Source organism: Gardnerella sp. c10Ua_244 (assembly GCF_055818055.1).
In genome coordinates, this window is the sequence record NZ_JARFVS010000002.1 from 57,672 (window position 1) to 115,342 (window position 57,671).

Consider the following 57,671-nt stretch of genomic DNA (forward strand, 5'->3'; position numbering starts at 1 on the left):
GTACTCTTGAACAAGGTCTTACTAGAGGCGATGGCGTAACTGGCGAGGATATTACATTAAACGTAAGAACGATTGAAGCAATACCAACACAGCTTCATTCTGACAATACTGACGATATTCCTGAGTTCGTGGAAATTCGTGGCGAAGTTTTTATGAAATGGGAAGACTTTAGAAAATTAAATGATGAACAAGAAAATGCTGGACGAGTTGCTTTTGCAAACCCTCGTAACGCTGCAGCTGGCTCTTTGCGCCAAAAAGATCCACGTATCACGGCCACGCGTCGATTAAGCTTTTTTGCACACGGACTAGGTGAGCTTCGTTGGAAAGAAAATACAAGCCATAACAATAGTGAAACAAAATTTAATCAGTCTGACGCATATAAGTTCTATCAACAGTGGGGAATACCTGTTTCTCCATACACGAGAAAAGTCACAAATTTTTCTGAAATAGAAGAAATGATTGACTATTACGGAGAGCATAGAGCAAATATTTTGCACGCTTTAGACGGCATAGTTGTAAAAGTTGATGACAGAGCATTACAGCATCAACTAGGAGCTACTTCTAGAGCTCCACGATGGGCTATTGCATACAAGTATCCTCCTGAAGAAGTTAATACTTATTTGAAGGATATTATTGTCCAGGTTGGAAGAACTGGAAGAGTAACTCCTGTAGCTGTTCTTGAACCTGTTACTGTAGCAGGATCGACAATTTCGCGTACAACTCTTCATAACGCTTACGAAGTTGAACATAAAGGTGTGCTAATTGGCGATACTGTCGTAGTTCGTAAAGCTGGGGATGTTATTCCGGAATTAGTCGGACCGGTACTTAAAGCTAGGGAAGGGCGAGAAAATGAACTTAGAAAGTTTGTTATGCCAGAATACTGCCCATCTTGTGGAACTAAGCTAGCTCCTGCAAAAGAGGGAGATAAAGATATTCGTTGCCCAAATGTAGAAAACTGTCCAGCTCAACTTACAGAACGAATAATTCACTTGGCTTCCAGACAAGCTTTTGATATTGAAAATTTGGGCGATAACGCTGCGCTAGCTCTCACAAATCCTGAGGATTGCAGGCCTACAACTGCAGAAGTTTACTGCCCAGATATGGATAAAATTATAATTCAGCGAGGCGCAACTCAACAACCATATATACCTTCACCAGATTTAACGCTACCTGAACCACAAACTCCAGTACTTAGAAATGAAGCTGGATTATTTAGTATTACTGCCGACGATTTACAAAATGTAATGGTTTGGAAAGAAATTCCTCTTGTTGAAGAGTGGAAAGAAGTTAGTAAAGACGGTAGCTTTAAAAAGCGTACACGCAAAATAGGCGGATCTGGTCTTTGGCATCAAGTTAGAGCATTTTGGACTCGCACAATCGAAGCAAAGTTATCTACAAATTACGAAGCAGCAGAAACTTCCGAAAAAACTACTTCACCAAACGAACAATGGGATCCTCAATATCCTAAATTCCAAGTTCCAATTGACGCTAAAGTAGTACTTTGGAAAAATAAGCGCATTACTAGAAATGCTAAAACTAGCGACAACGCTAAAGAAACAATAAATGTGCCATGGTATACAAGACCTTCTGAAACTACTCGTAGTATGCTTGAAGAAATAACTCAAAAAGGCAAAAATGCAGCACTGTGGCGAGTTTTGGTTGCTTTATCTATTCGTAGACTAGGTCCACCAACTGCACGTCTTATAGCGGCAAATTTTGGATCTTTAGACAATATTTCCAAAGCATCTATTGAAGAACTTACACAAATTGATGGAGTTGGTCCTGAAATTGCGCAAGCAGTATACAACTGGTTCCAGCAAGCTAAAGACCCTGCTAATTGGCAATTTGAAGTATTAAAATCGTGGCAAGAAGCAGGTGTAGTAGGGAAAGTTGAAACATCATCTTTCGCTCAAACATTAGTAGGTAAAACAATAGTTGTTACAGGATCTTTGCAAGGATTTACACGAGACAGCGCAAAAGAGGCTATAGTCTCAAGAGGCGGCAAAGCATCAGGATCAGTAAGCAAGAACACATATTGCGTTATTCTAGGCGAAAATGCAGGATCCAAGGCAACTAAAGCGCAAGAACTTGGCATTCCTATGCTTAACGAACAACAGTTTAATACTCTTTTAAAAACTGGGAACTTAGAAGAAATACTACAAATTGCAAATAATACTGTGCCAAATCTCATTGCTGAGGAATCATAACGCATGAATACAAGTGAACTCGAAAAACAAGTTTACGATTTGCTGGGTAGCGTTATTGATCCAGAATTAGGTCGCTCTGTTACCGAATTAAATATGGTAACCGGAGTGCATGTGATAAAAAAAGCTGAAACCATTGATGCAACAAAGTTTGCTTATGATGTAGAAATAAATCTTGAACTTACTGTGCCAAATTGCCCTCTGGCAGAAGTGATTACAGGACGAGTTCAAGAAGCTATATCTAAATATCCTCAAGCAATACTCATACCGCACGTTAACGCTACTGCAATGAGTAAAACTAAATTAGAAAAGTTAGTTGCAGATTTAAAAGCTGAACGCAAAGAAAATCCATTTAATAAAGCTGGCACTCGCACGAGAATTTTTGCTATAGCTTCTGGAAAAGGCGGAGTGGGAAAATCTTCTATAACTGCTAATTTAGCTGCAACTTTTGCAGCATTAGGTTACGATACTGCAGCTATCGACGCCGATATTTACGGCTTTTCTTTACCGCGAATGTTTGGAGTTAATTCTCAACCAACAAATTTAAACGGAATGCTTATGCCTGTAGTTGCTTGGGGAGTAAAGCTTATTTCTATTGGAATGTTTGCTGGAACCGATCGTGCTATTTTGTGGAGAGGACCACGATTACAACGTTCTTTAGAACAGTTTCTTTCCGATGTTTGGTGGGGCAACCCCGATGTTTTACTTCTTGATTTAGCTCCAGGCACAGGAGATATGGCATTAGCTGTAGCACAATCCTTACCAAATGTAGAGCTTGTTGTAGTAACAACTCCACAGCCTAGTGCATCAGATGTGGCAGTTAGATCAGGTCTTATGGCTTTGCAAATTCCTGTAAAAGTTCGCGGAGTTGTTGAGAACATGAGCTGGTTTGAAAATAACGGCGAGCGCTTAGAATTGTTTGGTTCAGGAGGAGGAAAGAGAGTAAGCGAACAACTTTGTAACGCTCTTGACACTAATGTGCCTCTTTTAGCTCAACTTCCTTTAGATCCTGCGCTTAGAGAAACTGGTGAAGCAGGGCGACCTGCTGTTCTAACCGAAGATGGAAAATTGGCAGATTCTAATTTAGCTAATACTTTTATTCATTTAGCTAAATCTTTAATAAAAAACTCTTAAAAGCAAATAAATCTTAAAATACAGCCGAAAAATAAGTATGGGGTCGCTTGATTTTTAAGCAACCCCATACTTTTAATTAGTTATAAAACTAATTTACTTAACAGCGTTAAGCCACTGCTCTTTAGTAGCCTTTTCAGCTTCCAACTTAGCTTTACGCTTATTATCGGTTTCCTTAGCAATAGCAGCGTTAAGCTCTTCGAGTTGCGCTTCCAACTGTAAAGCAAAACTGGATTTACGAGCATTAGCTTCAGGATCAGCCTCACGCCAAGCAGCGTCTTCAACAGCCTTAATCTTTTTATCAACGTCGTTCAAGCGAGACTCAATACGACGCATATCTTCACGAGGAACGAAACCAATAGCATCCCATTCTTCCTGAATCTGAGACAAAGCCTTACGAGCCTTCTTAGCAGCTTCTTCATTTTCTACTGGCAACAAAGCCTCTGCTTTTACGAGCAAAGCTTCCTTCTTAGCAAGATTTTCGTGTTCTCCAGCATTAACCTTTTCACGGTCATTTTGACGAGCATGATAGAAAGCATCAGCAGCTTCGCGGAACTTAGCCCACAAAGCATCATCGTGCTGACGACCAGCATTGCCAGCTTTCTTCCAACGATCCATCAAAGCATTGAACTTCATAGAAGTTTCACGCCAATCTTTTGAATCTTTTAAGCTTTCAGCTTCTGCAATAATAGCTTCCTTAAGCTGCTTAGCAGTATTACGCACATGCTCACGTTCTTTAACCCAAGAATTGCGAGCCTGAGAGAACGCAGAACGAGCCTTTGAAAAACGCTGCCACAAAGCATCGGCATCAGACTTATTTAAGTGAATAGTAGTACGCTGATGCTCCTGCCATTCGTCAAATAAAGCACGTAACTTATCGTTTAATTCACGCCAGTTTGTAGATTCATTCATTTGTGCTACTAACGATTCTGCACGTTCTACAATATTTGTACGTTCTTTCAAAGCTTTTTCTAGAGCTTCTTTTCGAGCTTTAGAGATTGCTTCCTTCTTTTCATTACCTTTTGCAGCCAATTCGGCGTGTCGCGCACGTAAAGCAGCAATATCGCCTACGGCAGCAGGATTTTCCAATTCAGCTTTCAAAGTATTAAGCGTTTCGTCAATTTCTTTTGCTTTTACATTGGAAGCTTCCAAGCGCTTAGCGAAAAGATCAAGCTTAATCTTCAAATCAAGATAACGATGAATATAGAAAGTCAACGCTTCTTCAGGAGTGCCAGTGGAGTATTGACCAACCTCACGCTCAGCACCGTTTTCAGTAACGTAAACAGTGCCATTTTCATCAACACGGCCAAAGGTTTTTGCGGCTTTAATATCCTCTTCACTATAAGAAATGGTTGGTGCTTGAGCAACAACACGAGTCTTATGCGCGAAGCTTGCTGGAGATGGAGCAACTGGCTTTGGCGCGGTAGTAGTTTTAGTAGTTTCTTCAGGTTTAGTCTGTTCGGTCACGGGACGACTCCTTACAGCAGATGCACGGTAACATTGTTACGAATAAGTATGACGGTAAGCCATGATTTTTCCGCAACACCACCTATTATAGTGGACATGGTACAAGGCTCATCAATATCGGGTTTCCCTGAATGGCTTCCTAGTGAACGCGCTGTTGAACAGCAAGTAATTGACACACTAAGAGAAGTGTTTGAACTCAACGGTTTTATTGGAATTGAAACACGTGCAGTAGAACAGGGTTCAAGCTTATTAAAAAAAGGCGAAACCAGTAAAGAAATTTATTTATTGTCGCGTTTACAAGAAGTTGGTCACGAATCCGACACTCCTGTAGAAGAACGCATTGGTTTACATTTCGATTTAACAGTTCCGCTCAGCCGTTACGTCGTTGAGCATACTGGTGATTTGACGTTCCCATTTAAGCGCTGGCAAATGCAAAAAGTTTGGCGAGGGGAGCGTCCACAAGAAGGTCGTTTCCGTGAGTTTGTACAAGCTGATATCGATGTAGTAGGAAATGGCGAATTACCTTCACACTACGAAGTTGAACTTCCACTTGTTATGGTTGAAGCTCTTGAACGTTTACGTAAGTTCGGTCTTCCTAAGGCAACTGTTCATGCTAACAATCGAAAGCTTTCTGAAGGTTTTTATCGCGGTATTGGATTAAGCGATATTGAGGGAGTTCTTCGAGAAATCGATAAGCTAGACAAAATTGGTGCTGAAGAAGTATCTAAGCTTTTGGTAAAAGAATGCGGCGCTACGGCTTCTCAAGCTGATGCATGCTTAGAATTAGCTGAACTTACTGCCGAAACAGGAGATGAGTTGAAGTCTCGTTTCGACGAATTATGCGATAAGCATAATATTTCTCGAAGTGATGATAACGAGTCTTACGTTTTAGCTTCTCAAGGTGTTGAAACTCTTGCGATGATTGTAGACGAAGCAGCACGTATCCGCCCAGGCGCTGTTGTTGCTGATTTGAAGATTGCTCGTGGACTTGACTACTATACTGGTTCTGTTTACGAAACTTTCCTTGACAACGCAGAATCTCTTGGTTCAATTTGCTCTGGCGGTCGTTACGATAATTTAGTTTCACAAGGCAAGAAGAAGTATCCAGGCGTAGGACTTTCAATCGGCATGTCTCGACTGCTTTCTTATATGCTTCACACTGCAGGTGCTACTGTTTCTCGAGTTTCTCCTGCTGCAGTACTTGTTGCAGTTTGGAATGAAGAAGATCGCCCTGCATGCAATGCTATTGCTAAAACTTTACGAGATCGAGGCATTGCAGCAGATGTTGCTCCTAGCGCAGCAAAGCTTGGTAAGCAAATAAAATATGCTGACAAGCTCGGCATTCCTTATGTGTGGTTCCCTGCTGATAGCACTGAATCAGAGTCATCTCACGATGAAGTAAAAAATATTATTACTGGCGAACAGGAAACCGCGGATGCCACGTCTTGGCAACCGGATACTGTTTATGCCCGGCAGACAGTTTCTTGCGCTAAATAATGTCTTGCAAATTTGCTTGAATATTGTGCGCAAAATCATGTCAATAGAAACAAATGAATATCAATTAGATTGTAGAGGAAGTGGACTTATGAGCCAGACGGCGTATCGCACACATCATGCCGTTGAAGTGACTGAAGAATTAGTCGGGCAAAAAGTAACTATCGCTGGTTGGGTTGATCGTCGCCGCGATCATGGTGGAGTTGCCTTTGTTGATGTCCGTGATAACACAGGCTTAGTGCAAGTTGTTATTTACGATGAAGAAACTGCACGACCATTGCGTAGTGAATTCGTTGTGCAAGTGACCGGCGAAGTTCGCTTGCGTCCAGATGGCAACGAAAACGATCATTTAGCAACCGGTAAAATTGAGATTGTTGCAGAAACTGTTACTATTCTCGCAAAGTCAGACGCTTTGCCATTCCAGGTTTCAACAGCTTTGGAAAATGAGTCCGAGAACAAGCTTCCAAGCGAAGATGTTCGTTTGAAGTATCGTTACCTTGATTTGCGTCGCCCATCTATGCAGCGCAATTTGAAGCTTCGCTCTGATATGGCTAAGGCTGCCCGCCATGCTTTGGAAGACATGAACTTTACTGAAGTTGAAACACCAACTTTCATTAAGTCAACTCCTGAAGGTGCTCGCGACTTCGTTGTTCCAGCACGATTGGTTCCAGGCTCTTGGTACGCACTTCCACAGTCTCCTCAGCTTCTAAAGCAGTTGCTCATGGTTTCTGGCGTTGAACGCTACTATCAGCTTGCTCGTTGCTATCGCGACGAAGACTTCCGTGCAGATCGTCAGCCTGAGTTCACTCAGCTTGATATGGAAATGAGCTTTGCAAGTCAGGAAGACGTTATGGCTATGGCAGAGCGCGTTATTGCCGCTATTTGGAAGGAAGCAGGTCACGAAATCACTCTTCCTTTGCCTCGTATTACTTGGCAGGAAGCAATGGATAAGTATGGTTCCGATAAGCCTGATTTGCGTTTTGGAAACCCACTTATTGAGTTAACTGACTACTTTAAGAACACTCCATTCCGCGTGTTCCAAGCTTCATACGTTGGCGCTGTGCTCTTTAAGGGCGGTGCTGCAACTCCTCGTCGCCAATTTGACGCTTGGCAGGATTGGGCTAAGCAGCGTGGAGCTAAGGGATTGGCTTACGTTGTATTTGGTGAAGATGGCGAGTTAAAGGGTCCTGTTGCTAAGAATCTTAGTGAAGAAGAGCGCGCAGGTCTTAAGGAAGCTGTTGGAGCAGAAGATGGCGATGCAGTGTTCTTCGCAGCAGGTTCTCGCGAGTCTTCGCAGCTTTTGCTCGGCGCAGTGCGCGTTGAACTTGCTAGCCGCGCAGGATTGCTTCACCCAGATGAGTTTGCTTTCACTTGGGTTGTTGACTTCCCACTATTTAAGCGCACTGATGATCCAGATGATGACGACGTCGCCGTTGGCCACTCAAAGTGGACTTCTATGCACCATCCGTTTACAATGCCATCTGCTGATTGGATCGATAAGTTTGATAAAGATCCAGAGCACGCTATGAGCGATTCTTACGATATCGTGTGCAACGGTAATGAAATGGGCGGCGGATCCGTTCGTATCCACCGCGACGATATTCAAGATCGTGTGCTTAATGTTCTTGGAATCGATAAGGCTGAAGCTGACGAAAAGTTCGGCTTCTTGCTTGAAGCTTTCAAGTATGGTGCTCCACCTCACGCCGGTATTGCTTTGGGTTGGGATCGTACTGCTGCAATTTTGGCAGGCGCAAGCTCAATCCGCGACGTAATTGCATTCCCTAAGGCTGGCGGCGGTCGAGATCCTCTAACCGGCGCTCCTGCTCCAATTTCTGACGAGCAGCGTGCTGAAACTGGTGTTGATTACGATCCAGAAGAAGACGAGTAAATAAAAATACTTGTAAAAAATGTTATTGACAAGCCGTTGATTGTTGATTTTATGATTACAATCAACGGCTTTTTTGTAACGTAAGAGTTACAAAACGTAACGATAGTGATAAATAGCCGTAACACAGATTAGCTAAACTTCTTGTTATGGATAAGCAAGTATCAAAGTCAAATCCAAACGCCGAGGATATGACTAATCGCACTATTTCAGTGCAAAAAGCGGCAAATCCCCTCGTAGAACTAAGTCATGTCGAAAAGCATTATGGAAAACTTCATGTGCTTAAAGACATCAATCTGACTGTTAACAAAGGCGAAGTACTAGTTATTATCGGTCCATCTGGTTCTGGTAAATCGACAATGTGTCGCACAATTAACCGTCTCGAAACTATTGATTCAGGTGACATACGTATTGACGGTGAGCCACTTCCTCAAGAAGGAAAAGAACTTGCAGCTTTGCGAGCAGAAGTTGGTATGGTATTCCAGTCCTTTAATCTTTTCGCTAACAAGACTATTTTGGAAAATGTTACTCTTGCTCCAATGAAAGTGCGCCATATGGATCAGCAAAGTGCTGAATCTCTTGCTATGGAATTGCTCACTCGAGTCGGAGTTGATAATCAAGCAAACAAAATGCCTTCACAACTTTCCGGCGGCCAGCAGCAGCGTGTTGCAATTGCTCGAGCTCTTGCTATGCAGCCAAAAGTTATGCTTTTTGACGAGCCTACATCTGCACTAGATCCGGAAATGGTTAATGAAGTTCTTGATGTTATGGTTGAGCTTGCAAAAGAAGGCATGACTATGATTTGTGTTACCCACGAAATGGGATTTGCACGCAAGGCAGCTGACAGAATTGTATTTATGGCAGATGGTCAAATTCTTGAACAAGGCACTCCTGAAGAATTCTTTGAACATCCAAAAACTGATCGTGCAAAAGATTTCCTTTCCAAGATTCTTACGCATTAATCTGCTTTTTTGTTTTATCTTTCAGTAAAAATTCTGAAACTTTAAAACAGTTCTTACGAAGGGAAAAGATATGAAAATATTACAAAATCGCATTTTTCGTGCGATACTAGCGATGCTTTGTACCATATGTTGCGTTATGCCACTTACAGCGTGCGACCGTAGCGATGGTAAAAAAGTCATACGCATTGGTATTAAATTCGATCAGCCTGGTATGGGTTTCAAAAAATCAGGAACCTACGTTGGATTCGACGTTGATGTTGCTAAGTACGTTGCCAAAAAGCTCGGCTATTCAGAAGATCAAATCGTATGGAAAGAATCACCATCTAAACAGCGTGAAACAATGCTTCAAAACGGTGATGTAGATATGATTGTTGCAACATATTCCATTACTGACGCTCGCAAGAAAATGGTTTCGTTTGCAGGACCTTACTTTATTGCCGGTCAGGATTTGCTAATTCGAAAAGATGAGCATAAAGTAAGCGGTCCAAATGATTTGGACGGAAAGCGTTTATGCTCAGTTTCAGGCTCAACATCTGCAATTGCTATTAAGGAGCGTTACTCTTCAAAGGTACAGCTTATGCAACAGCCTGGTTATGCAGAATGTGCAACTGCATTATTCTCAGGAATTGTAGATGCTGTAACTACCGACGACATTATTCTTGCTGGTTTAGCAACCGCTTCTCGAGGTCGTTTAAAGCTTGTAGGCAAGCCATTTACCGCAGAATATTACGGAATTGGTATTAAAAAAGGAAATACAGGCTTAGCTAAGAAAATTAATGCAGCCTTAAAAGACATGATTCGTAACGGATCATGGAAAAGAGCTCTAGACGACAATTTACGAGGCACTGGCTTTAAGCCGAACGCAAAGTATAATCCGCCAATTCCTCAAGAAGGAGAGAAGTAATATGCAAGATTTTATGCAGCTATTTACCTCCTACAATATTCCAGGAGCATTCTTGGTTAATATTGAAATAACTTTATGGAGTGTACTTTTTTCATCAATTATTGGCGTAATTCTTGTTACTATGCGCATTTGCCCTGTTTCATCATTACGCATGATTGCTACAGTTTATGTTGAATTGTTTAAAAACATGCCACTTACCATCATTATGGTTTTCATGGTTTTAGGCGTTTACGCTCAGCTTAAGATAGGATTCTCCTCAATTTTTGAAGTGAATTTCTTCTGGCTGGCAATTGCTGGATTGTCGCTTTATACTGCAGCATTTGTTTGCGAATCTTTGAGATCTGGTCTTAATACCGTGCCTGTTGGCCAAGCAGAAGCTTGCCGCGCTCTTGGATTAAATTTCTTCCAATCTGCAACACAAGTAATTCTTCCACAAACTTTCTGCGGTTCAGTAGCACCATTAGGTAATACATTTATTGCTTTGCTTAAAAATTCTACAGTTGCTGCTGCAGCATCAGTTGCCACTGAGACTTCAACAATGATGAGCGAAATGATTGAGAAACATGCAGATTTGATTGTTCCAATCTTCTTAATTTTCGCTTGCGGATACATTATGCTCATCATTCCTATCGGCATTTTGACTACTTATTTGTCAAATAAACTTGCTGTGAGAAGGTGATAACAATGGCTAAACAACGTGAACAATCATTATTATTCGATGCTCCAGGTCCAAAAGCTCTTAAGAAAATTCGCATAGCTAATATTATTGCCGGTTGCATTTTTGTTATTTGCATTATTGCTATTCTCGTTCGTTTGAGCAATCCTCCAGAGGGAGAAAACCAACTTTCTTGGACGCTTTGGAATCCTGCACTCGAATCTGAGGCCTGGGTTGATTTTTATCTTCCTGGATTATGGATGACACTAAAAGCATCGTTACTTGCAGTAGTTGGTTCTGTTGTATTTGGCTTATTCTTCGGACTTTGCCGTTTACTACCTAATTTTATTATTCGTAGTATTTCCGCAATAGTAGTAGAATTTTGCCGCGCAGTACCAGTATTGATGCTTATGATTTTCTTGTGGAGAGCATTCGCACTTTCTGGTATGAAAGAATCATCATACTGGGCTGTTGTTTTGGCACTGATTATGTATAACGGCTCTGTTGTTGCAGAACTTGTTAGATCAGGTGTTGGCAACTTGCCAAACGGTCAAAGAGAAGCTTCACTTGCATTAGGATTGAGCGAGTACCAATCATTGACACAAATTGAAATGCCTCAGGCAATTATTGCTATGATGCCTGCAGCAGTAACTCAGCTTGTAGTTGTTTTGAAGGATACTGCACTTGGTTCAATTATTATGTACACTGATTTGCTTCAGGAATCGCGCAGACTCGGATCAATGTACTTTAATATTTTGCAAACATTAAGCGTTGCAGCAGTAATATATTTCCTTATTTGCTTGGCATTGTCTTGGTTTGCACAATGGTTGCCATCGCACTTGAAGAATCGAACTGCCGCTCCAACAGAACCAGAGCCTGTTGCTCCAATTGCTATTATGGATCCTTCTAATGTGAACCAAATGGCAGTTGCTAGCGAAGTTAAAGAGCTTCCTTATGGAGGTACTCCACGTAAGTATCACGTACATCATCGCGGTACGAACGCTTCTATTCACCATTGGCGCCACACTCGTTACTTGCAAGGCTACGACGAGCATCATCTAAAAACTGGCGATGAACCGGAAGAAAATGATGACAACAATGCAGAAAATAACTAAATTTCATATTTAGTGGTGTTTAGTAGCAAATTTTCTCATAAGCGCAGTCGGTATTTATTATTGGCTGCGCTTATTATTTTCTATCTTGCAATTTCTAACTTTGGTAGAATCATAATAGTATTTCAAAATAACCGTTAAAAGCAATATTTGCGCAGCAACGCACAAATCGCTAAACTATTAAGGTCACATGCATACGAGGAGGCTTTTACATGGATGACGCGTTTGAGTTGTCCGCTGCAAAGATGCGCGAACAAGGCATGAGCGAAATTGCTATTGAACAATTTAAACACTTATATAATGCTTGGAATTTAGATAAATCAGGGGATAAGCCTGCGGAGTTTATTCGCGAGAGCACGGTTGAGCCTATTAAAAGCGTTCCAACTTTCCACGAAATTTACGAAACTATTGATCACGACAAAGCTGTTAACGCATTCGCAAAAACTGCTTTTATTAAATTAAATGGCGGTTTGGGAACATCTATGGGCTTGTCTTGCGCAAAATCTTTACTACCAGTTCGTAGGCATAAAGCTCGCCAAATGCGCTTTATTGATATTATTATTGGACAAGTTCTTACAGCTCGTCAGCGATTAGGAGTTAATCTTCCGCTTATTTTCATGAATTCTTTCCGCACGTCTCATGATACTTTGCAAGTACTAAAACGCAATCGCAAGTTTGTGCAAGACAATATTCCTGTAGAAATTATTCAACATCAAGAACCAAAATTAGCAGAGGAAACTGGAGAACCGGTTTCTCACAAGGAAGATCGATCTCTTGAATGGTGCCCTCCAGGTCACGGCGATATTTTTTCAACTCTGTGGGAATCTGATTTATTGCATACTCTTAAAGAAAATGGAATTGAGTATTTGTTTATTTCAAATTCTGACAATTTAGGTGCTAGACCGTCGCGCACTCTTGCTCAACATTTTGAAAATACTGGCGCACCTATCATGATTGAGGTTGCGAAGCGAACTCAAGCAGATCGTAAGGGCGGTCACATTGTTAGGGACGCGAAAACAGGAAGACTAATGCTACGAGAAATGACACAGGTTCATCCTGAGGATCGTAGAAGCGCACAAAGCATTAAAAAACATCCATATTTCAACACAAATAATATTTGGGTTCGTGTAGATGCTCTAGAAAAAAAGTTAAAAGAGCACAAAGGGATTTTGCCTTTGCCTGTTATTTTTAATCACAAAACTGTTGACCCAACTGACGAAAGCAGCACTCCGGTAGTGCAATTGGAAACAGCAATGGGAGCAATAGCTTCACTTTTCGATGACGCAATTTGCGTAGAAGTTGATCGCATGCGTTTCTTGCCTGTTAAAACAACCAATGACTTATTTATTATGCGATCAGATAGATTCCATCTTACTGATTCATATGAAATGGAAGATGGTAACTATATATTTCCTGATATTGATTTGGATCCACGTTATTACAAAAACATCAATGATTTCAACGAAAGATTCCCATATTCTGTTCCAGCTTTAGCTGCTGCAAAATCAGTAACTATTAGGGGAGATTGGACATTTGGAAACCAAGTTTCAATGTTTGCTGACGCTGTTTTAGAAGATACAGGAGAACCAAGTTATGTGCCAAATGGAGAATTCGTGGGACCGCAAGGAATTGAACCAGACTCTTGGGTTTAAAGCAGATTTCTTGCAAATATGCGATTTTTATTGATAGTAAATAAAATTATCTATAAAAAAATTATATGGCGTGTCGCGAAAAAATGGCGTATTTTCAACGTTGTTGATGTTCGTGTGAATAAAAAATATATAATTATTAGAAGTTTTTTAAAAAAATGTCCACACGTACCGCAAAACACCATTAAAATAGAAAAGGTGTGCGCAATATTGCAACACAAGTTTTGCTGCATTTCGTAGTCGCTTGTATGCAAGGCGCATAAGTAAATTGATACAAACATGATACGTGAGGACTAATGGTAGAAGGAAGCAACGGAAGGCGACGTTTTTCCGACAAATGGGGCAAACACGAGTTAGATGTACTCGCTGTATTGTCTTCCGCATTCCCGCAATGGCTGACTTCGCGTCAAATTGCACAGCGCGTAAAGGCATATGCAGATTCATACGGTGAGCTTGCAGATCAAGCAGCTAAAGCAGCATTCGCAAAACAGTTCCAGCGAGATCGCGCAAAGCTTGCTGCTATGGGTATTGCAATAGAGTCTAGGCAGCCAGAATATTCTTCGAAGTCCGAAGGTCAAGACTTTGCGTCTTATCGTTTGCAATTAGGCGATGAGCCTCGCGTACGTTTACGTTTCGACCAATCTGAATTACCAGTTTTAGCTGCAGCAAATTATCTTGCTCGTTCAATGTCTATTTCTTCTCTTGATTCAGGTCAACACGAGCAACAGCGCACTTCTCGCACTGCTCCTAGAGTTCCACAAACTCCTATTCCTGGCTTAGGATTAGATTCAATCGCACCTGGTCTTGGAACACAAATGCTACCTGATTCATTGGTAAAAGTTATTGATTCTCGCAGATTTGCCGCAACTGTGGATGTCGATGGTGAACATTTAAACGTTGCTTATACTGATGCTGATGATTTAGCGATGTTTGTACTAGAACATCCTGGATCTAGCGTAGTAAGCCCTCAAGAAGCAGTTGATGCTTTCCATCGCCGTTTGCACGCAGCAGTTAATTTTGCTCAATATGACGAAAATGAGCAAAAAGATGAAGAAGGTGCTATACAAGAAGCGCAAAATATTGAAGAACAAAATAGCAACACTGATAAATCGCATACCAAAAAAGGCTCTTCATTCCAAACTGGAAGTGAAGTAGATCGTAGGCTTCGATTGATGCTTTTCTTGTCTGCTCATCTTGGAGAGGAATTCCCATTAGACGAGCTTGCTGAGCGTTTTATTGGTAGACCAAAAAGCGATGATGAACTTCGTCGATTTGTTACAATTCTTCACAAGGATATAAATACTCTTACTACTGTTTCTGACGATGGGGAAATGGCCGGAAGCCAATTCTTTGATATAGATTGGACTCTTCTTGAAAACGAGGGAATTGTTTCTGCTACTAACTCTTTAGGATTGGAAAGACTTGCTGGAATTTCACAGCAATATTTGAGCATGCTTACTGCGTCTGCTAATTATTTGGCGCATTCCTTGCTTTTGCCTATTGAACAGCGCACACAAGCTGAATCCTTGTATAAGCGTCTTCGCCGTCATGTTCTTCCTGGTCAAACTCCATGGCTGAGTTTAACAGGTTACGAAATTGAGCCTCGAAATTGTTCTATTGTTCGCAGTGCGATTAACTCTGGATCTTTACTAGATATGGAATACACTGACGGGGCAGGACGTATTCGTCGCAAGATTGTTGCACCGTCGAAGATTTACGTTGATGAAGGCGTTTACTATGTTGCAGTATGGACTGATGTAGAGCAGCAAACACCAGAAGATAAACGTGAATTTGTTGCTAAAGATACGACAATTAATAAAGCGAATGGATTGCCCCGCATTTGGCAAGTTCTTCGCGTAGCACGTATTGAACGTGCAGAAGTTGTAGAGCCTGTATCTCAAGTTAAAATTCCAGATGTGCCAGTTAGTGAACTTCGCAAGTGGAGCTTTGATAACGGAACTGAAACTTGCTTCATTACCGATGAAACAGAATTGAACTTTTTGAAGAATCTTTCTGGAGCCACTATGGAAACTTGTGGCAGCGGAGTAAAAGTCCATCTTACTGTTTCTTCTGATTCATGGTTCGTTGCTTTTTGCATTGCTCACGCACGTCATATTACAGCTGTTGCTCCTGAAACATTGCGCAGTATGATTATTGCTCGCGCTCAACGCGAATTAAGCGTTAATCACGCTGATAATGCGAATACAGAGGAATAACAATGCCTTGGTGGATTTGGCTACTCATAACAGTTTTTATGCTGATAATGGTAGCGCTAGGAGTTGTTATTGTCGTTTTAAGCGCAATAAAAATAGCTAAGGTCTGCTTTGGTATTTCCGAAGACGTTTCTTCTAGATTTGAACGTTTGCATGAACCAAATAAAGAAGATAATGAAAATCCTCGAGATCCATTATTTACACTTCCTATTAAAGATGCAACGAATCGATATGAGCGAACGCACACAAAAGTTATTGAGCGTCATCAAAAAATTCGCGAAAATCACCGTAAAATATGGCAGCATTGGGATAAAAAATCTCTTCGCGAAGAAGACATCCAGCTATAGCATATAAGAAAGCGACTAATACTTTTTATGTCTCATTTATCACAGAAAAAAGACTGCAAAAATAAATCAGGCAATCCAACTGACTGCAATGAGAATGATGTAGTATTATCTCCTTCACAACGTTTCGCAGCTTTTAAAAATACAATGAAGCACGAGCACTCGATGGCATCTAAATTTGAGCGTTCTTTGTCTTTTGAACTTGATGATTTTCAACTTGAAGCTATTGATGCACTAGAAAATGACAATAATGTTTTAGTTGCTGCTCCTACTGGAGCTGGTAAAACTGTTGTTGCGGATTTTGCTGTATTTCTTGCGCAAAATCGCAATGTAAAAGCTTTTTACACAACGCCTATTAAAGCTTTAAGTAATCAAAAATATCACGATTTCTGCGAACTATACGGCTCAGACAGAGTAGGGTTATTAACTGGAGATACTTCTGTAAATCCTGAAGCAGACATTGTTGTAATGACTACTGAAGTTTTAAGAAATATGCTTTACGAGCATTCGATTACGTTGCAATCCTTAGGTTTTGTCGTTCTTGATGAAATTCATTATCTTGCAGATAAATTCCGCGGAGCTGTGTGGGAGGAAGTTATTATTCACCTTCCGAAATCGGTGAAAATTATTGGGTTGTCTGCAACTGTTTCAAATGTTGAAGATTTTTCTGCATGGCTAGAATCAGTGCGTGGAGAAACTCATTTGGTTGTCGACGAACACAGACCTGTGCCTTTAGAAAGACATGTTGTTGTTCAAGAGGATTCTGCAACTGAGCCTGAGTTACTCGATTTATACGACCATGACAATAATGGAAACGTAACTAAGCGCGTTAACCCTGCATTGACTAGGAAACTTAATGAATTTGAGTACCGAGCTCGTCGCCGTAAAGAATCTTACAGCGATAGCAAATACCGTTACAGAAAAGGTAAGAAACACAGAGTTAACGGGGGAGTTGCACAGTTAGATAAATGCGAGAAACGACATACTCCTCGCCGCTGGGCTGTTATTGACGAATTAGATTACCTAGGAATGCTGCCAGGAATTTATTTTATCTTCTCTCGTTCCGGATGCGATCAAGCTGTTCAACAATGTTTAAACGCAGGATTAATACTTACCTCTGATGAAGAAATGTACGAAATACGTAAAATTGTCGACAGTATGGTTGCAAATCAACTTTCTAAAGAAGATTTACACGCTTTAAGCTTTGAACGTTTTCGTTTTGCTCTCGAACAAGGATTTGCAGCACATCATGCCGGTATGATTGCATTATTCCGTCACATTGTTGAAACACTATTTGAACGCGGACTTATTAAAGTTGTTTTTGCAACAGAAACACTTGCTTTAGGCTTAAATATGCCAGCTCGAAGCGTTGTTGTAGAAAAGCTAGTAAAATTTGACGGCACTGGGCATGTACCTCTTACGCCTGGAGAATTTACGCAACTTACAGGTCGTGCTGGAAGACGTGGAATTGACGATATTGGTTACGCAATTCTTGTAGATCATGCTGATTTCGTCCCTCAACAAGCTGCAGCACTTTCTAGTAAACGCGTATACCCGCTACATTCCAGCTTCGTTCCTACGTTTAATATGGCAGTTAATTTGCTGAACTCAAGCGATGCAGACACTGCTAGAACAACACTAGATCGTTCTTTTGCTCAATGGGAAGCTAATGCTTCTGCTGAACGTTTACATAATCGCATGAACGAACTTGAAACAGCTCTTAAAGGCTATGAAGAAGCATTCCACTGCGAACATGGGGATTTTGCTGAATTCTTACAATTACGTATGAAGCTTAAAGAAGCTCAACACGATCAACGCCGTAAACTTAAACATACTTTATTCCGCACAGATGCAGAACGCACAGCAGCGTTTAAAGCGTTGGATGATGTTATTGCAAATCTTAGAGAAGCTGAGCGAACGCATCCGTGTGCAGGTTGTGCAGATATTCAACAACATTTGCGTTGGGGCTACCATTGGATTAGAGAACATAAGGAACTTGATCAAGTACGTGAACGCTACGAATCTCGTACTGGTTCTGTTGCTAGAACTTTTGACCATATTTGTGACGTATTGTACAGTTTGGATTATTTACAATCTGAAGATTCTTCACAAAACCAAATTTTGCACCTTACTGAGCGCGGTCAATTGTTAAGAAGGTTGTATAACGAACTAGACATTGTATTTGCTGAAGCTATTTGCGAGGGAATTTTTAATGATCTTTCGCCGCTTGAATTATTATCGTGCTTGTCTGCATTAGTTTATGAATCTAGAGGACCTGCAGGGGGAGAACCTAGACGATATCCAGGCGGCAAGGATGGCGCGATATTTAATATAGTATTGCGAATGAAAGAATTATTTATGCGTACTAGCGCATTATGCGCAGACGCTCATTTGCCAGCGTTAAGACCGCTTGAATTTGGTGCTGTAGATATTATGTACGATTGGGCTAATGGTGCTGATCTAGCTGAAATTTTGCGCAATACCGACAGCACTGGAGGAGATTTCGTGCGTCAAACTAAACGTCTTATTGATTTACTTACTCAACTTTTTGCAACAGGAGAATATTTACAAGCTATAGATGGCGTAGATAAAAATCTTGCTTCATGCGCTTATGAAGCTGCAAAACTATTAAACCGTGGAGTTGTAGCATACTCAGATGTATAAGTATGAGCGTATACAAATAAAACGCATGTATTTTGTATATATAAATCGTTTTTATATATATAGTCCGTGCAATTCGGTAATTTTATAAAGTACTACACAAGGAGATACTATGGCAGAACGCAGTTTACGCGGTATGAGCATTGGTGCGAAATCATTGGAATCTGACGATAATGTAGATTTCGCTGCACGAAATGATGTTGTGTATGTGTGCCCAAAGGGGCATCGCACGATTCTTCCTTTTGCTCAAGGCGCAGAAATTCCTGAAGAGTGGGAATGCCGCTGCGGCACGATTGCACATCGCGAAGGCGACGATGATCGCCCAGATGATGATTTCAACAAGCCGTCTAGGACGCATTGGGATATGCTGCTTGAACGTCGTAGTGAAGAAGAATTAAAAACTTTACTAGACAAGCGTCTAAAAATGCATCATGAGGGCTGGATTCCTGACTATGAGTGAATTCTCAGTGTCTTCAGGATGTACTAGTCGTCACATTATTCTGCTTGATCTTGATGGCACATTAACAAAGTCAGATGCTGGTATTATTACTTGCGCAAAGCTTGCATTGAAAGAGTTGAAACAGCCTATTCCGGACGATGCTGAAATGCACCGTTTTATAGGTCCTTCAATTTTAGAATCTCTTCAACGCAATAATGTGCCTGAATCGCTGCTAGCAAAGGGACTTGCTACGTATCGCAAGTATTATTCTGAAGTAGCAACTTTTGATGATCCTAATAATCCTGGTACAAAAATTTCAGGATGCCTACTTAACAAAGTATACGATGGAATACTTGAGCAACTCACAAAACTTCGTGAAGCTGGATATTATTTAGCAACCGCATCTTGCAAGCCAGAATATCAAGTAAAGCCTATTTGCGATTATTTTGGTTTAACGAAGTATCTTGACGGAATTTATGGCGCGAGTAAAGATATGTCGCGTATTAGCAAAACTCAAGTTATTCGTTATGTTTTTGATGAGATTGATTACAATCCAGAAAAAGGCGACAGAGCTTTGATGGTTGGCGACCGTTGGACTGATGCTGATGGAGCAAAAGATTGCGGCTTGGATTGCTTGGGATGCGCTTGGGGCTATGCTGAGCCTGGCGAGCTTGAAGCACACGGATCTTACAGAATTATTGATAGCGTAAGCGAATTAAGCACTGCAATTTGCGAATATTTCGCTTAATCTAATCAGAATTTTTGTCGTAACAGCTTTTTCTTTACAACGCTGTACAGTTTCGGTCGTTTTTTGGCTGTATTCCGACCTTTTCTTTACAGCGCTGCACAGTTTCTGCCGATTGAGCTTATTATTTGACTATAAAATTTGCTTGATATTTATCCGATAATGTACGTTATGTCAAATTAGAGATAATAATCAAACGCAACCAATAAAGTCTCACACTACTATCAAATAATATCCCTACGATACTTCTTGCTAAATAATCTAAGACTTGCAACTTCGGTACGCACAAAATAGCATTGCAAAAATATTAGCAAAAATAAGCGCGATAATAATCGCATACGACGCAATCAGCGTTGATCTCATTAATAACCAATAATCATCACAAACAAATCCAAAATCGCGAACAATATGCAAAAGCATGTATGCAAGCATTGCGCAAGGAAGCCCACAACAATGCGTAATAACAATACTCCAAGGCATTAAACCAATAGAACTTCTCTTATTACTATTGCTAATACTATTTGATTTCAAATAAGCATTTTTTCGAAATTTTACTAAAAAACGCACACAAGTAAATGTACTATACAAAAACAATGATACTGAAGCAAACCAGCAAATAACAGCGATAATAACAACTACGAACATGCCATTATCCCCACGTTTCCTGAACAAGACTCCATGAGTTTGAAGATGTATGAGAAGTAGGTTTTGAATAAGATTTGTGAGTAGACTTACTACTTTTTTCTTCAACTTGCGTAGCATCAACAGAATTTTCAGAAGATAAGTCCTCTTCCACTCTAGAAACAATGCGACCAACAGCAATAGCAAATACTGCTAAACCAGAAGCAAGCATACGACGCATATTATCTTGATTCTCATCGCACTCTTGAACAGATTGACCATCACAAATAATAGTCATACTTCTCAAACGTTCTTCTGAGTATCGATTAAGAAAAATAATAGCCGTAGTAACATTAACTAAATTAACACCAGCATCAAGCAGCCTTTTAGCTACAGCCATAATCGCAATATCTTTAAAAGAATACAAACGACGAGAACCAGAACCGCTAGATGCATGAATTGAAGGCTCTATAATGCTTTTACGAGCCCAATAATCGAGTTGCCGGTAAGTAATACCGGCAACCTTCATAGCGACACTACCACGGTATCCTGAAGCGTGATCAGCAGACAAGGAAAAGTTAAAAAGCTCCCCCTGTACTGCATTAATCACATTATCGGACTGTGACTGCGTCATGTGCGAAAAATACCAGTCTGAATTTGCCAATCATAATTTCATCGCCATTATGCAACACTGATTCATCAACACGTTCACGATTGACATACGTACCGTTTAGACTTCCAGAATCTGAAATGCTAAACACGCCATTATGGCGCTTAAACACTGCATGCGCACGCGAAACAGTAGAATCGTCTAACAAAATATCAGCATGCGAATCGCGTCCAACTGTTACTAAATCTTCATCAAGAAGATAGCGAGAACCAGACACTGCTCCCCTAGTTGAAATCAACAACGCAGTACCAGGAAGTAATTTCGCTATAGTATCAAAATCATCCTGTTGCATAGGACGATCTGAAGTTGTATTCATTGGAATATGAATAGCTGGCATACCAATAATAGTGGTTTCGCCAGCTGTAGGAATCGGTTCAGTCATACTTGCTATTCTACCTTGTTACTCGACTGGTTTTGCATATTCGTACTGTTTTGGTTCGCGTGTCGAAGTAATTTCTACTTCATCAGGCACTGAAACCATTACAGAAGAACCAAATTTAATTTTTAAACGCGACCCAACACCGCCTGCAATATTAACAGCATTTTGCAAATTCTGAGGGTCACCAATTGCTTTCACAATATAAGGAGGATCAATTATAATATTGTCGCATATAAGACCATGTTTAGTTTGCGAAATATAGCTTGAAGTAACTATCCTTACATCGTTAATAGACATAACTTCTACGCCAGCATTTCGCAATTCCTCTATTAGCTGAAACATCGTAGCGGCATCAATATTCTCTTTTTCACCTGCAGTAATGTGAACTACAATACCTTTACCTACTGCCGGCAGACGTCCAGAAATAAGACCATTTGCTTGAGCATTCTGCTGAGCAATACGACGAGCTTCATCTTGTTTATCTACTGCTTCACGCAACGAATTAAGCTGACCTGTTAATTCACTTTTTCGGCTTTCCAAACTCTGAATTTGAGAATGAGTTTCTGTAATAAGACGAGTCAATTCTTCTTCGCTCATTGTTTCATACAAAAGTGAGTTGCTACGATTAACTTGAATCATGTACGCAAAACCTAATAAAGCGCAGAGCAACATCATTAAAAAGCCCGTAAATATACGCGCTCGAGTAACGTGACCGCTTAGTGAAGATTTTACTTTACGATGAACTGCTGGGAAAGATCCAGTTTGAGTTTCATCACTTTCACGATCATGCGATTTTTGACGACGCATTTTATGAAGAATATCATCATCTTGTGGAGAATGAGAAAACATTGAAACCATATGCTAACTCCTGAAGATGAAACGACGAATTGCAGAAACGTTAGAGAAAATACGAATTCCTAAAACAACGATAACTGCAGTTTGTAATTGCGCACCTACGCCAAGCTGATTTCCAAGCAAAACAAGCAACGTAGCTGCTATAACGTTTGAGAAGAATGAAATAACAAAAACTTTATCCGAAAAGTTTCTTTCAAAATATGCACGTGCAGCACCAAGCAACGCATCTAGTGCTGCAACGACCATAATAGGTAAATAAGGTTGAATGACAATAGGAATATCTGGATGAACAACAACTCCAATTAATACTCCCAAAATTAATCCAAAAATCGCTGCCATGCTTATCTCCTAATTCTCTCATTGGCAAAACTAATATCGCCTGTGTTTGCTGCACTGAGTCGTATAACTCTCGAAGGTGAAACCTGTGGATTAATGCCTGCATTAACTAAAGATGCGTACCATTTCATGCGTTTCATATCATTACATTGTTTAATTAAATCATCAGAATCGCCAATAACTTCAATAACATATGGACTTTGAGTTTGATTAACTCCAATAAGAATAGTTTGACCAGCAACACGAATAGAAGTTTGTGCTCCAAGTCTATGCCCGTTAACAGAAATAGCTTCAGCGCCTGCTTCCCACAATAATGACACAAATTGTTGAATATCACGATCTGTAACTAATCGCATTCTTGCGCCATTACTTTCGCGAGGTAAAGAACCGCTATTCACATCGCTCGAAGCAGAAATAGGATTAGCAATAGTCAAAGTAATCCCAGAACCTTCTACAGCATGAGTGCCATTAACCATATCATCTGATCTACTAACTTCATCCTCTTCAGGCGTAGTAATTTTTTGCGACTCATGATCTACGTTATTTCTCAATGACGTTACTTCTTCTACAAGCTTATCGAAACGAGACGTATAGCCAGACAACTCATTAGCTAATGAAGAACGTATTGCTTTTCTAGGATCAGTGTGCAATTTGCGAACAAACTGGCTCCCAACAGTACCAATAGAAACACACAATAAAAATACTATAGCTCTAGTGAACCACAGATTAAACGGTTTAACAGGTTGTTTACTTAACCTTGCATCCATAAACATTGGATCAACTGGACGATTAGTTAAATCATCAATAAGACGCAAAGCATAATCGTCAATATAACGTCTACGATCATGATTGTGAGCAAAACCACTGGAAGACATTACAACATGATGCGTTGAAATACCAGTAAATGAGTGCGAAAATAATGCCCTACGCCTAGTCAGCGACATCCCATCAGGAGCAGCAAAAGACATTGGCATAGTGCTTTTATGAGACGTATGTTTTACATCTAAATCTTTGATACTATCTTTTAAACTAACAAATTCATCTTGCTTAGTCATATGTGCGTACACGCCTTATTTAGTTTTTGTTGACTTAGCAAGTAACAAATAAGCTTGCATATAGTAAAGCAGACCAGCATACCAATATAGAGCAATACCCCACACTCCACATGCAAGTGCAGCAGCATAAAGTACGAGCATAGACTCAGTAGGTACAGCATAAACAATCATTAAAGAAACAATTGAAAGCATAAGAAGTGCTGTGCCAGCTTTACCTACAAAGTTAACAGGCAAAGGACCATAATCTCTTTGCGCAAGTACTATTACAAGTATAGCCATAATAGCATCACGCAATACTACTAATAAAAGTGCCCACCAAGGGATAATCATTGCAACAGCTAAAGCTAACGTACTGCAAAAAATTAATAGACGATCAGCTATAGGATCAAGAATTTGACCCAACTTACTAACTTGATTCAAAGTACGAGCAATATAACCATCAAGACAATCAGAAAACGCAGATATTGCTAAAACAATAAGAGCAAAAGTCATCTGTTGCTGTGTAATAAGCCAAGCAATATAGGGAATTGAACATATGCGCAAAAAACTGATTAGATTAGGTATTGTCAAAACTCGATTCATTGCTTCAGGACTATATTCCTGATTAATAACGAACTTAGTCATAATATCTTCCTCATACGAAATCACACAATTAATCAGCATATATTCGCATCAAAAAAACTCGCTTGTTGTGCAATACTTAATATGTTGGGGACATATTTCATGCCCCCAACATACATCTAATATTTATTCACGCCAAGCAGCTTTTGCAGTATTGCGAATAGCTTCAATCGCTTCTTTAGGACTTTCTGCTCCATAAACTGCAGAACCTGCAACAAGCACATCAGCACCAGCTTCAGCAACTATTGCTGCAGTTGAAGGGCTAACTCCTCCATCAACCTGAATATGAGTATTGAGACCACGACGAGTAATTTCGTCACGTAAACGGCGAACCTTATTCATTTGATTAGCTAAGAACTTCTGTCCACCGAAACCAGGCTCAACAGTCATAATAAGAACCATATCGAATTCATCAAGAATATCGAAAATAGGTTCAACTGGTTCCGCAGGGCGCACAGCAAAGCAAGCTTTACAACCCATATCGCGAAGCTGACGAGCTAATCTCACTGGAGCATGAGTAGCACCCATATGAAAACTCACAGAAGCAGCTCCAAGTCTAGCATATTCTGGAGCCCAACGATCTGGATCCTCAATCATCAAATGTACGTCAACTGGAAGTTTAGTAACCTCACAAATTCGCTTAACAATTGGTTCACCCAAAGTCAAGTTAGGTACAAAGTGATGATCCATTACATCGACATGAACAAGATCCGCATTAGATATTGCATCGAGGTCACGCTCAAGATTGCAAAAATCTGCGGAAAGAATGCTAGGTGCTATTTGTATATTCATGTGTACTATTCTAGAAAATGCAAGCGACTAGTTTTATAAAAACAAGATTTTTAAAATTGCTTTTTCAAATACTTGAATCTTACTTACTAGAAGTGTTCTGAGACTCACGTTCTCTTTCGTCTGAAGTTATATCTATAAGTCGTTCAACAAGAGACTCACGAGTACTAGTACTCTTTTGCAGCAAAGCAAAAACAATAGTTGCACACATGAATACGATAATAGAAACCCAAACATTAATGCGCACACCTAAGAAAACATGTGAAAAATCAATTCGCAATGCCTCAATCCACACGCGTCCAATTGTGTACCACATAACATAAAGTGCGAATACGGAACCGGCTTTTAACTTCTTAGCTATAACTTTGCCAAAATAAATAAGCAATGCAGCACCGATGAAATTCCAAATCATCTCATATAAAAATGTTGGATGAAATAATGTGCCTTCTGGGCACGTTAACCCATCATAACATCTTTCACTATGACCTATTGCTTGAGTAGTATCATAATTTAACTTCAAACCCCACGGCAAGTTAGTAGGAGCTCCGTAAAGTTCTTGATTAAACCAATTCCCCAATCTTCCTATACCTTGAGCAATAAGCACAGCAGGAGCTGCACAATCAGCTAGTAATCCAATAGGATATTTACGATACTTGCATAATACACAAGCAGCCAATGCGCCTAAGAATATACCGCCCCAAATTCCTAGACCACCATTCCAAATTCTAAAAATTTCTAAAAAATCACCATTAGAGCCAAAAAACTTTTCTGGAGTTGTAATAACGTGATACAAACGCGCGCCAATTATTCCAGCAGGAAGACTGACTAAAACAAGATCAAGTATCTGGTTAAAATCTCCTCCAAGACGCTTCCATCGACGCGTAGTAATCCACATTGCAATCAAAATACCGGCAAGAATACTAAGAGCGTAAAACTTTATGTTTACAAAGCCAAGAGAAAATTGCGAAATACTTGGCGACGGAATAAAACAGACTGTCATGGCGTCGATATTAGTCTAAGCCCACGATTGCGACAGATAAATTCAGAAATGAGCAAGTTGCAAAAGCACAAGCAGCACAGGACCGCACAGCAAAATAGAATCTACTCGGTCAAGAACACCACCATGACCTTTTAGCAAATGTCCCATGTCTTTAATACCAATATCTCTTTTAAGCATAGAAGCACACAAGTCACCGAATGTGCCAATAATTCCAGAAGAAATACCCATGACTAATGGCATCCACCAGAAATTGAACCAAGAGGAACCATAAAAACCTGCAATAATTGCATATGCTCCTATAATTGCAAAAAGCATTGAGCCTATTAAGCCTTCTACAGACTTCTTAGGAGAGATTCGCGGAGAAAGCTTATGTTTGCCCAACCATGCACCAGCAAATAATCCGCCAGTGTCACTTAATGCAGGTAAAAATACCAAAAGCATAGCGTGAGCAACTGCGTATTTTGTATTTGTAAGAGCTAATACGATGCAAGAAGCTAAAAGTGGAATGTACAACACCACGAATAGCGAAACAGACGTATTCGTAAATAAAGTATGTTCGTATGATGAGAGGTTAGAACCATCGAGCTTTTTTTCTACAGCTTGCATCGTTCTATCTGAAATAGTACTGCTAAGAGTCGCACAAATTACTGTAAGAAGCAAAGATGCAGTAATTCCACTAGCCATAGCAACAGCATGCCATTTTGCATAGTATGTTGCAAAAATAGTTACAAGCGAACATATTGATAACGTCACGAAAGGAATACGCAAACCGAGAGTTGCAAAATCAACATGTAATTCCCACAATGCCAGAACCATAAAAATGGCCATAAGCACGATAAAGACATCAATGCTAATAATTAAGCAAGAAACAATTGCAACAACTAGTATTGCGGCGGTAGCAACTGCCTGAGGCATATTCCTGCCTGTGCGACGATTAATATCACTTAAAGTTTCATGGGTGCCATGTGTAGCAGTATCTGCTTTGTCAGAAGACAATCCTACTTCTGATGCAGTTTTTTCAGCATTTGCTTTACTGACTTCATTGACAAAATTATGCTGTTTTATTTGACTCATACGGCACCCATTCAGTTTGAAACTACAAAAATCTCAGACTTCCATAATTTCTTTTTGCTTACCTTCAAGCAAAACGTCTAAAGAATCAGTAACTTGCTTAGTTACTTTATCAAGCTCTTTTTGTAAACGATCGCCTTCATCTTCGCCAAGTTCACCATCTTTAACAGACTTGTCAATAGATTCCTTAGCTTTGCGGCGAATATTGCGAACTGCAACTTTGCCTTCTTCTGCTTTATTCTTAGCAAGCTTGACGTATTCCTTGCGACGTTCTTCCGTGAGCTCTGGCATAGTAACACGAATAACATTGCCATCACGATTAGGGCTTACACCTAAATCAGAATCGCGAATAGCCTTTTCAACAGCATTCGCTTGAGAAGCGTCAAAAGGCGTAACTGAAAGAGTTCTAGGCTCTGGAACACCAATAGATGCAACAGCTTTAATTGGAGTTGGAGCACCATAATAATCAACCATAATTCCGTTTAGCAAAGCAGGATTAGCACGACCGGTGCGAATACCCATAAAATTCTCTTTAGTAGCTTCAACAGACTTATTCATCTGTTCACGGGCTTGATCAATTATTGCTGACATGTGTTCTCCTTTATAATATTTAAGCAAATGTTGGCTCTGCATTAGACACTAATGTGCCAATAGATTCTCCAACAAGAGCACTAGTTACGTTACCTTCGCCCTCAAGACCAAACACACGAATTTTTTGATTATTATCGCGAGCCATAGAAAGCGCAGACGCATCCATAACAGCTAAACCATCAACGATAGCGCGCTTGTAGTTTAATGTTAGGAACTTACGAGCAGTAGAATCTTTACGAGGATCAGCACTATATACGCCATCCACACCATTCTTGCCCATAAGAACTTCATCGCAATGAATTTCCAATGAACGTTGAATAGAAACAGTATCAGTAGAAAAATATGGCATTCCGGCACCAGCACCAAAAATAACCACACGACCCTTTTCAAGGTGACGAATTGCTTTCAACGGAATATAAGGTTCTGCAACCTGACCCATTGTAATAGCAGTTTGTACGCGAGTTGCTTGCCCTGCTTGCTCAAGAAAATCCTGAAGAGCCAAGCAGTTCATTACAGTGCCCAACATACCCATATAATCGCCACGGCTACGATCAATACCTGCTTGCTGCAGTTCTGCTCCCCTAAAGAAGTTACCGCCGCCGACAACAATAGCAACCTGAACGCCTTGATTCACTGCAGCTACTATTTCGCCAGCAATCCTACGAATGACATGAGTATCAATACCAACAGCACCACCACCGAATGCTTCTCCAGAAAGCTTTAATAAAACCCTACGGGACTTTCCTTCATCCGTTTGTGCAATAGCCATACAGATTCCTCCAGTCATAACGGCGAATGAGGTATATCTTTGTCAGTTTATCTATCAATAACGACACTCAAAACGCACGTTAAGCTGGACAATGAATATAAAAATGGGTTGCGCACAACTTGTGCACGCAACCCTATATACAAGAACAAAAATAAATTCTTATATAATTAGTGCTTATTCAGCAGCACCTTTGCCAACCTCAACGCGAGCAAAGGCAAGAGCGGTGCCGCCAACTTCCTTGAACAAGTCACCAACGCTCTTGGATGGATCCTTAACGTATGCCTGCTCGAGAAGTACAGTTTCCTTGAAGAAGGCGTTCATACGTCCTTCAACAATCTTTGGAACAATCTTCTCTGGCTTGCCTTCAGCTAAGGACTTCTCGGTTGCAACGCGACGCTCAGATTCCAAAACTTCTTCTGGAACATCTTCACGGCGAAGCCACTGCGCACCCATAGCGGAAATCTGCAAAGCAGCTTCGTGAGCAACCTTTGCACCAGCTTCGTCAGTAGCAATCATGGAAACGATGCTTGGAGGCAATTCCACAGACTTCTTGTGAGCGTAAATCTCAACGTGTGGACCGCTTACCTTAGCAACCTGACCAACCTTGACATGCTCGCCGAACAAAGCTGCTGCTTCTTCAACCGATTCCTTAACAGTTGCACCATCAGCTGGGGCTGCAAGTACTTCTTCAGCAGTAGAAGCATTAGCTTCAACAGCATGGTCAAGAACAGTGTTTGAGAATTCCACAAACTTTGGTGTCTTTGCCACAAAGTCAGTTTCAGAATTCAACTCAACTGCGTAACCAGTTTCGCCTTCAGCAGACTTAACAACCTTAGAAGCGACGGTACCTTCCTGAGCCTTACGACCTTCACGCTTACCAGCTGCCTGAATACCCTTAGCACGGATGATTTCCTTAGCGCGGGCAACGTCGCCTTCAGCTTCAGTAAGAGCCTTTTTAACGTCCATCATGCCGGCGCCAGTTTCTTCGCGCACCTGCTTAATCAACGCTGCAGTAATTGCTGCCATTTTGTTCTCCTCGTATCAATATGATTCTTAAAAGCTGCAAAAAGCAAAATCAATTGGATTTTGCAGCTTCTAAATAAGAATCTGGTTGCAAATTAGCTTATCAGGCGTTTGCCTCAGTATTTTCTTCCTTGGCAGGCTTAGCTTCAGCTTCGCCTTCCTTGGTGAGCAATTCCTTCTCCCAAGCTGCCATTGGCTGAGCATCATTACCTTCAGACTTAGCGCCCTTACCGGCATGCTCAAGCAAACCTTCAGCTACAGCATCAGCCATCAAGCTAGTCAATAACTCAATGCCACGAATAGCATCGTCGTTGGCAGGAATTGGATACTCAACAGCCTCAGGATCAGTGTTGGTATCAACAATTGCTACAACTGGGATACCAAGCTTATGAGCTTCTTCAACAGCCAAAGCTTCCTTGTTAATATCAACAACGAACATGGCGGATGGAGTGCGGTTCATGTTGCGAATACCACCGAGCTGCTTGGAAAGCTTGTCCTTCTCGCGCTCGAGAAGCAAAAGTTCCTTCTTAGTCAAGCCGGATCCACGAACATCGCTAAAGTCCATTTCCTCAAGTTCCTTCAAGCGCTTTACGCGAGTAGAAACAGTCTGGAAATTAGTCAACATACCACCAAGCCAACGCTCGCAAACATAAGGCATGTTTACGCGAGTTGCCTGATTCTGTACAGCTTCCTGAGCCTGCTTCTTAGTACCCACGAAGAGAACAGTGCCGTTGTGAGCAACAGTCTGCTTGATGAAGTCATAAGCCTTGTCGATCATGTCGAGAGACTTGAACAAATTGATGATATGAATACCATTGCGCTGGGTAAGAATGAACTGCTTCATCTTTGGGTTCCAGCGACGAGTCTGATGACCGAAGTGCAAACCAGCCTTCAGCATTTCGCTCATGGTAATCTGTGCCATATCTATATACCTTTCTTGTCGGTTATTTCCTGGCCATGTCTGTTCGCATGCAACTTGGTTAACACATGTCTAAATCCAAGCCGACCGACACGAACGGACGCGTACATGGCGCGTATTTGCGAATCCGTGTAGACAATAAAAAGCGAGCAATCATACAACGCGGCAATACTCATGCTCAAAATGGACACGCAAAGAGCGATTATATCAGATGCTCAATACTAAAAATCGGCATTCTTGTAGTGATAAAAGCAACAAAAACGCCGATAATTTTTAAAAAATTATTTACGCATAAAGCATAAAAACTAAAACTTAGTTACGCATATTATTGCGCAACTCACGCAACGCTTGACGGCGCACGTCCTTTTCAAGCCTATCTAAATAAATATGACCATCTAAATGATCACACTCATGCTGAATCATTCTAGCCATAAGACCTTCACCTTCAAGCACTACAGTCTTACCATCTAAATCAATTCCACAAGCTCTAGCATAATTTGCACGCCTAGTTTTGTACCATAATCCAGGAACAGAAAGGCAACCCTCGTCGTCGTACTGTTCACCTTTTAGCTCTTCAATTACGGGATTTAAAATATAGCCGATTCGACCATTTATATTGTAAGAAAAAGCTCTAAAACTTACACCAATCTGATTAGCAGACAATCCAGCTCTACCTGGGTCATTTACCGTTTCCAATAAATCATCAACTAAATGTTTCACAGCTGGCGTAATTTCACGAATCTCATCACAAGGAGTTCGCAATACGGGATCCGGAACAATACGAATTTTTCTAATAGACACTCGATTACTCTTTCTTTTATGTAAGTAGAAATAACGAAAACAACTACAAATATGTAAGCTTTTTACTCGACATGTTCATTATGATCACTATGCGATGTCGAAGAGGAATCTGATGAAGATTCTTCACCAAAACGCTTCAAATGATTCGCAGCTTGATCGATAGCTTGACGTACTCGAGGAGTTACAGCTTCCTGAGCTTGCTTAACAGTCTCCTGTGCTTGCTTAACAGTCTCAGTAGTTTTATCGAGAATCTTTACAGTTGCTGGCAAAGGACGAGTATTAGGCTTTGGAGCATACAATTGCGTTTCGATAATATCAGCATAGCGAGCAAGAATCTTCGGACGAACAATCTTCATACTTGGAGTCAAGGTTCCAGCATCTTGAGTAAATTCATCTTGCAAAATAACAAACTTACGAACAGACTCAGCGCGAGAAACAGTACTATTAGCTTGGTCAATAAATTGCTGAATTACTGAACGCACTGCTTCGTTAGTAGCAATCTCACTCATAGTAAGGTTAACATCCATACCCTTATTCTTTAGCCAAGAACGAACCATATCTGGATCAAGCTCAATTAAAGCAGAAACGAATGGCTTACCATCGCCCACTACTACAGCATGAGAAACTAATGGGCATTGAGCAATAATACCTTCCATAGGAGCAGGACTTATATTCTTGCCACCGGCAGTAATAATAATATCTTTTTTGCGACCAGTAATAGACAAGAATCCTTCATCATCTATTGAGCCAAGATCGCCTGAATGCAACCATCCATCTTCATCAATAACTTCTGCAGTGAGCTCAGGCTTATTGAAATATCCCATAAATACGTTAGGACCTTTAATAAGCACTTCATCGTCGTCAGCAAGACGGATAGCTATACCAGGACCAGGTCGACCTACAGATCCAACTTGATTTGCATGCTCAAAATTAACTACACAAGGAGCGGCAGTTTCAGTCATTCCATAGCCTTGAATAAAAGTAATGCCATCAAGACCATTAAAGAAATGAGCCAAATCAGCATCCATTGGAGCTCCACCGCAGGCCAACCATGAAAGATTAGGGCCTAAAGCTGAGCGAATAGACGAGCCAACTGTTTTCATATACATCGCGTGATTCATGCGTGCAGCAAGAGAATGAGTTTTACCTTCAACATTGTCGCGAGACCATTGAATGAAATGTTTTACAGCTTTAGCAAAGATACGACCCTTTATACCAGCACCAGCTTTTTGTGACGCAGCATTATAAACTTTTTCAAAAACTCTAGGCACGCCAAGTAAATACGTAGGCTTAAAACTACGCAAATCAGCCAAAAGATGCTTGGCATTAGGCACATATCCAATAACACCGTGAGCACCAATAGCAACATATTGAATGTACCGAGCAAAACAATGCGCCAATGGAAGGAATAAAAGCAAACGATTTGGCTTGCATAACATATCGTTAAGAACATCATAACCAGCAAAAACAATATGCGTAAAATTACGATTTGAAAGCATTGCGCCTTTAGGTCTACCAGTCGAACCAGAAGTGTAAACAATAGTAGCTAAATCATCTGCCTTAACAGCATCAACAGCTTTATTAAGCTCATCATCAGTAGTAGATTTACCAAAATCAACAACGGCTTCCAAGCCACCAGCTTTGAAATTAAATACGGTTTTCAAAGTTATATGTTTATGATCCTGACGAACACGCTCTAAGCATTGAGCATGCGCATCGTCTCCAGCAAAAGCAATAACTGGCTTAACTTCATCGATAATGTCAGCTGCCTGCAATGCTGAATCTGTTTCATAAATAGGAATGCTTACAGCACCAATACATGCACAAGCAAAATCGACAACACCCCACTCATAGCATGTAGCAGAGTAAATAACAACTTTGGAGCCATGCTGAACTCCGAGCGCTATTAAGCCTCGAGCTACTGCACGAACTTTCGCGAGCATTTCAGATGAAGTAACATCATGCCAACGACGAGTTTCATCGTCTTGCCATTGAGCAACCAAGTCTTGTGGGCTACGCATAGCACGATTGGCGAGTAAGGAATAAATGGTATCACCGTCTTGAGTTGGGTGAATGGCTTCTACAGCAAATTCTCGGAGCATATTATTTATTGTACTTGATAACAGAATCGACACGACTGCACGAAGTACAAAAAATAATACTTAATATTGTCATTTACAAACAAACACTGGGAAAAAACTTAGATTCTACAAGTCGTACAAGTTAGAATGTTTAATCTTACAAAAGTGAACCCCTTTATTGCTAAAATTGTTGAAAAATCAGCAAATCAAGCAATAAGGGGCTCATATTTATTTGAATATATGTACATAAGTCTTCAAACGCATTATCATAGATGTCTTATTTCAGCTACCTACTATAAGCGACGATTTTATCCTAGATCTGCATACGTGCAAATCCAACGATTATTTTTCAATTCCAAAGATAACGACGCCCAGTATTTCACAGGTCCTGCACAAATGCGCACAACACCTTCAAAATGATTCGGGCTGACTAACATTCCATTAAACAAACTCGGAACTGCAGGAAAACTACGCACAGCAGAGCGAGTTTCCGAATCGTTATTATCAGTGAAATACTCATCCATCAGTTTCCACATGTTAGTTAATTTAGTAATACAACTTTTTGTTAGAAGCTGCGACATTGCTGGAGAAATAGGCCTACCTCTCGAAATATCTGCAGCTATACAAGCAATTTGACAAGTTTTTAAAGCTAAATTAACAAAAGCCTGCTCATCTCTACTGTCGAAATAACACATTCCAACATGGTATTTCAAGCATTCACGAGAAAAACCAACACTAACTTCACCCTCATATACAGGCAAGCTAATACGAGGTCTACAGAAAACATGTGGAGGATCCTCGTCATTGTTTTTCTTAGTCTTTGAGGACTTATCTTTCAGCTCATCATCACTGTAATCGTTATCATCCATGCCATAGGCATCAGCAAAATCTATCTTCATGTTTCTCTCCTGTTTTAACAATTATTTAAAACTGTTGTTATTTAAAACTTGTTAAGCTTATATTTCTACAAACTAAACGAGTTTAGATAAAAGCTTACAACGTAATTTTTCTCTAACTGCGTAATTAATAAAAATGTGGATAAATTACAAAATATTCGTCGTTTTCATTGAAAATAAACGATTTTATGCGTGTTGAATTATACACATTACGGTTTAAAAGAATAACAAATATAGCTAAAAATCATATTTATACATGAATCAATAGAATGTTCATATAGATATATGCATTTTGAAAACAAAAATAGCGGTTCAGAACAAATTACTGAACCGCTATATTTTATGCAATAAGCATCATACTTAACACTAACGAATATCTTGATGGAATGGATTAAATACTACGCTACAACGCTGGAAGCTCTTAACATCAACATAACCTGTAGAAGCCATTGTTCTGCGCAATGCACCAACAAAGTTCGTAGTACCATCTGCTTCATGACTTGGGCCAAAAAGAATATTCTCTAACGGAGCCACAGTGCCAACATTTGAACGCATCCCGCGAGGAAGTGATGAATGACGAGCCTCAGCACCCCAATGAGTGCCATGACCAGGAGCCTCCGTTGCACGAGCTAATGGAGTACCAAGCATAACTGCGTCAGCTCCAACTGCAAGAGCCTTAATAAAGCTGCCGGAATTACCCATTCCGCCATCAGCAATAATTTGCACGTAACGACCGCCGGATTCATCCATATAATCCCTACGAGCTTCAGCAACATCCGCAATGGCAGTAGCCATAGGTGCTTGCACACCTAAAGTATTCATGGTTGCGGATACTGCTCCTCCGCCAAATCCGACTAAAATACCTGCAGCTCCAGTTCTCATCAAATGAAGAGCAGAAGTATAATCCGCGCAACCTCCAACAATAACAGGAACATCGAGATCGTAAATAAACTTCTTTAAATCAAGAGGTTCATGATCTTTAGAAACATGTTCCGCAGATACTGCTGTTCCGCGAATCACAAATAAATCAACACCAGCTTCTAGCACAGTGTTATATAATTCTTGCGTGCGTTGTGGAGAAAGGGCTCCTGCTACTGTCACTCCAGCATCTCTGATTGTATGCAAACGCTTTGCAATCAATTCTGGTTTGATCGGCTCAGTATAAATCTCCTGAATGCGGCGGGTTGCAATGTCTGACGGCAACTCAGCTATTTCTTTTAACAAAGGTTCTGGATTCTCATATCGAGTCCATAAACCTTCTAGATCAAGAACTCCAAGACCACCCATTTGACCAATTGCAATCGCAGTATCCGGGCTAGTAACCGAATCCATCGGAGCAGCAATAATTGGGATATCAAACGTATAAGCATCTACTTGCCATGCAGTAGATACAGCTTGAGGATCACGCGAGCGACGCGAAGGAACAATAGCAATATCGTCAAGCGAATATGCAACTCGGGCTTTTTTGCCCAAACCAATTTCAATTTCCTGAGACATACTTCTTAGGCTAGTGCCCTATGCTGACGAGTTGCGACTCATAGTAATTCAAAAGCTACTTATCATTATTTTTACGCAAAGCACCGTATATAGCTTTTGCTTTATTCTCACCAATTCCAGGCACTTTTTGCAAATCTTCTAATGAAGCATTTTTCAAAGATTTTATTGAACCAAAAGATGCAAGCAAACGTTTACGATACACTGATCCAATTCCAGGAATAGTATCAAAAGTAGAATGTAATGAACCTTTTCTTCGCAATTTACGATGATACGAAATAGCAAAACGATGAGACTCATCTCTAGCGCGCTGCAATAAATACAATCCTTCTGAGCTTCTCTTAAAAATGATTGGATAATCTTCGTCAGGAAGCCACACTTCTTCAAGCTTCTTAGCTAAACCACAAACAGTAATATCACTTACGCCAGCATCTTCCATAGCTCTTTTAGCAGCTTTTGCCTGTTCTTTTCCTCCATCGACAATAATTAATTGAGGCTTATAAGCAAAATGACGCGCACTAGTCAACGAATTACCTGAAAAATGCTTATTAGAAATACTGTTGGAATCACAAATATTAATGTCAGATGAGTCAGATGTATCTGATACATCTAATGTATCAAGCTTATCTTCTGCATAAATATCTTTATGCTTAAACCTTCGCAATAATGTTTCATAAACAGCACTTAAATCATCTGTTTTACCATCACCGTGTTCACCTCGAACCGCAAAATGACGGTACTCACTAGGACGAGCAACACCATCTTCAAAAACAACCATAGAAGCAACTTGATAACTGCCATCAACTGTATTTGAGATATCATAACATTCAATTCGCAAAGGAGATTTACTCATTCCAAGTGCTTTTGCTATTTCATTCATAGCTTCTGTTCTCATATCTATGCTGTTAATACGGCTAGATTTTATGCGTTTCAATTCCTGACTAGCATTATCGTTTGCACGATCCATAAGAGCACGTTTTTCTCCGCGCTCTGCAACTCTAATACTTACTTGAGAACCACGAATATTGCTAAGCCACAATTCAAGCTCTTGCTTACGTTCTTCAGAAATTTTAATTGGAACTATAATCTCACGAGGAACAGGCGAAATAGGAGCAAGTAAATCCTCACGACCTGTTCTCTCTTGACGTTCACGACGAGTTTTAGTAGCTTGTGCTCGCAATATTACATCAGTTGCAGTAGCTTGTTGCGTAGAGCTAACAGCGTCGCGAACTTTCTTAATGCTAATAGTATCTTCATGGTTTTGTGTGTAATTTTGCTCATATTCTGCGTATACGCGGGTTAATAAATCAGCTATAAGATCACTGTCACTGATATGCTCATTTCGTTCTACTGACCAATTTTTCTCTCCACGAATCATTCCAGCTCTGACAAAAAATACATGAATTGACGCTTCAAGCTCATCTCCGCAGAATCCAAAAACATCTGCTTCTACATCATTGTCAAACACAACTGCATTTTGTTGCAAAATAGTGTTCAAAACAGCAATCTCGTCACGCAATTTAGCTGCACGCTCAAATTCTAGCTCTTCACTTGCTTCTTTCATCTCGTTCTTAATTTGTGAAATATAAGACTCTCCAACACTGCCTGTAAGTATGCCAACTATATGTTCTACCATCTTGCGATGTTCGCTAGAATCTATGTTTCCTATACAAGGAGCTGAACATTTACCAATCGAAGCAAATAAGCAAGGCCTACCAGTCCTATGAGCTTTGTTAAAAACAGAGGATGAGCATGTGCGAATAGGAAAAGTTTTAAGTAAAGAATCTAAACTATGACGAAGAGGCCACACTTTTGCATATGGACCAAAATATCTAGCATGCCGCGCACTACGATTTCTAGTAATCCATACTCTTGGAAAAGTTTCTTCTAGCGAAACTGCAACATAAGGATATGTTTTATCGTCACGAAAAACTACATTAAACCTAGGATTAAAAGCTTTAATCCAAGTATATTCAAGTGTAAGAGCCTCAAATTCAGTGCTTACAACAGTCCATTCCAAACTGCGAGCTGTAAGAACCATAGATTGAGTTCTAGGATGAAGTTGGTAAAGAGGTTGAAAATAATTCGCTAAACGATTGCGTAAATTTTTTGCTTTTCCAACGTAAATAACTCGCCCCTCGCCATCACGCCACTTGTATACTCCAGGTTGCGCTGGAATATCACGAGAAGCTGGACGGAATAAATCACGAGTATCACCAAGCAATGGAGCTCCTAATGCATTTACTCTTTCATTATCAAATGATGAATCTTTCGAAAACTGTTCATCTATTATTGCTTGCGTTTTACGCCATTTTTTACTATCTCTCATCCTATTTTCTTCTTGCAAATCATATGCTTTATAAGAATTTTTATTAAAATCATTATCTTTCATTTTCACCTCCTTTCCTAAACAAGATTTATGCAACTATTTATAAGATTTGTCGAATAAATTTCTAAGTTCGCAAATTACAAATCGGTAACTTTTTTGAACGCTTAATGTAACATTTGCTTAAGGAATTTACCTGTCCAACTCTCGCCATTACGCGCTACGCTCTCAGGACTACCTTCTGCAACTAAGGTTCCGCCTTTATCTCCTCCTTCTGGACCTAAATCAATAATCCAATCTGCAGATTTGACAACATCAAGATTATGTTCAATTACAATAACACTGTTGCCTTTATCTACAAGAGATTGCAAAACCGCTAGAAGTTTCCTAACATCTTCAAAATGCAGTCCAGTAGTAGGTTCATCAAGAATATAAATTGTTTTACCAGTAGATCTTCTCTGCAGCTCTGTAGCAAGCTTTACTCGTTGAGACTCACCGCCAGAAAGCGTTGTTGCGCTTTGACCAAGACGAATATAGCCCAAGCCAACTTTTACTAAAGTATCTAAATACCGAGAAATAGAAGGATATGCTTTGAAAAATATTGCAGCTTCACAAATAGGCATATTAAGAACATCTGCAACAGACTTTCCATTATATGTAACTTCCAAAGTTTCACGGTTATAACGTTTACCATGACAAACTTCGCACTCTACGTATACGTCAGGCAAAAAGTTCATTTCTATTTTTAAAGTACCGTCGCCATGGCATGCTTCACATCTGCCTCCTTTAACATTAAACGAGAAGCGACCAGGACCATAACCACGAACTTTTGCTTCTGGAGTCTGAGCAAACAATGAACGTATTTTATCCCAAACACCAGTGTAAGTTGCTGGATTAGAACGAGGAGTTCTTCCTATAGGATTCTGATCGACATGCACTACTTTGTCACAAAGCTCAATACCATCAATACGTTTGTGTTTTCCTGGCACAATTCGAGCACCATTTAGTTTGTCTGCAAGAACTGGATACAAAATTGAGTTTATAAGTGTTGATTTACCAGATCCAGATACACCCGTTATGCATGTGAATACTCCCAAAGGTATGCTTATATCAATATTTTTTAAATTATGCTCATGGGCATTAATTATATGAAGCATACGATTTTCGTCTACACTACGACGTTGTTTTGGCACATCTATTGAGCGTCTGTGAGCAATATAATCTCCAGTAATTGAACGCTGAGCTTTAATAATTCCATCAGACGGACCTGAATATACTACTTCTCCTCCATGCTCACCAGCTTCTGGACCAATATCAACAAGCCAATCAGACTGACGAATAGTATCTTCATCATGCTCAACAACAATAAGCGTATTACCAAGATTTCGCAGATGATGCAATGTTGCAATCAAACGCTCATTATCTCTTTGATGCAATCCAATAGACGGCTCATCAAGCACGTACATAACACCAACTAAACCTGATCCAATTTGAGTAGCTAAACGAATACGTTGAGCCTCTCCACCAGACAAAGTTTTTGCAGCTCTTGAAAGAGTAAGATAGCTTAAACCCACATCGTTCAAAAAACCAAGTCGAGCACGAATCTCTTTTAATATTTCTGTTGCAATTACTGCTTGAGAACCATCCAAATGCAAAGCATTTACCCACGCTAGACTTCGCTCTACTGGCATATCGCAAACTTCAGCTATGGAAGTATTAGATACTGTAACCGCAAGAACTTCTGGGCGTAAACGCTTTCCATTACATTTTTGGCATGGAATTTCACGCATATACGACTCATAATATTGACGCATTTGATCAGAATCAGTTTCGTCATGTTTGCGCATAAGCGTACGAACTACACCTTCAAAGCCAGTAGAATATTCACGCTGACGCCCCCACCTATTTGTGTAGGAAACTTGAACCGTGAAATCATGACCATACATGATGTCATGTTTAACATCTTCCGCTAGATCCTTCCACGGAGTATTCATATCAAAATGCAAATCTTTAGCAAGTCCTGAAAGTATGTGCTGATAATACATTCCAGCTGACTTATTCATTGCCCACGGCTCAATAGCTCCTTGCGCAAGAGATTTGTCTGGATCCGGGATAACAAGTTCAGGATCAATTTCGAGATTGTATCCAATACCAGAACATTCAGAGCAAGCACCATAAGGAGCATTGAATGAAAATGTTCTAGGCTCGATCTCATCAAGCTCTAATTGATGATTATTTGGACATGCACGATGTTCCGAAAATGATTTACGACGCGTTTGCGAGTCTTCTGGTTCGTTAACAAAATCAGCAATTACTACTCCTTTAGATAGTTTTAATGCTGTTTCAATTGAATCAGTTAATCGAACACGAATGCCATCTTTAATAACTAAACGGTCTACTACTACTTCAATCGTATGTTTCTTCTGTTTAGTAAGAGTAATATCTTCAGAAAGCTCATGCATTTGCCCGTCAATAATCGCACGAGCATAACCATCTGAGCGTAAAAGCTCAAGCGTGTCTTTAAATTCTCCTTTACGGCCACGAACTACTGGAGCAAGAATTTGTAACCTCGTACGTTCTGGCATAGCAAGCAACGAATCTGTCATTTGCTGAGGAGTTTGAGAGCTTACTATTTGACCACATTCAGGACAGTGAGGCACACCAATCCTAGCAAACAATAATCGCAAATAATCATATATTTCTGTAATGGTTCCAACAGTAGAACGAGGATTGCGATTCGTAGTTTTTTGATCAATAGAAACAGCAGGACTTAGACCCTCAATAAAATCAACATCAGGCTTATCCATACGTCCTAAAAATTGGCGAGCATAAGCACTAAGCGACTCAACATAGCGTCGCTGACCTTCTGCAAAAAGCGTATCAAACGCAAGCGAGGACTTACCAGATCCAGAAAGACCAGTAAAAACAACCATACGATTCCTAGGAATCGACAAACTTACATTTTTTAGATTGTGCTCTCTAGCACCCTGGATAGTTATTTTCCATTCAGAAGGAATACTAGATAAATCAGCTATAAAAGTACCGTTGTTAGCGCACATAGGAACATTATCAAGCAATTCTTGCAACGAGTCGTTTTGTTCATTCGCCTGTTCTGACACAATTACCTCCACACTTCCCCATAATCACTTGAATATTCCCAACCAATACCAAATTTTATCACTAACAAGAAATTATAGAACAAGTGTTCGAAAAAGTAAAGTATTTGACTATCAACCACTTGCTGTATTCGTTACCAGTAAGCAGTATAATAGTGAGTTTGCTTATGACTTTTATAAGTAATAAATAATAGCAGCTTAATTTTGGGGAACGGAACAGACATTATGCCTATTGACGCACAAGCTTTAACCATTCAGATTGGTGCGCGAACGCTGTTAAATCCTACCGATTTTCACGTCACAAAGGGAGATAAGATCGGTTTAGTCGGCAGAAACGGCGCAGGCAAAACTACGCTTACTCGCGTTATTACAGGAGACATGCTGCCAGCAGGAGGCTCGGTTAGAGTTAGTGGAGGTTTAGGCTACTTACCTCAAGACACACACGCAGCAGACCCAGAACAAAGCGTTATAGATCGCATTATGAGCGCTCGAGATATTGCTTCTATCGTTTCGCGTATTCGCAAAGCGGAAAAAGAAATGACAGATCCAGATCCAGACATAATGACTAAAGCTATGAACCGCTACGACAAAGCAATGCAAGATTTTGAAAAAGCAGGCGGTTATTCAGTGCAATCTGAAGCAATATCGATGGCAACAAGCTTGGGACTTCCACAAGAAGTTATGCAACAAGCTTTAGGCACACTTTCAGGTGGTCAACGTCGCCGCATAGAACTTGCTAGAATTCTGTTTTCTGACGCAGACACATTAATTCTCGATGAGCCTACAAACCACTTAGACGCAGACTCAATAATATGGCTTCGCAATTATCTTAAACGATTTGAAGGTGGTTTCCTAGTAATTTCTCACTCCACAGAATTACTAGACGAAGTAGTAAACAAAGTATGGCATTTAGATGCTCAACTTGCAAAAATAGACATGTACTCAATGGGCTGGAAAGCATACTTGCATCAGCGCGTAGTGGACGAAGAAAGACGTCGTCGCGAACGAGAAGTTGCAGAAAAGAAAGCTGAACGCCTTATGAAACAAGGCATTCGCTTGCACGCAAAAGCTACAAAAGCAGTTGCTGCTCAAAACATGATGCGAAGAGCTGAACGCTTATTAAGCGAAACAAGTGAAGCTCAAAAACAAGAAAAAGTTGCAGATATTCGTTTTCCAGAACCAGCTGCATGCGGAAAAACTCCAATTATGGCAAAAGATATTTCCAAAGCGTATGGTTCTAATATTGTTTTCGCTGGAATTAATCTTGCTATAGACAAAGGTTCACGTGTTGTCATTCTAGGCTATAACGGTGCTGGAAAAACAACAACATTACGAATTTTGGCAGGAGAAGAAACAGCAGATACTGGTGAAGTTCAATACGGACACGGATGCAAAATCGGTTATTTTGCACAGGAACACGATACATTAGACTTGGATTCTACAGTTTTGGAAAACCTTCAGCATGTTGCACCAAACCTGGATGACACACAAGCACGTTCTATGCTTGGCAGCTTCCTGTTTTCTGGCGACGACGCAATGAAGCCTGCCAGAGTGCTTTCAGGTGGCGAAAAAACACGTCTGGCACTTGCAACACTAGTAACTTCCAAAGCCAATGTGCTACTGCTGGACGAACCTACTAACAACTTGGACCCAGCATCTCGAGATGAAATACTTAAAGCTATTGCAAAGTATGAGGGAGCAATCGTTCTTGTTACACACGATGAGGGTGCAGTTCAAGCCTTACAACCTGAGCGAGTGCTACTCATGCCTGATGGCGACGAAGATTTGTGGAATGACGAATATCTCGATTTAGTTGCCGAAGAGTAAAATATTGAATTGAACTGAATTACTTGAATTGTACAATAGAATGGTTAAGCAGTGATTTCAACATACGCGTCTAAGACTTTGCCAAATACGACGAATAGTGCCAACAGCCGTATAAGCAATCAAATTGACAATCATTGCATAAAACGTGCGCTACATTTTTTGCGAATACCATTCATCGTAATAATTCTTATAACCTTATTTGAATGTTCTATTGGAAATCTGCCATTTTGGAGCAGTGTTACAGGAAGCACAGATAGCATTTCTGCGCACAACGATATAGGTTCTGGAATTAGACGCTTAGATTCTGGCGGCATTCTTATAACGGATCCTTCAGAAGCATATTTAGAAGTAACATCCGACGGAAGTTCGCCTTATATTCGCTTAGAGCCTGCGATTATTAAAAAGAAGGGCAAAAATAATAATCTTATTTCAAACATCAATGTTTTAGTTGAAGCAAACAAATACTTAAGCAAACCTCAAAGCACAAACACTGCTTCTTTAGACCCATCTTTGCTTAAACTTCCAAAACAAGCAGTAGGAAAATCTTGCATTGTAAGAGTGTGGCTGCAACATCCAATAGGATCAATATTAAATATTGAAGACTCAAGAGCAAACGTTCGAGTGCCTTTTAGGTGGTCATGGGGTCGCGTATTAATACTTGCTATTTTTGCATTTCTTGTTACGCTTTGGAATCCTTGGTCCAAGCTTTGGAAAATTAAACTCAACACTCATAGTCTTATTCAACGTTGCTGCTTTGCTGCTTCTCTTCTTCCATTTATTGCTGTTGGTTTAATAACTATTTTTTGGAATTTACGAAACGCAACTCCTATGCATTTTTACACAAACGGTAATTATGCATATGATTTTGATCAATATGCCCACACTGCAGACGCATTGTTAAAAGGTCAAGTGCATTTAAATCTTCCTGTTCCTAATGAGTTAGAACACTTGCAAAATCCTTACGATCCTACGGCTAGAAATAATTTGTTAAACCACTCAGTACAGCATATGTATTGGGATTACGCATACTACAAAGGTCACTGGTACTCCTACTTTGGAGTTCTTCCAGCAATATTGCTATTTTTGCCTTATCGCATTATTTCAAGACTATGGACTCCTGAAGGCTCTATGCTTCCAACAACAGTAGCTACGATAATATTCTTAATTGGTTTTCTTATCGCAGGCTCCCTACTGGTTATTCGAATTATTGAGCAGACTTCAAAAAAAGTATCTTTAGGAACGACATCTATTGTTCTTGCTTTATTCTTCATTACTTCAAATACAGTGTATTTGTGGTTTAGAACGTCATTTTATTCCGTACCTATGGCAGCGTCACTATTCTTCACATCTCTTGGATTGTGGTGCTACCTAGGTTTTAATAAAACACACTCTTTGCTAAATATTGTTTTAGGTTCTTTCTTTATTGCATTAAATTTAGGATGCAGACCTACTTTTTCTATAGCTGTTCTTTTTGCACTTCCTGCAATTTATTCACACATAGAAAAAGATTTACCAAATATTTTGCGCAACTGGAAACAAGTTTCTTCATGGTATAAGCCTTTTAAATATTTTGCAGCTTGGATACTACCATGCATAATTACTGCAATTCCATTTGGTATTTATAATCTTTTGCGCTTTGGCTCACCGTTAAATTTTGGCAATGAGTATCAAATAACTATTACTGACATGACGACTATGCGCTTGCCGTCACAAAATATTTTGCCGTCTATTTTTAGCTATATTGCGCTACCTTTGCGTTTTATTCCAACTTTTCCTTGGATTGGTATTCAGCCTATCGCATTTGACCGTTGGCAATATGCAGAGCCTATGATTGGCGGAATGCTTACACTTTCACCATTAGCATTGGTTGGCATAGTATGCGTATTTATTATGAAAAAACACTGCCGTACGCATATTGCTTGGCGCACAAGCGTAATAGCTATAATAGTTGGGCTTGTTCTTATTGTTTTTGACAGTTTAAAAGCTGGTATCGGATGGAGATATATTGCTGATTTTGCATGGGCTTTTGCCATAGCTGCCGCAATTGGAATTAGCTTGCTTTTAGAGTATGCGTCCACCTTGCAATCAGAAAATTCTTTACATAAAAAAACTATTGCTTACACAATACGCTTACTTGTAGCAGTATTGCTATTTGCATCTATTGCTATCGCTGTACTCAGTTGGTTTGTTACAGGACGTGAAGACAGCACGCTTCGTTTTAATCCAAACTTATGGTTCGCGTTTAGAAGTTGGATGACACTGTTTTAAATAATTATTTATATAATTACTATTCTTCTAACAATGCATCTACAGTTCGAAGAAGCGCATGTAATCCGCTAATAAACTGTTGCGGCTCTGGCAATAATGACAATGCTAAATACCCATTAACTGGCATATCGAAATAATATCCAGGTTGAGAAACTAGATTATAATCTTTCATCAATCTCAAAGCTAATACATCATCGTCAATGCAAGATGGTACACGCAATAAAATATTCCATCCGCCTTCTGCACGCAACGCGCTAACACAGCATTTAGGCGTGGATACCAACGTTTCTCGAAGCGCATGCAGATTATTAATAACACGATTTCGTACAATAGCGCTTTGAGAAGATGCATATTGCAATAATTCTGGTATTCGCTCAGAAACAGTATTACCAATAGGCAAAAAATCATCCGCTATAACGTCAAGCCTCTTTTGTGCTTCATAAACATCATCTTTAGGACCTGAAACTTCAATCCAACCAACTTTTGCGTGAGGAGCAGCAAGCATTTTGGAGAATCCATCAAGCGCAAAAACTAAAGTAGAAGATTCTCCAGCAAAACGAGCATTGCCAGCAAAAGATTCAAGCGAATATTCATAAAATACTTCGTCTGCAATAATCGCAACACCATTATCACGACATAATTGCAATAGTATTTCACGTTCTTCAGGCTTAACATATGAGCCTGAAGGATTATTTGGATTAATAAGCACAAGAGCTTTAATACGCAAAGACGCATCTTCTAAAAGTTCTCTAACACGCGCAATATCAATAGTCCAAGAACCATCATAGTGCAAAGGATACGGTATTGCATTCACGCATTGCAAGCGTGCAATAGACTCTATAAGAGGATATCCAGGAGTTGGTCCCATAACGGCATCCCCTGCATCGCATAAAAGCATCATAAGCCATGCGTAAGCTTGAGAAGTTGAAGAAAGCACATAAAGCTGATCTGGATTAAGCTTTGGTGGAACAGACTTTTCAGTGCGGTTATCTCGCTTATTGATGAAGTTTGAAAGAATATCGCGAATTTCCTTAGGACCTCTAGGGTCTGCTGTGTAACGTCCGCTTAAACATTGAGGAGCTAAGCCGTGAGACGTTGGATTGGAATCGTTTAATTTAGTAAGCTTTACGCCATTAAAAATAGCTTTTCGCTGAGCTAAAATAATAGGATTTGGCTCACTCACATCTACTCTAGAAGAAAATCGCACGAAACTACCCTAACACTTGGCATAACAAAAGCTGGGCTGCAGCATAAACTGCTCACCCAGCTCAATAGATAACAAATAATATTTAGTTATTTTTTAGTTTTGCTGCATTTTTTGCATTGCATAGTAAGCTGCACCAATAATTCCAGCCTCATTATGCAATGTTGCAACAACAATAGGAGTTTTAATATCGATATGCGGCAAGAACTTTTCGCTTACGCGGCTAACACCACCACCGACAACAAACAAATCTGGGTTGAAATACTTTTCCATCAAGCCGTAGTACTTAGTCAAACGCTTAGCCCACTTCTTATAGCCCATATCCAACTTTTCACGAACAGAAGAAGCAGCGTACTTTTCAGCATCGCCCTTACCTTTTTCAAGCTGAATATGACCAAGCTCAGTGTTTGGAATAAGCACACCGTTGTAAATCAAAGCCGTGCCAATACCAGTGCCCAGAGTAGTAGCAATAACCAAGCCATCCTTGTCTTTTGCTGCACCAAAACGCTGCTCAGCTAAACCAGCAGCATCGGCATCGTTAACTACTGTTACAGGACGACCACAAGCCTCGCTAAAGACTTCAGTAACATCAACACCAATCCAAGACTGGTCAAGATTTGCCATAAAATCAAGCTTCTTACCAGGCTTAATTGGAGCAGGGAACGCAATTCCAACAGGAACATCTGCAGGTACTTCAAAATGTTCAAGCTGCTGACGAACAATATCTGCAACTGCTTGAGGCGTAGAAACCGCAGGAGTGAGAATTTTGTATCGAGGTTCTGCGAACTCTCCCTTTTCCAAATTTACTGGAGCAGCCTTAATACCGGATCCACCAATATCGACGCCAAATGCTTGTGCAGTGTCAATCATTTCACTAACACTCCCCTCTGAATGTGTGCTGTATGGACAATTACCAGTATTCTATCGTATATCTGATACGACACGCTTACTGTTTACTAACTTCTACTTCAACGAAGGCATAGGTTTCCAGTCTTGATCGTGCAAAATTTTTCGAGAATCAATCCAACCGGTAAACAATTTACCAATACCCGAAATAATATGCTCACGATCGACAGCAATCAAACGAATAATCTCTTTAGCAGCTGTTAAAGCAGTTCCAAGCGCAAACATAAACGGACGAAAATCGCCATGAACCATAAAGTAGCGAGCCATAAAGCCTCTATTTCGCATAATATGATAACGATTCATGTCCGATGTTGAATTTAGCTGACGCACTCCTGCAATATCCCAATTAGGAATATCACGAGTGCGACGAAGAATAATATCCGGAACAACAATAGGGTTCGTAACCTTACTCGCAAGATACCCGTAAGTAGTATCATCCCAGTAAATAAAGTAGCGCGAATCCGGGAAGCCGATTTTTTCAACTATATCTCGACGAATCAAGCCGCCCTCAAAACACATCGTATTCATAACTTTGTATCCAGCTCTGCCGAAAGCAGCAGGAGCAATAGGATTTGGAATACCAAGCGGAACCAAAAAATCATACTGCCAGTAGAAATTACCGCCGTCGTAATCTAAACGACTTCCTTGAACAACAGCGTGACGCTTAGTCCAAGGAGCAAGACGCTCAATAGATTCAGGCACTGTTTCAACATCGTCATCCATAACCCAGAACCACTTAGCTCCAAGTTCATAAGCTTTTTTAACACCAGCACTAAAACCGCCAGCACCACCAAGATTTTCATCTTGCGGAGCATACACAACATGAAGTTCATTGCCTTCACAATCTTTTTGAGCTTTACCCCAACGATTAGTTAAAGAAGCTTCAAGACGAGCAACCATTTCGCCGGTTGTGTCACTGCACTCATTGTCAACAACGACAATACGCCAAGGGCATTCTTTTAAACATTCAAACGAATGGAATAAATTCTCCAAAAGCTCTTGACGCTTATAAGTGACAACAACAATAGCTAATTTATCAATGCTAGTTGCGTTATTAGTACTAATTTTTTTTGATGCACTCGTATTGCTCATACTTGTATTCTCGCACCTACCCTCGCCACACAATTATCACAACAATGTTCTTAGCATGAGATACAAAAGAATAGTTAGTTTCAGGGAAGGTGAAAATCCTTACTGGCGGTAACAAAATACGTGTTTCATGCGTTTTTGAAGCCCGCGAGCGGCTTACGAGCTGCTGATTCGGTTAAATTCCGAAGCCAACGGTTACAGTCCGGATGAAAGAAACGGAGAGCCATCATGGGCATTTCTAATACAAATAATCACCAAACTTATGCAAAGAATTCTAACTGGTCTAGTGAAAAAATAGCAAAATACGCTCTATTCGTGGCACTTTCAATGGCTGTAAGTTTCATAGAATTTCCACTTATTCCAGACCTCAGCTATCTTAAATACGATCCTTCTGGAATCGTGTGTCTCGTAGCAGGATTCGCGTATGGTCCTGCAGCTGCAGCAATCGTAAGCATACTCGGCTTTGCACCACACTTATTTACCAATCCACTCGGCACAGTTATGGCAGTGCTAGTATCTTTAGGAGCTAGCGTTACAGCAGCAATCGTATACAAAAAAATGCATACCAAAAAAGGCGCAATCATTGCACTTTTGGCAGGCTCGATTGTTGCTATTGCTCTTGCAATAGGTGGAAATCTTGTTATTACTCCTCTTTACGCTCACATAACTGTTTCGCAGGTTGCGGCTCTTATTCTTCCAGCATTACTGCCATTTAATATTATTAAACTTGCTTTGCACGTAGTAGTAACTATGCTTATTTACAAACCAATTTCTAACCTGCTACACGAAAATAAATAATTATCCCAAACGGAATAGTTATGCATAATATCAGCACAAGTAATAGCATAAACGAAGCTAAGAAGCACATGATTGAAAACAATTCGCAAGTAGTGTTGCGAAATATTTGCTTTAGCTACGATGATGGAAAAACTTGGACGCTTAATAATTTAAGTCTTACAATTAATCCTGGCGAACGCGTGGCAATTGTGGGATTAAACGGTTCTGGTAAATCAACCTTAGCAAAAATTATTGCAGGTTTAACAGCTCCAGATAGCGGTTATGTTACATTGTGCGGCGAAAAAGTTTTTGAAAATACTACTGCTTGTGCTGAATCATATAAAAATGCACGAAAATATATTGGTGCACTTTTCCAAAGTCCTGAAGACCAGATTATTACCACAATTACTGAAGAAGATGTTGCTTTTGGACTAGAAAATTTGCAATTCCCTCAAAAAGCAATGTATAAGCGTATCAGTGAAGCTTTAAAAACTGTTCACATGGAAGATAAGCGTTACGCTGACCCTAGCACTATGAGCGGCGGACAGCAGCAACGAGTAGCTTTAGCAAGTGCTATTGCTATGAATTCTAAACTGCTTGTTCTTGACGAACCTACTTCTATGCTCGACTCGTTCGCACGTAAAGACGTTGATGCTTTATTTGATAATTTGCACAAAAATGGCACTACTATTGTTCAAATTACACATAATTTTGAGGAATGCAAACGCGCAAATCGCATACTTTTACTAGAAAATGGTAACCTGAAAGAAATAAGCTTTAATGGTTTAAAAACTTACTTTTCTAATATTGAATTAGCAAATAATCATGTAACTAAAATTAGCGACAACAAGAACTTAACAGATAGCAGATTCAAAGAAAATAAGTCAGATCTCGCTGTGGAAATTTCCGGACTAACTGTTAAATATGATAAAACTTCTCCAGCTGTTATTGACGATTATTCACTCACTGTTAAAAGTGGCGAAACAGTTGCAATAATGGGCGAAAACGGCTGCGGTAAATCAACTCTTGCTAAAACAATGTGTGGATTGTTAAAAGCCAATTCAGGAAATATAACAGTACATGGCATATCTGTTAGAGGTAAAACTTCTAGAATAATACGACAAAAACTACATCAAACAATTGGCTACGTTATGCAACTGCCAGAACAACAGCTTTTTGCTGATACAGTACGGAACGATGTCGCTTATGGGCCAAAAAATTTTGGGCTGAAAGGCAATGCTCTCAAAGAACGTGTGGATGAAACCCTACGCTTATTGAACCTTGAGAATTTGGCTGAAAAATCACCTTTTGCGCTTTCTGGAGGTCAGCAGCGTCTTGTTGCAATAGCTGGCGTTTTAGCTTGCAAGCCACGCGTACTCGTACTGGATGAGCCAACAGCTGGATTAGATTTTGAAGCTTCGTTGCGTATTCGAAAAATTCTTGGAATGCTACATAATCAAGGTGTAACCATAATACTTATTACGCATAATCTTCAAGAAGCAGAAGATTTAGGCGCAAGATTAGTAACATTAAAAGCAAACAACAAAGCAAGCAACACAGCAAAAAATACTGAAAATAACAAAAACAAAGAAAGTTCCACAAAAGCAAAAACAACTTCGCTACTTCAATCTTTTGACCCACGCGCGACGCTGCTATCATGCTTTATTCTTATGCTAAGTGCTTTTAGTATTACTAACTACATACAGTTAGCTATTCTTGCTTTTGTAACATTTACTCTAACTGTTGCCGCAAAAATACCATTTATTAAGCTTATTTCTTCACTGCACATGATTATTGCAATATTTGTTTTCTCTGGATTACTTAACATTCTGGCAGTGCGAACCGGCACAGTGCTAGCAAATATTGCAACTATTCCTATTACAACTGACGGAATTAATTACGCAATACTTTTTGCAACACGATTTTCGCTTGTTATTATCATTGGAGCAGTTCTAGTACTAACAATGAGTCAAACAACGCTTAACGAATCTTGCACACGATTACTATCACCACTTCGACATATTGGAATACCAACGCAAGAAATAGCACTTATTATGAGCCTAGCACTACGGTTCTTGCCAACACTTAGTGTAGAGGCGCACTCTGTGGCACTAGCGCAAATCGCTCGAGGAAGTAGCATTCGAGATGGTTCTTTTAAACAACGAGTACACGCCATAACAGCTTTAATTGTGCCAGGTTTTGCAGGAGTAATTCGCCATGCTGACATTCTTGCGCTCGCATTAGATGCACGCTGTTACACGCCTGGAGCTGAAAGAACTCACTTGCACTCATGGAAAATGCGTATAAAAGATGTACTGCTATTAGTAGTTACTCTTGGTGTTGTAAGCGCGATTATTGTGTGCAAAATGCTACCTTTGTAATAAAAAATTTTGAAAATATTTCACCTTTTGCAGCAAGCGCAATAAATACGGAATAACTACGGAATAAATGCGCAATAAATAAATTTGTATTATCACATGCAACAATTCGCAATATACTGTATAATCCGTTAAGCACTATGTAATTTATGTAATATTTGCGTTATAAAACTTGCATTTGAAAGGACGCCTTATGGCATTGACAAAGAAGCAGATTAAGCAGCTTCGCGCGCTCGCTAATACGCTTAGCCCACTTTTATACGTTGGCAAGAACGATATTACTGATGCAGCTGTGAAGCAAGCAGACGAAACCATGCAGTACCACGAGCTCATGAAGTGTGCTGTGCAAGATGGTTCCGGATTAAGCGCCAAAGAAGCTGCTGATGCACTTGCTCAAAAGCTCGGTGCCGAAGTCGTGCAAGTAATCGGCAATCGTTTTGTTTTGTTCCGCGTATCCCCATTAGACAGCGTTGAACACATTATGCTTGTGCGTGAATAAATGAATAAAACATTTACGAATTAGTTTTATTATTCTTATTTTCAGAATTGTGAAGAATGGCACGGATTTGAGATAAGCGTTGAGTAAGCTCATGCTCGTAGCCACGATTCGACGGCTGATAGTATTCGCGACCAACTAGCTCATCTGGCATATACTGTTGCGATGCCACAGCACCCGGATAATCGTGAGCATACTTGTACCCGTCATGGTTTCCCCAACTTTTCATCAAAGCAGTCGGGGCATTGCGTAAATGAAGAGGCACTTGACCAATATTTCCAGCATCAACGTCTTGCAAAGCCTTATTAATAGCGTTATAGCTTGCGTTTGATTTAGGAGCAGTTGCTACAGCAATCACAGCTTCAGAAAGAATAATGCGCGCTTCCGGCATTCCGATTAAAGCAACAGCTTGAGCTGCAGCAACAGTTACTTGCAAAATTTGCGGAGCTGCCATACCAACTTCTTCTGCAGCAGCAATCATAATTCGCCTGGCAATGAAACGCGGGTCTTCCCCAGCTCTAAGCATTCGCGCTAAGTAATGCAAAGAAGCGTCAACATCACTTCCACGCATCGATTTAATAAAAGCAGAAATCACATCGTAATGATCGTCGCCATCTTTGTCGTAGCGAACTGTGGTAGTGTCCATTACATTAGACACAATATCTGAAGTAATAACAGGTTTCTTTTTGCCGTGTTGCAGCGCTAAATCTCCTGTTATTGCTCCTGCTGCAGCTTCTAAAATAGTAAGAGTTTTACGAGCGTCTCCCCCGCTTAAACGAATAATTGAATCTATTGCGTCTTCGTCGATTTTAAGCTGATTGTTCAGCCCATTTTCGCTAGTTACTGCTCGTTCTATAAGAGTATGCAAATCTTCAACACTAAGAGAGTCAAGTTTAACAACAACAGACCTACTTAAAAGCGGCTTAATGATCGAAAAACTTGGGTTTTCTGTGGTTGCTCCAATAAAAGTTACGTCGCGATTTTCTACGCTTGGGAGCAGAGCATCTTGCTGAGATTTAGAAAAACGATGAACTTCGTCAATAAACAGAACTGTTTCTTGGCCTTTGCTAACCAAACGCTCGTGCGCGCGGTCAAGCACAGCACGAACATCTTTAACACCAGAAGTTACAGCAGAAAGCTCTTCAAACACGCGACCAGACTGGCGAGCAACAATATACGCTAAAGTAGTTTTTCCAACTCCCGGAGGACCAAAGAGCACAACAGAACTTGGAGCAGTAAGAGAGCCTTTCGACTGAGGATTTGCAAGCCTACGCAAAGGCGAACCTTCTTTTAGAGCATGCGACTGCCCTAGCACGTCTTCAATACTACTCGGGCGCATACGCACTGCCAACGGACGAGTTACATTACTCGGCGCGCTACTTGCTGCAAATAAATCCTGCTCCATAAATACCAGCTTACACTACATATAGAACAAACGTTCGATTGCATTCTGCGTTCTGTGTTTTGCATTCCGTTAGCACATTTTTAAAAATCACACGTGCGAAACTTGGTAATCAAAGAACACAACTTCACCTTCGTCTTGAGTTGTATCTAAATCGACAACGCCAGTAATAGCCCAATTATGATCCCCGTCTGGATCGTCAATAATCTGCCGAACTTTCCACGAATGTTCACTCTTCTCAAGTGAATCATCCAAAATAAACAAGTCGCCACTTCGAGCCTTGGCATCGATACCAACATACTCGTGCTCTTCGTAGTAATCGTCAAGAACATCATTCCACTCGTGAACTCCGTAACCCCAAGCCTTGTCAAGCTCTCCTAAAGTATCCGCATCTTCCAAATCCATAAGTTGCACACGACGGAACATTGCGTTTCGAATCAACACAATAAGTCCACGACGATCTTCAACTACAGACTCAGAAGTTCCAGGCGCAGCCGTAGTTACAGCGCTAGCTTCAGCATCCGATCCTCCAGCACTCTCCCACTCGTCAACAAGACTAGAATCAATAGAGCGCACAACAAGACGAAGCCACGAAATAATATCGCGCAATTCTTCGTTAAGCATGTCTTCTGGCACAGTGCGAGCAAGCGAACGGTAAGCATCCGAAAGGTAACGAAGAAGCGTTCCCTCACTTCTAGCAATACCATAACGAGAAATATAGCCAGTAAAATCGGAAGCAGTTTCAACCATGTCTCGAAGTACAGATTTAGGCTTAATCCAGTAGTCGTTTGCCCACGGCACGTCCTTGCGATATTGCGCAAAAACAGGAGCTAGCAAATCCTCAAGAGGCTTAGGATAGCTAACTTCAGCTAAGCGTTCCATGCGCTCCTCGTAATCAATGCCATCGTCTTTCATTCCAGCCATTGCAGCATCGCGAGCCTTACGCTCCTGCGCGCGAAGAACAGGCTTAGGGTCATCCAGAGTTGCTTCAACCATAGAAATTACGTCAAGTGCATAGCTTTCAGATTCTGGGTCAAGAAGTTCCAAAGCGGCAAGCAAGAACGGAGAAAGCGGCTGATCTAGAGCAAAACCCTCTGGCATAGCAACATCAAGATCATAATCACAAGAACCGCCCTCGCGCTTTTTACATTCAATAACTTGAGTATCGAGCAGAGTTTGGAAAATATCGTTGCAACGTTCAAGAAGTTTTTCTTTATCTTGCGGCTTTTGAGCACTATCTTCAATAAGTTTTTCAACGCGCGCTCTAGCATCTCCACCTTGCGTAACTTCGTTCAAAATCATTGAGTGAGTTACAACCATGTGCGGATTCAAAGTTTCTGGAGCACTTTCAATAAGCTTAGTAAATGTTGGCTCGCCCCAAACAACAAAGCCTTCTGGAGCCTTCTTACGCTTAACTTTTTTAAGCTTTTTAGGATCGTTACCAGCTTTTGCAATAGCTCGCGCGTTTTCAATCTCAAACTCTGGAGCCTCTGCAACTACTAAGCCTTCGGTATCGAACCCCATTCTGCCTGCACGACCTGCAATTTGATGAAACTCGCGAGCGCGAAGCTTTCTACTACGATTCCCATCAAATTTTGTAAGAGCTGTAAGCACAACCGAGTGAATCGGCACATTAATGCCAACGCCGAGAGTGTCTGTGCCGCAAATAACTGGTAGCAGTCCTTGCTGAGCCAGCTGCTCGACGAGCCTGCGGTAGCGAGGAAGCATGCCAGCATGATGCACTCCAACGCCGGTTCTAAGTATTCTTTGCAAAATTTTGCCGAAACCTGTAGTAAATTTAGTACCTTTAATGGCTTGAGCAATTTTGTCTCGCTGCTCTTTGCTTGAAACTCCCGTACTTGCGAGCGCTTGCGCTGTTTCAAGAGCCGCGTCTTGCGAAAAATGAACTACGTAAATTGGCGTTAAACCCTTGTTAAATAAGAGTTCTACAGTTGTTGCAAGCGGTTTATCTGTGTACTCGTATTCGAGCGGGATTGGTCTTGGAGCGTCTGCAATAATATCTACGTTTCTTTTTGTTGATTTTTCTAAGCGTTCCGCAATATCCGTTACGTCTCCAAGAGTTGCACTCATAAGTAAGAATTGCGTATTTGGAAGTGTAAGCAGCGGAACTTGCCAAGCCCATCCACGCTCTGGATCACCATAGTAGTGGAATTCGTCCATTGCAACGCAATCAACTTCAGCATTTACGCCTTCACGTAAAGCTTGATTTGCTAAGATTTCCGCCGTGCAGCAGATTATTGGAGCATCCGCATTAATATGCGAGTCGCCTGTAATCATACCAACGTTGTCACGCCCAAAAATAGCTACTAAATCGAAGAATTTTTCGGATACGAGAGCTTTAATTGGCGCAGTATAGTAGGAGCGTCTGCCGGTGGCGAGTGCTGTGAAATGCATGCCGAGTGCTACTAGAGATTTTCCAGAACCTGTTGGAGTGTTTAAAATAACGTGGTCTCCTGCAAGCAAATCCATGATGGATTCTTCTTGATGCGGCCACAAATCTACATGTTTGTTATCTTTAACCCAATCAACAAATACTTGAAAAATCTCATCTTCGCTAGCATGATGCAAATCGAAAGCTAACTCGCTCAAACCAGCCATATACGCTCCTACTTTACTTAACCCTAACTTACTTGTGACTTAATCGCGCTTTATTTGCGCTTCTTCTTATCTCGTACTTTTACGGAGATTTGAATAGGAGTTCCCTCGAATCCAAATTCTTCTCGAAGTGATCGCTCAATAAAGCGACGGTATCCGTGCTCTAAGAAGCCGGTTGTGAATATTACGAAACGCGGAGGACGCGTAGAAGCTTGCGTAGCAAATAAAATTCGCGCTTGCTTTCCACCTCGCAAAGGATGCGGATGAGCAGACTGAATACGACCTAAGAAAGCGTTGAGCTTGCCTGTAGGAATACGCTTATCCCAGCTGTCTAAAGCTGTTCGCATAGCGCGCGCAAGACGATTCGTATGCCATCCTGTCTTTGCAGAAAGATTTACGCGCTCAGCCCAAGTTACGCGCTCAAACTCAGTTTTCCATAAGCGTTCCATGCGCTGTCTGGAAAATTCGTCCATCAAATCCCACTTGTTAAACACAAGTACGATTGCGCGACCTGCATCCACAGCCTGGCTCATAACTTTCAAATCCTGCTCTGCAATAGGCTGGGAAGAATCGAAAAGAATCAAAGCAAGTTCCGAGCGTTCAATCGCAGCTTGCGTACGAAGTGAAGAATAGTATTCAGCACCCGTAAGCTTGTGCTGCCTGCGCTTAATACCAGCAGTGTCAATAAACAGCCAATCCTCGCCGTCAACTCGCACAACCTCATCAACAGGGTCACGAGTAGTTCCAGCCAAATCGTTTACAACAGATCGCTCTTCATGAGCTAAATGATTCAAAAGCGAAGACTTACCAACGTTTGGACGACCTACTAAAGCAACTCTGCGAAGTCCTTCTGGAGTTAAGAATCCTGAAGTTTTATTCGCTTTCTTCAAAGAATTGAGAGCTGCATCAAGCAAATCTCCAACGCCTCTGCCGTGCATTGCAGAAATTCCGTAAGGCTCACCCATTCCGAGCTTCCAAAACTCTGCAGTCAAATACTCGCTTCTAGCATCGTCAACCTTGTTAACTGCCAGAGTAATAGGCTTACCTGCAGCGCGAAGCATTGAAACAATACGCTCGTCTGTAGCTGTTAAACCAACTTGACCATCTACTAGGAAAATCACAGCATCGCTTAAACGCACTGCTACTTGCGCTTGTTGAGCAATAGAAGAATCAATGCCTTCAACATCTGCTTCCCAGCCGCCAGTGTCAACCAGCTTAAAGTTAGTTCCAGCCCACTCAGCGTCGTAGCTTACGCGATCTCTCGTAACACCTGGAGTATCTTCTACAACAGCTACACGATGACCCAAAATACGATTGACAAGCGTTGATTTTCCAACGTTTGGTCGACCTATAATGGCGATTACTCCAACAGCTTTAGAGTCTTTTGCATCGTCTTGACTTACTTCGTCGCCTCGAAGAAGCGCACGGTC

Annotated in this window: 45 protein-coding genes and 1 riboswitch (2 of these 46 cut by a window edge); of the genes, 19 read left to right on the forward strand and 26 right to left on the reverse strand. The window is 40.6% G+C overall.

Annotation, left to right across the window (positions count from 1 at the left end; all coding sequences use genetic code 11):
- Together ligA and P0108_RS03445 are read left to right on the forward strand one after the other, a co-directional pair.
- Positions 1 to 2,207, forward strand: partial view of an NAD-dependent DNA ligase LigA gene (ligA, locus tag P0108_RS03440; RefSeq protein ID WP_064621698.1) — the 3' portion only. Its footprint begins 682 nt before the window's first position; 2,207 of the gene's 2,889 nt are visible here — the last part of the coding sequence; its start codon lies beyond the left edge, outside the window; the stop codon is at positions 2,205 to 2,207.
- Between the two features lie 3 nt (positions 2,208 to 2,210).
- Positions 2,211 to 3,338, forward strand: a complete 1,128-nt coding sequence (locus P0108_RS03445; protein WP_004108951.1) for an Mrp/NBP35 family ATP-binding protein — start codon at positions 2,211 to 2,213, stop codon at positions 3,336 to 3,338.
- Positions 3,339 to 3,431: 93 nt separating this feature from the next.
- On the opposite strand, the gene P0108_RS03450 is transcribed toward P0108_RS03445, so the two are convergent.
- A complete protein-coding gene (locus tag P0108_RS03450; RefSeq protein ID WP_064621586.1) occupies positions 3,432 to 4,802 on the reverse strand; it encodes a DUF349 domain-containing protein in 1,371 nt (456 codons plus the stop codon).
- 96 nt (positions 4,803 to 4,898) lie between these two features.
- Between P0108_RS03450 and hisS the strand changes: the two genes are divergently transcribed.
- The 12 genes from hisS (at position 4,899) to P0108_RS03510 (ending at position 19,868) form a co-directional block, all read left to right on the forward strand.
- On the forward strand, positions 4,899 to 6,299 hold the full coding sequence (hisS, locus tag P0108_RS03455) for a histidine--tRNA ligase (RefSeq protein WP_004108947.1): 1,401 nt from the start codon (positions 4,899 to 4,901) through the stop codon (positions 6,297 to 6,299).
- An 88-nt stretch (positions 6,300 to 6,387) separates the two neighbouring features.
- Positions 6,388 to 8,184 carry an aspartate--tRNA ligase gene (gene aspS, locus P0108_RS03460; protein ID WP_012914188.1) on the forward strand — a complete coding sequence of 599 codons (1,797 nt, stop codon included), beginning with the start codon at positions 6,388 to 6,390 and terminating at the stop codon, positions 8,182 to 8,184.
- A gap of 146 nt (positions 8,185 to 8,330) precedes the next feature.
- The gene (locus P0108_RS03465; RefSeq protein ID WP_012914189.1) at positions 8,331 to 9,143 is read left to right on the forward strand and encodes an amino acid ABC transporter ATP-binding protein; all 813 of its coding nucleotides are present in this window, start codon (positions 8,331 to 8,333) and stop codon (positions 9,141 to 9,143) included.
- Positions 9,144 to 9,213: 70 nt separating this feature from the next.
- Positions 9,214 to 10,047, forward strand: a complete 834-nt coding sequence (locus tag P0108_RS03470) for a glutamate ABC transporter substrate-binding protein (protein WP_473730749.1) — start codon at positions 9,214 to 9,216, stop codon at positions 10,045 to 10,047.
- Between the two features lies 1 nt (position 10,048).
- Complete coding sequence (locus tag P0108_RS03475; protein ID WP_004574250.1) at positions 10,049 to 10,726, forward strand: ABC transporter permease subunit; 678 nt, start codon at positions 10,049 to 10,051, stop codon at positions 10,724 to 10,726.
- Between the two features lie 5 nt (positions 10,727 to 10,731).
- A complete protein-coding gene (locus tag P0108_RS03480; RefSeq protein ID WP_473730750.1) occupies positions 10,732 to 11,817 on the forward strand; it encodes an amino acid ABC transporter permease in 1,086 nt (361 codons plus the stop codon).
- Between the two features lie 209 nt (positions 11,818 to 12,026).
- Positions 12,027 to 13,466: a UTP--glucose-1-phosphate uridylyltransferase gene (locus P0108_RS03485; protein WP_473730751.1), complete on the forward strand. Its 1,440-nt coding sequence runs from the start codon at positions 12,027 to 12,029 to the stop codon at positions 13,464 to 13,466.
- A gap of 293 nt (positions 13,467 to 13,759) precedes the next feature.
- Entirely contained in the window at positions 13,760 to 15,679 is a 1,920-nt protein-coding gene (locus P0108_RS03490) for a helix-turn-helix transcriptional regulator (RefSeq protein WP_004108930.1), read from the forward strand.
- A 2-nt stretch (positions 15,680 to 15,681) separates the two neighbouring features.
- Positions 15,682 to 16,023 (forward strand): hypothetical protein, encoded by a 342-nt coding sequence (locus P0108_RS03495; RefSeq protein ID WP_102155146.1) that lies wholly within the window; start codon positions 15,682 to 15,684, stop codon positions 16,021 to 16,023.
- Positions 16,024 to 16,050: 27 nt separating this feature from the next.
- The gene (locus P0108_RS03500; protein ID WP_473730752.1) at positions 16,051 to 18,684 is read left to right on the forward strand and encodes a DEAD/DEAH box helicase; all 2,634 of its coding nucleotides are present in this window, start codon (positions 16,051 to 16,053) and stop codon (positions 18,682 to 18,684) included.
- Between the two features lie 109 nt (positions 18,685 to 18,793).
- Positions 18,794 to 19,141, forward strand: a complete 348-nt coding sequence (locus P0108_RS03505; RefSeq protein WP_004106625.1) for an RNA polymerase-binding protein RbpA — start codon at positions 18,794 to 18,796, stop codon at positions 19,139 to 19,141.
- Positions 19,134 to 19,868: an HAD hydrolase-like protein gene (locus tag P0108_RS03510; RefSeq protein ID WP_050770710.1), complete on the forward strand. Its 735-nt coding sequence runs from the start codon at positions 19,134 to 19,136 to the stop codon at positions 19,866 to 19,868. Before P0108_RS03505 ends, P0108_RS03510 begins: the two co-directional genes overlap by 8 nt.
- 646 nt (positions 19,869 to 20,514) lie before the next feature.
- On the opposite strand, the gene P0108_RS03515 is transcribed toward P0108_RS03510, so the two are convergent.
- The 19 genes from P0108_RS03515 to uvrA all read right to left on the reverse strand — a co-directional run bounded on the left by P0108_RS03515 (position 20,515) and on the right by uvrA (position 41,221).
- Positions 20,515 to 21,120 carry a MerR family transcriptional regulator gene (locus tag P0108_RS03515; protein ID WP_033888435.1) on the reverse strand — a complete coding sequence of 202 codons (606 nt, stop codon included), beginning with the start codon at positions 21,118 to 21,120 and terminating at the stop codon, positions 20,515 to 20,517.
- Positions 21,098 to 21,538, reverse strand: coding sequence for an FHA domain-containing protein (locus P0108_RS03520; RefSeq protein ID WP_004108920.1), 441 nt, complete (start codon positions 21,536 to 21,538; stop codon positions 21,098 to 21,100). The genes P0108_RS03515 and P0108_RS03520 overlap by 23 nt, the downstream gene beginning before the upstream one ends.
- Before the next feature lie 18 nt (positions 21,539 to 21,556).
- Complete coding sequence (locus P0108_RS03525; RefSeq protein ID WP_004108919.1) at positions 21,557 to 22,393, reverse strand: DUF881 domain-containing protein; 837 nt, start codon at positions 22,391 to 22,393, stop codon at positions 21,557 to 21,559.
- Between the two features lie 3 nt (positions 22,394 to 22,396).
- Entirely contained in the window at positions 22,397 to 22,729 is a 333-nt protein-coding gene (locus tag P0108_RS03530) for a small basic family protein (RefSeq protein WP_004106615.1), read from the reverse strand.
- A gap of 2 nt (positions 22,730 to 22,731) precedes the next feature.
- Positions 22,732 to 23,781 carry a DUF881 domain-containing protein gene (locus P0108_RS03535; protein ID WP_415693736.1) on the reverse strand — a complete coding sequence of 350 codons (1,050 nt, stop codon included), beginning with the start codon at positions 23,779 to 23,781 and terminating at the stop codon, positions 22,732 to 22,734.
- 15 nt (positions 23,782 to 23,796) lie between these two features.
- Positions 23,797 to 24,405: a CDP-alcohol phosphatidyltransferase family protein gene (locus P0108_RS03540; RefSeq protein ID WP_033888436.1), complete on the reverse strand. Its 609-nt coding sequence runs from the start codon at positions 24,403 to 24,405 to the stop codon at positions 23,797 to 23,799.
- A gap of 123 nt (positions 24,406 to 24,528) precedes the next feature.
- Positions 24,529 to 25,194 carry a ribulose-phosphate 3-epimerase gene (gene rpe, locus P0108_RS03545; protein ID WP_004108916.1) on the reverse strand — a complete coding sequence of 222 codons (666 nt, stop codon included), beginning with the start codon at positions 25,192 to 25,194 and terminating at the stop codon, positions 24,529 to 24,531.
- A 79-nt stretch (positions 25,195 to 25,273) separates the two neighbouring features.
- Positions 25,274 to 26,191 (reverse strand): prolipoprotein diacylglyceryl transferase, encoded by a 918-nt coding sequence (gene lgt, locus P0108_RS03550; RefSeq protein ID WP_174182579.1) that lies wholly within the window; start codon positions 26,189 to 26,191, stop codon positions 25,274 to 25,276.
- A 42-nt stretch (positions 26,192 to 26,233) separates the two neighbouring features.
- Complete coding sequence (locus tag P0108_RS03555) at positions 26,234 to 27,265, reverse strand: phosphatidate cytidylyltransferase (RefSeq protein ID WP_473730753.1); 1,032 nt, start codon at positions 27,263 to 27,265, stop codon at positions 26,234 to 26,236.
- 33 nt (positions 27,266 to 27,298) lie between these two features.
- Positions 27,299 to 27,853: a ribosome recycling factor gene (frr, locus tag P0108_RS03560; RefSeq protein ID WP_004106603.1), complete on the reverse strand. Its 555-nt coding sequence runs from the start codon at positions 27,851 to 27,853 to the stop codon at positions 27,299 to 27,301.
- A gap of 19 nt (positions 27,854 to 27,872) precedes the next feature.
- Positions 27,873 to 28,622: a UMP kinase gene (gene pyrH, locus P0108_RS03565; protein ID WP_004108906.1), complete on the reverse strand. Its 750-nt coding sequence runs from the start codon at positions 28,620 to 28,622 to the stop codon at positions 27,873 to 27,875.
- Positions 28,623 to 28,796: 174 nt separating this feature from the next.
- Positions 28,797 to 29,648 (reverse strand): translation elongation factor Ts, encoded by an 852-nt coding sequence (gene tsf, locus P0108_RS03570; RefSeq protein ID WP_076002884.1) that lies wholly within the window; start codon positions 29,646 to 29,648, stop codon positions 28,797 to 28,799.
- 100 nt (positions 29,649 to 29,748) lie between these two features.
- On the reverse strand, positions 29,749 to 30,567 hold the full coding sequence (rpsB, locus tag P0108_RS03575) for a 30S ribosomal protein S2 (RefSeq protein WP_032842488.1): 819 nt from the start codon (positions 30,565 to 30,567) through the stop codon (positions 29,749 to 29,751).
- 309 nt (positions 30,568 to 30,876) lie between these two features.
- Positions 30,877 to 31,365 carry a peptide deformylase gene (locus P0108_RS03580; RefSeq protein ID WP_004108893.1) on the reverse strand — a complete coding sequence of 163 codons (489 nt, stop codon included), beginning with the start codon at positions 31,363 to 31,365 and terminating at the stop codon, positions 30,877 to 30,879.
- A 62-nt stretch (positions 31,366 to 31,427) separates the two neighbouring features.
- Positions 31,428 to 33,467: an AMP-dependent synthetase/ligase gene (locus tag P0108_RS03585; RefSeq protein WP_076002885.1), complete on the reverse strand. Its 2,040-nt coding sequence runs from the start codon at positions 33,465 to 33,467 to the stop codon at positions 31,428 to 31,430.
- Positions 33,468 to 33,754: 287 nt separating this feature from the next.
- Positions 33,755 to 34,345 carry a hypothetical protein gene (locus P0108_RS03590; RefSeq protein ID WP_004108888.1) on the reverse strand — a complete coding sequence of 197 codons (591 nt, stop codon included), beginning with the start codon at positions 34,343 to 34,345 and terminating at the stop codon, positions 33,755 to 33,757.
- Between the two features lie 363 nt (positions 34,346 to 34,708).
- Positions 34,709 to 35,839: a GuaB3 family IMP dehydrogenase-related protein gene (locus P0108_RS03595; RefSeq protein WP_285089198.1), complete on the reverse strand. Its 1,131-nt coding sequence runs from the start codon at positions 35,837 to 35,839 to the stop codon at positions 34,709 to 34,711.
- Positions 35,840 to 35,894: 55 nt separating this feature from the next.
- Complete coding sequence (gene uvrC, locus P0108_RS03600; protein ID WP_473730754.1) at positions 35,895 to 38,228, reverse strand: excinuclease ABC subunit UvrC; 2,334 nt, start codon at positions 38,226 to 38,228, stop codon at positions 35,895 to 35,897.
- 101 nt (positions 38,229 to 38,329) lie between these two features.
- Positions 38,330 to 41,221 (reverse strand): excinuclease ABC subunit UvrA, encoded by a 2,892-nt coding sequence (gene uvrA, locus P0108_RS03605; protein ID WP_473730840.1) that lies wholly within the window; start codon positions 41,219 to 41,221, stop codon positions 38,330 to 38,332.
- A gap of 282 nt (positions 41,222 to 41,503) precedes the next feature.
- On the opposite strand from uvrA, the gene P0108_RS03610 reads away from it, so the two are divergent.
- The gene (locus tag P0108_RS03610; RefSeq protein ID WP_012914200.1) at positions 41,504 to 43,105 is read left to right on the forward strand and encodes an ABC-F family ATP-binding cassette domain-containing protein; all 1,602 of its coding nucleotides are present in this window, start codon (positions 41,504 to 41,506) and stop codon (positions 43,103 to 43,105) included.
- A gap of 51 nt (positions 43,106 to 43,156) precedes the next feature.
- Positions 43,157 to 45,373 carry a beta-carotene 15,15'-monooxygenase gene (locus tag P0108_RS03615; protein ID WP_116773721.1) on the forward strand — a complete coding sequence of 739 codons (2,217 nt, stop codon included), beginning with the start codon at positions 43,157 to 43,159 and terminating at the stop codon, positions 45,371 to 45,373.
- Positions 45,374 to 45,392: 19 nt separating this feature from the next.
- Here P0108_RS03615 and P0108_RS03620 read toward each other — a convergent pair whose 3' ends face one another.
- The 3 genes from P0108_RS03620 to P0108_RS03630 form a co-directional block, all read right to left on the reverse strand.
- Positions 45,393 to 46,580, reverse strand: a complete 1,188-nt coding sequence (locus P0108_RS03620; protein WP_473730755.1) for a pyridoxal phosphate-dependent aminotransferase — start codon at positions 46,578 to 46,580, stop codon at positions 45,393 to 45,395.
- A 93-nt stretch (positions 46,581 to 46,673) separates the two neighbouring features.
- Positions 46,674 to 47,447 carry a polyphosphate--glucose phosphotransferase gene (ppgK, locus tag P0108_RS03625; RefSeq protein ID WP_004108876.1) on the reverse strand — a complete coding sequence of 258 codons (774 nt, stop codon included), beginning with the start codon at positions 47,445 to 47,447 and terminating at the stop codon, positions 46,674 to 46,676.
- Between the two features lie 93 nt (positions 47,448 to 47,540).
- Positions 47,541 to 48,575, reverse strand: coding sequence for a glycosyltransferase family 2 protein (locus P0108_RS03630; RefSeq protein WP_064621409.1), 1,035 nt, complete (start codon positions 48,573 to 48,575; stop codon positions 47,541 to 47,543).
- Positions 48,576 to 48,647: 72 nt separating this feature from the next.
- A riboswitch (FMN riboswitch) is annotated at positions 48,648 to 48,794 on the forward strand.
- Between the two features lie 6 nt (positions 48,795 to 48,800).
- Here P0108_RS03630 and P0108_RS03635 point away from each other — a divergent pair.
- The 3 genes from P0108_RS03635 to P0108_RS03645 all read left to right on the forward strand — a co-directional run bounded on the left by P0108_RS03635 (position 48,801) and on the right by P0108_RS03645 (position 52,226).
- Positions 48,801 to 49,370, forward strand: a complete 570-nt coding sequence (locus P0108_RS03635) for an ECF transporter S component (RefSeq protein ID WP_004108872.1) — start codon at positions 48,801 to 48,803, stop codon at positions 49,368 to 49,370.
- A gap of 20 nt (positions 49,371 to 49,390) precedes the next feature.
- Complete coding sequence (locus P0108_RS03640) at positions 49,391 to 51,730, forward strand: energy-coupling factor transporter ATPase (RefSeq protein WP_473730756.1); 2,340 nt, start codon at positions 49,391 to 49,393, stop codon at positions 51,728 to 51,730.
- A gap of 190 nt (positions 51,731 to 51,920) precedes the next feature.
- A complete protein-coding gene (locus tag P0108_RS03645; protein ID WP_004108863.1) occupies positions 51,921 to 52,226 on the forward strand; it encodes a YhbY family RNA-binding protein in 306 nt (101 codons plus the stop codon).
- Between the two features lie 13 nt (positions 52,227 to 52,239).
- Here the strand turns inward: P0108_RS03645 and P0108_RS03650 are convergent, their stop codons facing one another.
- From P0108_RS03650 to der, 3 genes are all read right to left on the reverse strand, one after another.
- Positions 52,240 to 53,628, reverse strand: coding sequence for a replication-associated recombination protein A (locus tag P0108_RS03650; RefSeq protein ID WP_064621407.1), 1,389 nt, complete (start codon positions 53,626 to 53,628; stop codon positions 52,240 to 52,242).
- Between the two features lie 87 nt (positions 53,629 to 53,715).
- Positions 53,716 to 56,244 (reverse strand): DEAD/DEAH box helicase, encoded by a 2,529-nt coding sequence (locus tag P0108_RS03655; RefSeq protein WP_064621406.1) that lies wholly within the window; start codon positions 56,242 to 56,244, stop codon positions 53,716 to 53,718.
- Positions 56,245 to 56,294: 50 nt separating this feature from the next.
- Positions 56,295 to 57,671: the 3' portion of a bifunctional cytidylate kinase/GTPase Der gene (gene der / locus P0108_RS03660; RefSeq protein ID WP_064621405.1), read on the reverse strand. 828 nt of this gene lie beyond the right edge of the window; 1,377 of the gene's 2,205 nt are visible here — the last part of the coding sequence; the start codon falls outside the window, past its right edge; the stop codon is at positions 56,295 to 56,297.

Bases quoted from the DNA above. Each gene is read 5' to 3' on its own strand.
- P0108_RS03445 (WP_004108951.1), top strand. From the start codon at position 2,211: ATGAATACAAGTGAACTCGAAAAACAAGTTTACGATTTGCTGGGTAGC.
- hisS (WP_004108947.1), top strand. From the start codon at position 4,899: ATGGTACAAGGCTCATCAATATCGGGTTTCCCTGAATGGCTTCCTAGT.
- aspS (WP_012914188.1), top strand. From the start codon at position 6,388: ATGAGCCAGACGGCGTATCGCACACATCATGCCGTTGAAGTGACTGAA.
- P0108_RS03465 (WP_012914189.1), top strand. From the start codon at position 8,331: ATGGATAAGCAAGTATCAAAGTCAAATCCAAACGCCGAGGATATGACT.
- P0108_RS03470 (WP_473730749.1), top strand. From the start codon at position 9,214: ATGAAAATATTACAAAATCGCATTTTTCGTGCGATACTAGCGATGCTT.
- P0108_RS03475 (WP_004574250.1), top strand. From the start codon at position 10,049: ATGCAAGATTTTATGCAGCTATTTACCTCCTACAATATTCCAGGAGCA.
- P0108_RS03480 (WP_473730750.1), top strand. From the start codon at position 10,732: ATGGCTAAACAACGTGAACAATCATTATTATTCGATGCTCCAGGTCCA.
- P0108_RS03485 (WP_473730751.1), top strand. From the start codon at position 12,027: ATGGATGACGCGTTTGAGTTGTCCGCTGCAAAGATGCGCGAACAAGGC.
- P0108_RS03490 (WP_004108930.1), top strand. From the start codon at position 13,760: ATGGTAGAAGGAAGCAACGGAAGGCGACGTTTTTCCGACAAATGGGGC.
- P0108_RS03495 (WP_102155146.1), top strand. From the start codon at position 15,682: ATGCCTTGGTGGATTTGGCTACTCATAACAGTTTTTATGCTGATAATG.
- P0108_RS03500 (WP_473730752.1), top strand. From the start codon at position 16,051: ATGTCTCATTTATCACAGAAAAAAGACTGCAAAAATAAATCAGGCAAT.
- P0108_RS03505 (WP_004106625.1), top strand. From the start codon at position 18,794: ATGGCAGAACGCAGTTTACGCGGTATGAGCATTGGTGCGAAATCATTG.
- P0108_RS03510 (WP_050770710.1), top strand. From the start codon at position 19,134: ATGAGTGAATTCTCAGTGTCTTCAGGATGTACTAGTCGTCACATTATT.
- P0108_RS03515 (WP_033888435.1), bottom strand. From the start codon at position 21,120: ATGACGCAGTCACAGTCCGATAATGTGATTAATGCAGTACAGGGGGAG.
- P0108_RS03520 (WP_004108920.1), bottom strand. From the start codon at position 21,538: ATGACTGAACCGATTCCTACAGCTGGCGAAACCACTATTATTGGTATG.
- P0108_RS03525 (WP_004108919.1), bottom strand. From the start codon at position 22,393: ATGGTTTCAATGTTTTCTCATTCTCCACAAGATGATGATATTCTTCAT.
- P0108_RS03530 (WP_004106615.1), bottom strand. From the start codon at position 22,729: ATGGCAGCGATTTTTGGATTAATTTTGGGAGTATTAATTGGAGTTGTT.
- P0108_RS03535 (WP_415693736.1), bottom strand. From the start codon at position 23,781: ATGACTAAGCAAGATGAATTTGTTAGTTTAAAAGATAGTATCAAAGAT.
- P0108_RS03540 (WP_033888436.1), bottom strand. From the start codon at position 24,405: ATGACTAAGTTCGTTATTAATCAGGAATATAGTCCTGAAGCAATGAAT.
- rpe (WP_004108916.1), bottom strand. From the start codon at position 25,194: ATGAATATACAAATAGCACCTAGCATTCTTTCCGCAGATTTTTGCAAT.
- lgt (WP_174182579.1), bottom strand. From the start codon at position 26,191: ATGACAGTCTGTTTTATTCCGTCGCCAAGTATTTCGCAATTTTCTCTT.
- P0108_RS03555 (WP_473730753.1), bottom strand. From the start codon at position 27,265: ATGAGTCAAATAAAACAGCATAATTTTGTCAATGAAGTCAGTAAAGCA.
- frr (WP_004106603.1), bottom strand. From the start codon at position 27,853: ATGTCAGCAATAATTGATCAAGCCCGTGAACAGATGAATAAGTCTGTT.
- pyrH (WP_004108906.1), bottom strand. From the start codon at position 28,622: ATGGCTATTGCACAAACGGATGAAGGAAAGTCCCGTAGGGTTTTATTA.
- tsf (WP_076002884.1), bottom strand. From the start codon at position 29,648: ATGGCAGCAATTACTGCAGCGTTGATTAAGCAGGTGCGCGAAGAAACT.
- rpsB (WP_032842488.1), bottom strand. From the start codon at position 30,567: ATGGCACAGATTACCATGAGCGAAATGCTGAAGGCTGGTTTGCACTTC.
- P0108_RS03585 (WP_076002885.1), bottom strand. From the start codon at position 33,467: ATGCTCCGAGAATTTGCTGTAGAAGCCATTCACCCAACTCAAGACGGT.
- P0108_RS03590 (WP_004108888.1), bottom strand. From the start codon at position 34,345: ATGAAGATAGATTTTGCTGATGCCTATGGCATGGATGATAACGATTAC.
- P0108_RS03595 (WP_285089198.1), bottom strand. From the start codon at position 35,839: ATGTCTCAGGAAATTGAAATTGGTTTGGGCAAAAAAGCCCGAGTTGCA.
- uvrC (WP_473730754.1), bottom strand. From the start codon at position 38,228: ATGAAAGATAATGATTTTAATAAAAATTCTTATAAAGCATATGATTTG.
- uvrA (WP_473730840.1), bottom strand. From the start codon at position 41,221: ATGTGCGCTAACAACGGTACTTTTATAGCTGATTTATCTAGTATTCCT.
- P0108_RS03610 (WP_012914200.1), top strand. From the start codon at position 41,504: ATGCCTATTGACGCACAAGCTTTAACCATTCAGATTGGTGCGCGAACG.
- ppgK (WP_004108876.1), bottom strand. From the start codon at position 47,447: ATGATTGACACTGCACAAGCATTTGGCGTCGATATTGGTGGATCCGGT.
- P0108_RS03630 (WP_064621409.1), bottom strand. From the start codon at position 48,575: ATGAGCAATACGAGTGCATCAAAAAAAATTAGTACTAATAACGCAACT.
- P0108_RS03635 (WP_004108872.1), top strand. From the start codon at position 48,801: ATGGGCATTTCTAATACAAATAATCACCAAACTTATGCAAAGAATTCT.
- P0108_RS03640 (WP_473730756.1), top strand. From the start codon at position 49,391: ATGCATAATATCAGCACAAGTAATAGCATAAACGAAGCTAAGAAGCAC.
- P0108_RS03645 (WP_004108863.1), top strand. From the start codon at position 51,921: ATGGCATTGACAAAGAAGCAGATTAAGCAGCTTCGCGCGCTCGCTAAT.
- P0108_RS03650 (WP_064621407.1), bottom strand. From the start codon at position 53,628: ATGGAGCAGGATTTATTTGCAGCAAGTAGCGCGCCGAGTAATGTAACT.
- P0108_RS03655 (WP_064621406.1), bottom strand. From the start codon at position 56,244: ATGGCTGGTTTGAGCGAGTTAGCTTTCGATTTGCATCATGCTAGCGAA.